The organism is Paraglaciecola sp. (genome assembly GCF_039942875.1).
Classification (GTDB): Bacteria; Pseudomonadota; Gammaproteobacteria; order Enterobacterales; family Alteromonadaceae; genus Paraglaciecola.
Window position 1 is genome coordinate 1 of record NZ_JBDVBQ010000044.1, and the last position, 57,671, is coordinate 57,671.

Consider the following 57,671-nt stretch of genomic DNA (forward strand, 5'->3'; position numbering starts at 1 on the left):
GATTGGTAGAGTAGAAGTCGAGCTAGATTGTCCTGAATGTACAGGCATGGATACTTTTACTCTTCTAGAATATCGCCATAAGTTAAGTAAGATCCAACAAATAAAGCTAGGTGTCGCAATGGAGTTATTAGCAACAGAAACTTAACAAGCTTATTAAATTTCGTTACGGCCAAAAAACGGCCTTCACTGGACGCGCAAAAAACGCGCGCCATTTATAAAAAGCGTTATTTCTCTTAAAGGATTTGTCAAAATTATGGATGTTGTTTCAACTCAAAACTTACATTTGATCCCTCCAATTTCTGAACTTAAGCAGTTACTCAAATCTCTAGCTGTTCTGGATTCTATATTGTGTCCTGAATGGGAATATCGCCTTTACAGTTACAATGCTCATTGGGCAGATGGCGAAGAAATGGCTTCTATGAGGAATGGTTGCGGGGACGAATACTATATTTTGTTTAATTCCAATGGTTGCTTCATAAAAGGCTTTGCTCATGAAACAGCGATGTCGTCCTGGGGGACAACAAATCAACAACCATGGCAAGGAATCATAGATACCGTGCCAATTGAATTTGAAAGCGCAGTAAATGAACCAGCTTTTTCTATGGATAACATTTCATTTTGCATTTGGCGAACATTGACTGATAAAGAGTGGAAAATTGGTTCTTTCGATTTTGCAGGCGACGATGATCCTGATGGTTCAGAGTACCTTTTAGAATTATTTGATGGAGACCCTGCATCGTATGTAAATTTTGCAACTGATTATTTTGAAGTTGAATTGGATTTGCCAACGGTTGCGAGTATTTATGAGCATAAACCATTAAATCTAAACATGATCTATAAGTTAAATCCAGACGCTGATTTGGAGCAAATTAAAGCTGATTTATTGGAGATTGGATATGCAAGTGAAATCGAGAAATGACAAAACGTTAAAGAAAAAAAGTCGCCATCCATGTTTATTCAGTTACTTTACTATTTGAGAATTTCTCTATAACCACCTGATTTAAATTAACAAATTTTATATTTTAATAACTTAAATTAACTGTTTTTTGAAAGCTTTAGTATGGCTGTCTCCTTTCGATATTTTTGCACGGCTGTAAAGCGGTCGTCGCTTTGGCCAATAAGCTAGCAAGGATAATTTGGGTAGTCATGGCTAAAGAAGTTGAATTCGACGTTAAAAAAGCCTGCGCATAAAACGCAATATACAGATTAAACACAGCACCACAATCGGTAACGAGCATTGATGATTTAAACGGTTATGTCTTATTTGGAACCTCAGCTGGACAGCTGCCTTCGAGGCAATATGGGTGCATAGGCTTATAAGACTTCAATTGAAACTCATGAGGGCACGGCGAGCAGAAAGTCGCCATAAAAGATGCCGGATATATGTCACAAGACCGTATTTTATCGTATGCCAACACTGTTTGTGTGAGGAAGAGACTTGATATGACAACGTAACCTTAGAACGTTTGAAAAGAAAAAATTAAAACCTGTTGATCAAACGGGAGTGACCATATATGTCCACGTAAATACGCCACGTAAGTAGGCTCCATAAACGTCTGGATTCACTTGAGAACCCTCAGGTCAAAAGGTTCGAATAACTTAGAGCAAACCGTGACGGCACCCTTCATGTCTGCCCCCTAACAATATACTAGCCAAACCCCACGTTTAAGCCGCTTCTAGAGTGAGAGGACTAATGATTCTGACAAATAATTTTTGTACCTTTTCATATGCTTTGTGCCATAACATTAGTCATTATATTTGGTAGTATTAGTTACGTTTTTTTTAACTTCATTTAAGCGTTATTAGAATATGTCTTTGTTATCAATAGAAAATTGCCACCTGATATTAGATGAGCATTATCATCTTAATATTGAATATTTAGCTATTAAATCTCACCAGCATACGGTTATTTTAGGGCCTAATGGCAGTGGTAAGTCTGCGTTAGCTGCGTGTATTGCTGGCGAAGGGCAATGGGTATCGGGAACGCGCAATTTTAATAGCAAGTTAGCATGGGTATCTGTAGAGCAACAACAAGCCTTAATTGAGGCAGAAAAACAAAAGGGTTGTGCTGATATTTTAGATATCCTTCCTGTTGCTACCACAGTACAAGAAGTGTTATTTGATGGTTTAGACAGTGAGTCGGTAAACCAAACCTTGCTAAGTCGAGTGACAGACATTTTTTCACTTGAGGCTATGTTAGCCAAACCATTTAGGGCGCTGTCTACAGGAGAAACCCGAAAGTTGTTATTGGCAAAAGCCTTAATGGTAGAGCCTGAATTACTGATTTTAGATGATCCTTGGGATGGTTTAGATGTTAAAACCAGTGAGCAACTCAATCAATTGCTTACAGAATTATCCAGCAGCGCAACTATCTTGATGGTATTAAATCGAGTCTCTGAAGTACCTGAGTTTTGTCAACAAGTCATACTTATGGATGCGGGGTCGATAGGTTGGCAGGCTGAGGTTAGCGATAATCTAGAAGAGCAATTACAGCACATCAAACAGTTACAACATATACAGCAATCCGCTTTGGCGTTACCTGGTAAAGATGATGATTGTTTTGCACCCCATCCATTAGATGAAAATGCGCCTTTAGTCAGATTAACCAATGCAAAGGTTAATTACGGTGACAATATTGTATTTAGTGGTCTTAATTGGACGGTTAAACCTCAACAACACTTTCAAGTGACTGGGCCAAACGGCTCAGGTAAAACGTGTTTATTAAATCTAATCACTGGTGATCACCCCCAGTGCTATGTAAATGACATTTTTGTGTTTGGATTTCAGCGGGGTAGTGGTGAAAGTATTTGGGAGATTAAACAATACATAGGTTATCTCTCTAATGCCTTTCATTTAGATTACAAAGTAAATTGTTCGTTGTTGCATGTGGTGTTATCTGGGTATTACAACAGTGTGGGCTTGTATCAAAAGCCTTCTACTAATCAACTTAAATTGGCTTATGAATGGTTGCAGGTAATTGGGTTAGAGGCAGATAAAGATAAGCCGTTTTTTGAGTTATCTTTTGGTGATCAAAGAATGGCATTAATAGCCAGAGCTATGGTTAAACATCCGAGTTTATTGATTTTAGATGAGCCTTGTAATGGCTTAGATGATATTAATCGTTTAAAAGTGCTGGCCCTAATAGAGCTGTTAGCCCGCGAAGGAAATACCACCTTGTTGTATGTAAATCATCATCAAGAAGATGTGATACCAAGCATTCAAAATCATCTGGATATGACTGACTTTAGCGATGTTGCATAGTTCAGGCTGTTCGTTAATTGCATTTTAATACCTTTAAAGCACTAAATAATAATACCAAAATAGGAAAATAAAAATGAAATTAAGGGTTTTAGCGATAGTGGGTTTGTTATTCAGCACAACCAGTGTTTATGCCGAAAACACTAGGCCACGAGCGAGAGATATGGGTATTGATGTTGGGACGATACCCACAGGAACATACAACGCAATAACCGATGTGGCGGGTGTAAAGGTTGGGCACTATACCGTTAATATTGGTGACGATATCAGAACAGGTATTACAGCGATTATTCCATCCGATCATAATATGTATCGTTTTCCTATTCCTGCTTGGATTTATTCTGGTAATGGCTATGGCAAGTTAGTGGGGGCAACTCAGGTACAAGAGCTTGGCGAAATAGAAACGCCAATTGCCTTGGGTTGTACTCAGTGTGTTTGGACCGCAGCTAATGCGATTAGTGATTGGTTTTTTGCCTCATCCGATACAGGGCAACACTCTTTAAACCCTATTGTGGGAGAAACCAATGATGGCCAAGTTAATAACATGTGGTCACCAGACAGTGCTAAAAAGGAATACACACTAGCAGCATTAAAAGCAGCAAAGGGTGGCCCAGTAGAAGAGGGCAGTGTAGGAGCTGGCCATGGAACTCGAGCATTCAATTGGAAAGGTGGTATTGGCACCAGTTCTCGCGTGTTACCCAAAAGCTTAGGAGGATATACAGTAGGCACTTTAGTACAAACCAATTTTGGTGGCGATTTAATCATGAATGGTGCGCCAGTGGGGAGAGAATTAGGTGAGTACTCTTATAAAACACAACTTGAAGAAGCGCGCCGGGGCGAAGTTACTATAGATGGGGGGTCAATAATGATGGTGATTGCTACTGATGCCCCTATTTTGTCTCGCAATTTAAGCCGCTTAGCTAAGCGCGCGATGATGGGCTTAGCCCGCACTGGCTCTGTAGCGCATAATGGTTCTGGTGATTATGTGATTGCGTTTTCAACTAACAAAGATGTGAGGCATGTTAGAGGTAGTACTGAGCCCGTGGAAACACAAACCTTAAGTAATTCTGCGATGTCTCCTTTATTTCAAGCTGTGGTGGAAGCTATACAAGAGTCAATTTACAACGCGTTATTAAAAGCAGAAACAGTGACGAGCACTAGAGGCGCGTTGAAGGCTATCGACATAGACAAAGTAAAACAGATTGTAGAAAAATATAAGGTGACTAATTTTGATGAGACCTTATCGCCGAATAAGATTAATTTGAACTAGCTAGCTTAGCTGCCTATACCCTTGGTTTTGGCAGCTAAAGTTTAAATTAACGATCATAAGCTCAAAATGTATAGGTATCGCTAGTCTTATGAAGGCAGTTCATTGTTCTTAAACTCAAAGGGTTTGCATAAATTCACTTATGCCTTGATTTACTACTTTGGGCTGTTCGGCAAAAACGTAATGGGTGCCTTTTGTAATGACGAGTTCTTGGCCATTTTTTACATTACTTATTAAGAAACGCGTATATTTTGGAGGCGTAAGTAGGTCTTTGTCACCTACAATTCCTAGGAGCGGTATGCTGATCTCACTTAGGTTATCCAATACATCAAAGCCATCACAGGCTTTAAAATCATTCAAAAGTACTGCTGGGGTGTTTTCTTTATCTCTGGCTTGTATTACATGGCGTAATTCTGGGGCGATAAAGGTATAGGCTGCATTAATATATTTACTTGCTAACGCCGGTTTTTGCAGTGCCTTTTCGAGTAATGTGAACGTTTCTGGTTGTACTCTTAATTTTGCGCCACTACCTATAGTGACTAGGCCCTTTACATGGTTGGGATAGTCCAAAGCATATTGCAGGGCAATGGCGCCCCCCATAGAGTGACCAACTAATACTCGATCTTTAACACCTTGCTCTTGAATAAACTCATGCAGCCAATCTGAGTATTCTTTGATGCTTGCGCGCACATTGCCATCTGGGTGGCCTGGTAAATTTAATGCAATAGCATTATCAAAAAACTCAGCTTGGTATTTCCATACTTCTTTACATCCACCTGAACCATGAATGAAAATTAGCTGCATAATAGTATTCCCAGTGTTTTGTTTAAGCCTATAGCCATGTTATTTTTTTAACGGTTAAGGCTCAAATCACTTCTATTAATACAACGAAATTAAGCTTTGCTATTTATCATCTAAATATAACTTGTCGTAAAATGTGTATACCCACTCTGGTTTATAAATAATCATCAAGGTAATGGTCATCCCATTGAACATGGCCTCTGGAAAGAGCATCAAGGTGGTAAGAATTAAGTAGTTGTCTTGTATTACGTGCCAAGGGTAGATACCGTCTAAAAAATAATAGCCGCTTAGACTGAACATTTTTAAGGTGATGGATAATGCCCCTGGTATAAAGGCACACAAAAATATGTACACAAAGGTATGCCTAGGTAATTTATGAAATGTAAGACTGTAAATGCCATAGGTCAGCGCTATGGGAGCCAATACACCTACTAAAAAGTTTACCCCTAACATATTAAAATGTTCTTGGCCTGCTATGGTTACGCCTATTAACGCTAGGGACGCGCTAAAAATAGCCCACCTAAAACCCAATACTAAGGGGAGGGCAGATAACCATAAAAAATGCACACTTAAGCCGTCATAAATACCTGCTCTGAACATCCATAAAACAAATAAACTGGCAGCACTGCCAAACACTAAATGTTGAATTTTTTTATCAGAGATTAAGCGTGAGAAGGTTAATCTCTTGGCAATCACGAAACAAACCACAATAGCAAGAACAGCTGCAATGGTTTGTATGTCTGTAAATTGAAAATGATTCATGGTTATTGGGTCTTTAAAATATTTATTTAAACACAGACCATATTGGTGCGTGATCCGAAGGCTTTTCTAGCCCTCTTAATTCGTAATCTACGTCTGCTTCACTAATTGTGCTATGCAATTTAGCGGTGGCTAGAATTAAGTCTATTCGTAGTCCACGATTGTCTGGGAAACCTTTAGAACGATAATCAAACCAGCTGTATTTTTCGGCCTCTTCTGGGTGTAAATCTCGAAACCCATCAGTAAAGCCCCAGTCAATTAACGTGTTTAACCATTCACGCTCTTCTGGCAAAAAGCTACATTTCTTAGTTTGTAACCAACGTTTACGGTTTGGCTCACCAATGCCAATATCTAAATCTGTGTGGGAAATATTCACATCACCCATCACAATCACATTATCGTCTGGGGTGTGATACTCGTTAAGGTAGCTCATCAAGTCTTGGTAATACTTACGTTTAGCTGGATATTTAGTCTCGTGATTTTGGTTTTCACCTTGGGGAAAATAACCGTTTAATACTCGCACGGTTTCGCCATTTTCCATGGGGTAATCAACCATAATCATACGTTTCTGGGCTTCTTCATCATCTGTAGGGAAGCCATATTGCACTGCAATTGCAGGCTTTTTGCATAACATAGCTACGCCGTAGTGTGCTTTTTGCCCATGAAAATATACGTGATAACCCATGGCTTCAACGTCAGCTACCGGGAATTGCTCGTTGTGCACTTTGATTTCTTGTAAGCCAATAATGTCTGGTTGGTGTTTGTTTATAAGTGCTTGTAATTGATGTAAACGTGCGCGAATGCCGTTGATATTAAAAGAAATAACTTTCATTGAATTGGAGTCCACAGATTAAAGAAAAAGGTTATAACAGAAAGCGAGTCGCAGTTGTTAGTTTGAAGTCCAATGGTAGCAAGAACAGGCGTTGTACTAAAATACATTCGTCTATCTAGTGCTAGTTTTATTGTATCTTTTAAAGATATGGTTTCAACATGGACTGTTTAGGAGTTAATATTCGATTATCTATGTGCCTTTTAAATTACGACTTTAATAAACTCTGGTTGGTTTTATTGTCGTTTATTTGTTTTACAAGTTTTGAAGGATTGAGTTGCATTTATGGAAGTAGTCACAATCGGCGATTGTCAATTAGACAATGAGCGCTCAACAATTGAACGATTTAACATTAGGGTTAGTTTAACAGAAAAAAGTGCATTGTTACTTAAGATATTAGCCGCCCACGATGGTCATGAAGTATCAAGGCAAACTTTAATTGATGAAATCTGGAAAGGCTCTGTTGTATCTGATGATTCTCTAACAAATTTAGTGAGTCTCACTCGACAAAAACTAAAGAAAATAGAAGCTGATAAGTTAATAAAAACTTTACCAAAACGGGGGTACAGGCTTAACTTTTCTGCAATCACTGGGAATAAGAAAACAAAAGGCCTCTTGCAACCTCAACCTGTACCTAAGTCTAAATTCAGCCACAATACTTTATTTATGTTAGTTATTGCCTTTGTTTGTGTCGTGATTTTGGGTCGATACGTAATACCAATTGATCAAGGAACTCCAGAGCAAACATCAATAGGAATATTACCTGGCGAACTAACTAATATTGGGCCAACAAGTGAGGGTACCCATTTTAATGGGGCCGGTTTAAGTAGTGCCCTGTTAGATAGCATGGCTACCCATACTCGTATAAATGTTGTATCAAATAGAAGTTTGCTTAGGGCATGGAGTAACAATCAGAGTTTTAAAATGCTATTTGATGACTTCGACTTAGAGTATGTAGTTGAATCTCACACTATCGAGCAAGATAGCCATTATATTATTCGTTTACAGCTAGTGAATACTGCGACCAGCCAACTGGTAAAAAATAGCACTTACAATGCATCAAAAACACTAATTAATGATAACGGTAGCCGTATCTGGGAGCGTATTAGTGACTTGTTTGTCTATTCGGCTATGTATGAATTAGGTTTATTTCGAGACTCAGCTAGCGAAGATGTTTTGTATTTATGTGATTTGTATGTTGACCAAATTCAATTATACAAAGGCGGTTTTCTGGATAATATAGATGCGCTTGCTGACGCTGGTTCTAACCTTTGTGCACTAAATATTACTCTAAACCCTGCTGATACTCATGCACTAAGAACAAGTGCGTTATTTTATATTAATCTTGCTATAAGCGAGAACAGAAGTATTTCACAAAAGAGGGCCCACATGGATGAGGTGATTAATATTGTCGAGCGAATGAGAGATATTGATGACACCACGCTCGCCTATGCAGAAACGCATATTCAGTTATTGTATTTGATCATTACTGACAGTACACGAGACAAAAATTTACTTGCTACATACTCAGCCGGTGAAGACACACTGTCCAAGCAATTATCGCTGGGCAATATGAGTATTGAGTTAGCAAAGAATGCAAGTTTACTCAAAATGTTTGAAGCCGTATATGTTCACCGTAAAGGAGAGGACGCAGAACCTTACATTTTAAGTGCACTTGATATCGCGGATAAAGGTTTGAAATTGGATGTGGAAAATAAGTTTTTACGTCATACAAAAGCTAGATTATACAAAACTTGGGCTAGTATAGCCGTTAGTAAAGGTAAAGACCCTACTATTATGTTAGAGCATGCCGCTAGTTTATATAAAGCCGTGCTTACTTTAGATGAAAATCAACCTCCGGCATTTGATAATTTAGGTAGTGCTTATTCGTCTTTGGCCCAGTGGAAAGCATCTCAAGGTAAGCCTTACATTAAAGAGGTTGAGTTGGCGATAGATGCATATAAACAAGCTACACTTCTAGCCCCATCGTTTCATTATACATACAATAATGTGGCGGATTTATATGCTAATTTACTGACATCTGCCAACTATAATGAACAGGAGTATAATGAGTTTTTACGGGATGGGTTAGAAGCCGCAAATACCGCCATTTCTTTAAAAAAGGAATATGTATGGGCAATATTTAACTCTGGGTTAATAAGTTTAATTCAGGCCCAAAATGATTACGCTTTAGGAAACAACACTTTTATACCGATAATTAATTGTGTTGAACATTACACCAATGGTTTGATTTTAAAGCCTTCTATAATGCAAGCAGTCGCAGAATTAAGTCAATGTGAGCTTTTATTTGCCAAGCAGTATTTAATGACTGGAAACTTTGAGCTAGCCTCAGAACATTTGTCAAACGCTAGGCTGCACTTAGATAAAGCTATGGTAAAAAACTCAAGTCATTATGCGTTAACCAGAGTGGCCAGTGAACAACGGTTACTCTCAGCTATATTGCTGTATGGAAGCGGTAAAACAGATGAAGGTAACTTGGCCATGACAGAGAGTTTAAGCTTTTCATCATTAGCCATGTCGCTCAAAAATGATGACCCCGGTGCTTACCTTCTCAATTTTCGAGCCCTCTGGTTGCAAAATCAGTTAACCCCCCAGACAGAATATGTCGACCAACTTGAGCAAGGCTATCAGCAATTTATTAGTCTATTTGAACATGATCCTAGGAGCGCTGTTTTAGAGCAATTTAAGCGAAATCAATTCGCTGTTGACGACATTGAGCATGATGAGAATTATAGGCATGTGTTGTTTGTAAAGAGATTTGAGAAAGATCTGTTGCTTGCAAAGTTCGCTACCTTCTCTAAATAGTCAAAACTGATTTTTTGTACCTGCAATATTATGGTTTGTTATTTTTATAAGTTCATAAGCTTATGAAATAAATATGTTTTTTGATGTTTTTGATTTTTATTTCAGTTTTGCTTTACAAGATATTACATAACTTTTCGTGAAATTTCTTTTGTGTTAATTCAATATTTTAGGTTTTTTTAGCTTTTTATCAGGTTTTCTTACTTTCCAAATATTAATGTTTTCCCGTTTAACCATGCCTTTAAGGCTAGGTCACTTACATACAAGTCACACACCATATAACTAATAGAATTAAGAAGGGAATACTTATGCCATATGTAACCGGGCGATTTTGGACGTGGATGTTTTTACTATGTTTAATGTTGCAAATGTCTAGCTGTTCAGACAACAGTAAAAACTCTGAAGAAGATGTCTCTCCATCAAAAGCAACGCTAAGCAGCTTGACTTTATCTACTGGAACTCTTTCTCCTTCATTCTCTGAGGATGTTTATGCGTACTCTGTTTATCTTGAGGAAGGTGTTGAGCAGATACAAATCAATCCAAGTACGTCGAATGAAAACTTAGTTGTGACAATAAATGGTAAAGAACTAAGTGCAACTGACTCAATTTTTAATGCGAGTGTAGGTTACGGGATCAATAAGGTTGAGTTAGTGGTTTCGGCCCAAAATGGTAGTACTAACACCTATAGTTTACTTATTTCAAGAGAAGAAGTCGTTCTCAACGATGATACGGAAATGGCTATTTTAGATATCTCGACGGGTATTTTAAGTCCGGTGTTTAGCTCATCTACAACCGATTACTCTGTCGATGTAGATTTTACGGTTACAGAGGTTAACTTTACGGCTATCACGTCAGACCCTTCGGCTAGTTCAATGTTAAATGGCTCAAGCTATGTTAATGACGATACACTGCCTTTAATAGAAGGCGTCAATACATTTGAGTTTGTCATCACAGCAGAAAACGCCACTGATACGGCAACTTATACGGTAGTGGTCACCCGTGCTAGCCAAGTTATTGCACCACCTGTTCTTAATGACGACGTACTACTCACTAGTTTAGATATATCAACAGGTATGTTAAATCCGTTATTTAACTCAGCGACAACCGATTACTCTGTCGATGTAGATTTTATGGTTACAGAGATTAACTTTACGGCTCTCACATCAGACCCTTCGGCTAGCTCAATGTTAAATGGCTCAAGCTATGTTAATGGCGATACACTACCTTTAGTTGAAGGTGCCAATCAATTTGAGTTTGTCATCACAGCAGAAAACGCCACTGATACGGCAACTTATACGATAGTGGTCACCCGTGCTACTCAAGTTATTGCGCCACCTGTTCTTAGTGATGATGCACAACTTGCGAGCTTAGATATGTCTTCGGGGGGGTTAAACCCTATGTTTAGCCCATCGATAATCGACTATACGATTGATGTTGATTTTACGGTCACAGAAATTAACTTTGCGGCCATTACGTCAGATCCATCGGCAAGTTTTGAGTTAAATGGGGCAAGCTATGTTAATGGCGATACAGTGCCTTTAGTTGAAGGTGACAATCAATTTGAGTTTATCATTACAGCAGAAAATTCCTCAGATACGGCTACTTATACGGTAATTGTAACCCGTGCTAGTGAAGTTATTGCACCACCTGTTCTTAGTGATGATACACAACTTGCGAGTTTAGATATGTCTACGGGCATCTTAACCCCTATGTTTGGTCCATCGATAACCGACTATACGGTTGATGTTGATTTTGCGGTTGCACAGATTAGCTTGACGACTATAACGTCAGACCCATCGGCTAGCATAATCTTAATGTTAAATGGCTCAAGCTATGTTGGCGATACAGTGCCTTTAGTAGAAGGCGTCAATACATTTGAGTTTATCATCACTGCAGAAAACACCACAGATACAGCTACTTATACGGTAATGGTCACCCGCGCTAGTGAGGTAATAATTCTTAATGATGATGCATCACTTGCAAGCCTTGCTATTTCGAGCGGGATATTAAGCCCTGAATTCAACTCTTTAACTACAGAATATTCGGCCAGTGTGGAGTCCTCGGTTCAGGATGTTGCTTTTCAATTAATCACATCAGACCCTGCCGCGACGATTGAATTAAATGGTGTGGCGTTTGTAAATGGCCAGAGCCAGTCTTTACTAGAAGGTGATAATCTATTTGAGTTTGTCGTTACTGCAGAAAACGGCTCAGACATGATCAGTTACAACCTATTGGTTACTCGCGCCAGTTTGGCAATTGAAGCGTCCTTACTAGAAGAAGCATTTTTACAGGCTTCAAATGCTGAAAGAAGTGATCTATTTCGTTCGGTTGCAGTCTATGGAGATATCTTGGTTGTCGGTGCATCTGGTGAAGACAGTGAAGCAACAGGAATTAATGGAGATCAAGATAGCAGTTTTCATTCAGGGTCAGGTGCTGCTTACGTATTTGAACGCAGTTTGGTTGGAAACCAAGCTATTTGGCAACAAACGGCCTATTTAAAGGCAAGTAATACGCAATCAAATGACGCTTTTGGTTTTAGTGTTGCAATTTGGGAAAACACTATAGTTGTAGGGGCTTATGGAGAGAAAAACATTAATGCTGGGGTTGAAGCAGAACAAGACAACTTTACAAACAGAAATATAGGTTCGGCATATGTGTTTATAAAAGAAAATGGTGAATGGATACAACAAGCCTACTTAAAACCTTCTCATGTTGAAATCAAAGATTACTTCTTTGGTTACTCCGTAGATATCTATAACGATACTATAGCTATTGGTGCACCGAGAGAAAGTAGCGATGCAACTGGTATTAATGGCGATCAAACCAACACGTTGTCAGAATCGTCTGGTGCTGTCTATGTTTTTAAACGTAGTAATCATGCTTGGTCTCAAGACGCCTATATCAAACCACTGGTTAATAATGCTCAAGACTTGTTTGGCTCTGACTTATCTTTGTTTGAGAGTACCTTAGCCGTGGGTAGTGATTTCGAAGATAGTGATGGACAAGGTATAAATAGTCTTGCAAATAATGATGATGCCCTAAACTCTGGCGCTGTTTGGGTGTTTATTGATGAAAATAGTACATGGTCGCAACAAGCATTTATTAAAAGTTCAAACTCTCATGCAGGGCAAAGATTTGGTGTGGCTGTTGATGTTTTTAACGATAATTTATTAGTAGGAGCATTCGCAGATAACAGTGACTCAACGGGAATTAATGGAGACTCTGCAAACTCTAATGCTTCGACATCGGGAGCTGCTTATATGTTTGAAAGAACCCAAAGGTCGTGGCAGCAAAGTCACTACATCAAAGCCAGTAATACCGATAGTAATGATCAATTTGGGACCTGTGTTGCAATGACAGAAAATCAATTTGTTATTGGAGCTTCTGGGGAATATAGCGCTGCAACTGTTATAGATGGAGACCAAAGTGATAATACTCAAAGTAGACGGGGAGCTGCGTACTATTTTCAAAATATAGAAGGTACTTGGTTACAATCGAATTATGTAAAATCCTCAACGGCCATTGGTCGGATGTTATTTGGAGGTATTAACAGCTGTGCAATTTCGGCCGACCATATCGCGATTGGTGCGTCCGGATATAATGACTCTGAAGGCGCAGTGTTTGTTTTCAGCCACGTTAATCAATAAAACTAATTAGGTCTGTTTACTCATTAACTTCCTCGCTTTAAAGCACTCAGTTAACCAAAATATGCCTTGGGTTAACTGAGTGCTTTGAACTTAATAACAATATTTTGTCATTTTGTACCCCATATTTTAGCAACAGCACGATTTGTCCCTAATGAACCAATGACTAGCGCGATTAAGCCAACCAAGAAAAACACAATTATGGGTATCACTGCGCCTATGGTGACTTCAGAATAAAAGGCAGAAACCGCTGACACGCCAGATAAAAATATAAAAAGTGCCCCAAGTACATTTAAAGCTAATCGATAGGATGATTTGTAATTAGGTGGCTCTTGTCCGACTTCGAAAAATTTCAAAATTGGCCAAAACAATGTTGTGAGCATTTTTTTCATAAATGTTTATTGTTCTTATTTTATTAGTAAAGGTGGTGGGTTATCTAATGATAACAAATTTGCTTGGCTGATATTAGCTCGTCAACTCAGTAATATGCCAGAGCTCTTTGGATGGTCCCCATAAGTAAAAGACTTTGCCCCACGCTTGTTGGGTAATAGGGGCAAATTTAATATCAAAATCTTGAAGATTAGAAACAAGATCAAAGGCTACATTTATGTCTAACACTATGAGTTGAAACATCAGGTTTGTTGCTAACTCTTCATTGTAAAAGTTTTGCAAGAAAAAGCTACATTCGCCATTACTGAAAAGAGATAGGTCGTCAGAGACATAATCCATTTTAAACCCCATTGCTTGGTAAAATTTCTTAGAATTTTCATAATCTTTGCTAGGTAAAAATGCTCTAATATCATCGACTTTCATTATGGTTTTCTCTTTTGGTCTGTTGACTTAAACTAGCGGCTTAGCGCTATACAATAGCGGGTTACTCTAGGGAATATATTCAGTAGAAAGGGCAAAGCGCCAGTATTTTTACGCTAAGTGTATGGCATAAAAAAAGCCAAGTAAAAGATTACATTGGCCTTAGTTGGGGATAAGGTTTTGAGTGGTGTAGTTAGTACATCTCGGTGCCGATACCACTTAATACTTGTACTTGGGTGATGTCGGTATCTCCTTTAAGTACTTTTTGCAGAGCGTCTTGCACTAAGGTACGCATACCGTCTTTCATGGCTTGGTCTTTCAAATCTGCAACAGAAGAGCCTTTATACACTAAGCTACGAAGTTCATTACTCATAGACAACAACTCATGAACACCAGTACGGCCTTTATAACCCGTATTATCACACTCTGGACAGCCTTTCGCATGATAAATATGAGTGTCGGAGTTAAGCCCTAATTCTTCAATATACTGTTTACCATAGTGACGTTTAATGAAGGCTAGCTCAGTGTCGTTTGGTTTGTGTTTTTCTTTACAGTGGGGGCAAAGTACTCGTACTAAGCGTTGTGCTAAAATACCTAGACAAGCATCTGAAAAGTTAACTGGGTCCATGCCTAAATCTAATAAACGGGTGATGGTTTCTGGAGCAGAGTTAGTATGTAAAGTAGATAACACTAAGTGACCAGTTAACGAGGCCTCGATACCTGCACTAGCCGTTTCTTTATCGCGCATCTCACCAATTAGAATGACATCTGGATCGGCACGTAAAAATGAGCGTAAGGCATTAGCAAAGGTAAAGCCTATTTTTGGATTTACTTGCACTTGCTGTAAACGGTACTGTTTAATTTCTACAGGATCTTCAGCTGTCCATATTTTTCTATCTGGGGTATTTAAATGGTTTAGTATGGCATGCAAAGTGGTGGTTTTACCTGACCCAGTAGGACCGACAACTAGTAAAATTCCATGGGGAATAGATACTAAGCTTTTTAATTTTTGGACATTACGTCCAGCCAAATTTATTTGATCTAAAGGCAGTACCTCACCACTGGGTAACAAACGCATCACCACGCCTTCACCCACTACTGTGGGGATTGTGGCTACACGCACATCGACTTTTTTCCCAGATACATTGAAGGTTAGTTTGCCATCTTGTGGAATACGTTTTTCAGCGATATTTAAGCCAGACATAATCTTAATTCTAGATACCAAGGCGTTATGGTGTGACTCGGGTACTTGGTTTAAGTCTCTAACAATACCGTCTACTCGCATTCTCACTAGGGTAGGGCTACCATCTTCTGGATCTATATGTATATCTGAGGCATTCAAACGTTTTGCTTCGTATAGTACGCTTGAAACTAACCTGACTATGGCTGGTTCGTCGTCATCAACAAATTCTTCGCTTTTTTCAACACTACCTTCTGAAGTATGTATTTCACCTAAAATATCATCGAATTCGCTGCGGGTTTCGGTCTCACTGCTTTCCCCTAAGTATTGAAAAATTTTAGAGGGCAAGCTAAATGCTAATTGATAGTTGTCTGTACCCAAGGCATTTTCGATTTCCATCAGTAAAGCTGTGTTATTTGGTTCAAACATTAAGATGATGATTTGCCCTCTATCATCTTTCACTATGGCTACCATATTGTGTTTTAGGTATTCATTGTTAAGTTTTATATCAGTGTGAGATGCGTGATATTGAGTGGGTAAATAGTCAATATATTGTGCCTGATAATATATAGAAAGGGCTTCGCATATTTGTTCTTCGTTAATGTCATGCTCGGTGTTTAAAAGATACGTGGCATATTTAATATTTGAGCTGTTTGATAAGTTGTTAAGTATTTTTGGATCTAGTAAGCCCTTATGGCCCAAATATTCAAATGGCTGCGATGTGCCACCTAGCTCATATTGGTAGGCTTCTCCAATAATTTTGCTGACTTCTATTGCTAGGTCTAAATCTTCATTATCAAAGTCGCCAGTTTCTTTATTTAGTACTTCCATCACGCCCAATAAGATCCCATTGTGCTTAACGGGAACACATAGAATATTGGTTGTTTTAAAGCGATTTAGTCGATCATATTTTTTATCAAATTTTAATTTTGAATGAACACTTTGTATGGCTTCTTGGTCATAGGGATCGTTTACGACTATGGATTGCTGGGCCATTGCCACATACCCTGCAATAGATTGGGTATTTAGCGTTACTTTTATTTCGCGAGGTTGTGAACCGGTTTTATGTCTGGCAACTAGATCCCTATTGCGCGTCCGTCTTTGAAAAAGTGATAAACGCTGTGCATTGAATGCCGCTAAAATTAAAGGTTCAATATCAGCGAAGGCCGTCTCTAAACTTGGATGTTGGTGCACAGTTGCACTGATACTTTCAATTAAGTTAGACCGCAATGACTCGTTTAACATAGGAACTTCGCTTTCTTTTATTTATAGTTAATTTCATTAATGGCACTCACATTAAGCACCATGTACGTATGATTTTTTTAAGTATAAGGCCTACTTTAATCCTTTGTATACGGACAGTGTCAGGCAGGCCTGTGTGGTTAGGCAGAGCGTGGTCGTTCTGATACTAAATAAGGCTTAGTAGAGCTGTTAAATGCAGTAGTTTTAGCACTCGAAGTTTTGATATTTTTGTAGTCGTATACTTGAATATTGTTGTGGCCCACAGTGTGCGCAGTTTCCACCGCAAATAATGCTTGTAAAATGATTTCGTCAACATCAATGATGTTACCTGGTTGAAACTCAGAAATACCGACACTAACGGTAATTTTTTCAACATTATCTACCCCAGATGTACGGTGTTCAATGTCTGCTTCATCAATAAGTTGTCTCATTTTTCCTGTGAAAGCAACGGCCTCTTTAGTGGGGACGTTAGACGCAATGAGAGCAAACTTATTATCGTCAAAACACGTCATATATTCTCCGCCTCTGTGAGTAGCATTACTTAAAATATTGGCGATGCGTTGCATGCATTTAGACGCTTTTTCTTGACCATAATGAGATCTATACTCATCAAAGAAATCAAGCTCGATGATAGCTAAACTCAGGTTATTACCTACACGTTTTGCCCGTCTAATTTTCTCATCTATCATTAAATCAAAGAAGCGACGATTATAAATGTTTGTTGCAAGGTCAATAAATGAATTGCTTTCTAATTTTATCCTTAGCTGTTCGTTTTGCTTAACTTCTTTAGTCAGTTTTTGATTAGATTCAACTGCAATGTTGAAGACCCGATTAATGTTGAACGTTAGCGCTAAAAATATCAAAGTGAATAGGCCTAAACTCACTGCCAATTCATTTCCAAAGGAAGGCGTAAAGTAAACAAGTGCCCCACAAAATGGCAATACTGTGGGTAAACTTATACCAAGAATTGTTTTTCTAGAATTAAGGCTTAGTACAATTAAACAAGATACTTGCATCACTAAGATGACAGTCACTGTTATCAATAGTGTAGTGCTTTGGATATATGCCACATAAGAGTATGCGACGGTAAATACTAAACAAAATAATATATTGACTATAGCGTATATATTTTCCCATTTAGAGAAGTTACGTTTAGTGTCTGAAACTTTACTATTAAACATAGACTTTAAGATAAGACTGAGCACTAATACTGCAGTAAATGCTGCCCCCCAATTATAAATTAGGTTGGCTGTAACAATTGGACGTATTGTAAAAATGAGAGCTGCCGCTACCAAAAAATGCACTGCCATTGCACTTGCATAAGTTCCAAATAGTGCCACCACCCTTGATTGGGTTGTTTCTTCGTTTGCAAGTTTAGTCATAATTTTATTCTTATCCGTATTATACAATGTAAGGCGTTGGCTTTTCCTTAAATAAGGAACTTCAAAGTTAACGTCAAAATAATGTGTTGCTTAAATATAAAACAAATTTTGTGTTGTTACGGTGTGCCGTTTCATACCCTTTTATTGCTTTCGATAAGCTAGCTACTTTTAATTTAGATGCTGGTTTTAAAAGCGTTTTTATATACTTTCGTCTATGTTTTTCGGCTTGGTAGCCCTATTTTTATTGGGTTTTAGCCCTTATTCGCGCTGAATCCTCAATGTCACTTAATCATACTGATTTAGATATTTAGTTAAGTCTGAATAAAACAGCTTGGGTATAGTTTTTATTACGCAGAAAATTTTGAGTATGAAGAGTCAGCTATCTTGAAATTTTAAGGGGAGGTTATTAATAGCGCCCGAACTAGATTCAGTATTCAGGGAATAACGATTTTCTAATAGGAACATTCATAGCATTTATAGTAAACATATTGCTATTTACCTGACTCGGATCATTTTTTTGTGTATAAAAACTGTACATGTTAAGCGTTGCTGCGTTTAATTGCCCTGAGGAGAGCATTTTAAATTTATCTCAGTGGTGAAGAAATATACAAGTTAATTATTGGAATAAGGATAAAGATATGACGGTTTCAGAACTACAACCCACGATGATAAATAGCGACAGAAACGAAAAAGTACGTTCTCACCTTGAATCAGTCGGACTTACAGGCATAACTAATATTCTTTATAACCCAAGCTTTGATGAGTTATTTATAGCCGAAACTGACGAGGCGCTTACGGGATATGAAAAAGGAACATTAACTCAGTCAGGGGCAGTAAATGTTGATACCGGCATGTATACCGGTCGCTCTCCAAAAGATAAGTTTATTGTTAAAGATGACACCACTAAAGATACGGTTTGGTGGACGACCAAAGAAAATGGAAATGACAATAAGCCCATCAATATGGAAACTTGGGAACACTTAAAAGGCATTAGCCAAAAACAGCTATCTAATAGTGATTTGTATGTAGTTGATGCAATTTGCGGAGCCAACGAAAACACTGCTTTAAACGTTAGGTTTGTAATGCAGGTAGCTTGGCAAGCTCATTTTGTGAAAAATATGTTCATTCGCCCAACAGAACAGCAGTTAGATGACTTTGAACCTGATTTTGTGGTGATGAACGCGTCTAAAACCTCTGACCCAGATTTCAAAAAATTCGGCACTAACTCTGAGACTTTTGTTGCTTTCAATATGACAGAAAAAATGCAGCTCATAGGTGGTACTTGGTACGGCGGTGAAATGAAAAAAGGTATGTTCTCTATGATGAACTACTTTTTACCGCTACAAGGTATTGCGTCTATGCATTGTTCTGCAAACGTATCTAAAGATGATGATACTGCGATTTTCTTTGGCTTGTCTGGTACGGGTAAAACTACCTTGTCAGCAGATCCTCATCGTGCATTGATTGGTGATGATGAACATGGCTGGGATGATGATGGCGTGTTTAACTTTGAAGGAGGCTGTTACGCTAAAACCATAGATTTGGACCCAAACAAAGAGCCAGAGATTTATAATGCTATACGTCGTAATGCTTTGCTTGAAAACGTTGTTGTAAATAATGGAGTACCAGATTACTTTGATAATTCAAGAACCGAAAATACCCGTGTTTCGTACCCCATAGAGCATATTGAAAACCGTGTTAAAGGTGTGAGTAAGGCAGGTCATGCGAAAAAAGTTATCTTTTTAACCGCAGACGCTTTTGGCGTGTTTCCCCCTGTATCACGATTAACCAGTCAGCAGGCTAAATACCATTATCTATCTGGCTTTACTGCAAAATTAGCGGGTACCGAACTTGGTATTAACCATCCTACGCCAACGTTTTCATCATGCTTTGGGCAGGCTTTTTTAAGTGTACACCCTACACAATATGCCGAAGTGTTAGAGCAAAGAATGAATAATTCTGGGGCGACAGCTTACCTAGTAAATACAGGTTGGAATGGCACAGGTAAACGCATTAGTTTGGCAGATACACGGGCCATTATAGATGCTATTTTAAATGGAGAAGTTGAAGGAGCTGAGTGTGAGTCTATGCCATATTTTGATATTGCATTCCCAACATCGCTAACTGGGGTAGACAGTAATATTCTTGACCCTAGGAGCACTTACGAAGATGTTGCTCAGTGGGATGCTAAGGCCCAAGATCTTGCAACGTTATTTATCGATAACTTTGCTAAATTTACCGATAATGACGAAGGTAAAGCCTTAACATTAGCTGGGCCTCATTTATAATTATGAATATTTGATCTAAACTATGGTTAATCTAGTTTCTTGAGTTGATGCCCAACCATCAACTATTAAGTCCAGTAGATTTTTTAATCCACTGGGCTTTTTTTTATTCAAATGTCTTTGGTATATGATTGTATAGATTATTAGGCGGTCGCTTGTACGATTCTTTATGAACTTCTGGCAATTCTACTTTGGGATACTCCACAGTTTGATAGTCAATTTTAGACAACATGTGTTGAATGCAATTTAGCCTGGCTGCTTTTTTATCATCAGCATCTACCACATACCAAGGGCTTTGTTTCGTATCTGTATACTCAAACATTACATCTTTTGCTTGAGAATATTCAACCCATTTACTTCTTGAAACCAAGTCCATATCTGAAAACTTCCAACGTTTTAAGGGGTTAGAAAGCCTTTCTTTAAAGCGTTTTTCTTGTTCTTCATCAGATACCGAAAACCAATATTTGATTAGGGTGATACCTGATTTTATTAGCATACTTTCAAAGGTAGGGCAGGTATCCAAAAAGTTTTGATATTGCTCTTTGGTACAAAAGCCCATGACCTTCTCTACGCCAGCCCGGTTATACCAACTGCGGTCAAATAAAACTATTTCACCTGCTGCTGGTAAGTGTTCTACATAACGTTGAAAATACCATTGGGTGGTTTCTCTTTCGGTTGGTTTACTCAGTGCTGCAATGCGGACTACTCTGGGGTTGAGCTTTGCTGTGATGGCTTTTATTGCGCCACCTTTACCTGCTGCATCTCTGCCTTCAAAGATAACAACCACTTTCTGACCACTTTGTTGTACCCACTCTTGCAGGTGTGCCAATTCAATTTGTAGATTATCCAAATGTTTTAGGTAATTAGATTTTTTCATAGGGTTCTTTTTATCCTAAAAATAGATTTAAAAATCATAGACTTTGATAGACTAAAGTTCTTAACCGATAGCTTCAAGAAAAGTTACTTTATTTATGTTGTATTTGATTCAATCAAACAAAATGGAATGCCTAGCTGAAAGATTAATCAGCTGTTTGCAACAAAGCTCTGAGCAAGGGCTGTCGGTTTTTGAAGCTGATCAAATTTTGGTTCAAAGCCCGGGTATGTCCCAGTGGTTAAAAATTCAAATTTCTGAAAAGTTAGGGATAGCCGCAAATATAGACTTCCCGTTACCATCTAGCTTTATTTGGCAGTTGTATCAACAAACTATCCAAGACCTACCAGAACAATCGTCTTTTACTAAAGTGAATATGACATGGAAACTTATGTCTGTATTGCCAACCTTACTGGACGCTCCGGAGTTTGTCGCTATCGAGCAATACCTGACAGACGCGCCACCATTAAAGTTATATCAGTTGGCCAGTAAAATTGCAGATGTTTACGATCAATACTTAGTTTACCGACCAGATTGGATCAATCATTGGGAGGCAGGGCATGACAATCTTCCTGATAGCGACGATCTAAGTATATGTGAGTCGCACCCTTGGCAGCCCGTGTTGTGGCGAGCTTTGGTTCATAATAGTGAAACATTGGGGGAGTCGCCGTTTCACCGTGCTAACCTGCACCATACCTTATTAGAAAAATTACAGTCTGCCACCCCAGCATCAGCTAAGCCGTTAATGGTGTTTGGTATTTCTGCGATGCCCTTACAACAATTAGAAGTACTTCATGCATTATCTGCCACTAGAGAGGTATTGATTTTTTGGTTTAACCCCAGCCAACATTACTGGGGGGATATTGTTGATAACAAAACCCAGGCAAAAGCCCAATTAAAAGAATTAAGTGACTCCCAAAGTACAGAGTCACAACTCACTGGGTCTGAATTTTTAGATGTGGGGAATCCTTTGTTAGCGTCTTGGGGGAAGTTAGGCCGTGATTATCAAGATATGCTATTGAGCTTTGATTTACAGCAGCAAGATTACTTTATTGAGTCTGAACCAAAGACCTTACTTGAGCATATTCAAACCGATGTGAGCCAGCTACAATTTAGAGCCACTTCCCACAAACTTGATGCAAGCGAGTTATTATCTAATGGGGTGGAGTTTCCTAAGATTGAGATATCGGAAGATGATAATTCGTTGCAAATTCATGGGTGTCATTCCAAAGTCAGAGAGTTAGAAATTCTGCACGACCAACTATTACAACGTTTCAGTGACAACCCAAGTTGGCACCCCGGTGATGTAATAGTCATGATGCCAGATGTGGCCACCTATGCACCTTTTATAGAGGGGGTATTTGGTGCGGTTGATAGTGAATTATCAATTCCTTATGCTATTTCTGACAGAAATGCAGGGGAAGTATCCCCCTTACTTGCTAGTTTTTTACAATTAATGAAGCTACATCAAAGTCGTATCACCTTGTCTGAAGTACTGTCTTTATTAGAAGTGCCCGCTATTCAGCGTAAATTTGCAATCGACCACCAAGAGTTTGAATTATTAACACACTGGCTGACAGATGCTGGAGTGCGTTGGGGGTGGGATGAAGAAGATAAACTGCGCTGGGATTTACCTGCAGAAAAGCAAAATACTTGGGTGTTTGGGTTGCAACGATTACTGACCGGTTATGCAATGTCTAGTAATGTATTATATCAAGGCAGACAAGGTATGGTGGCGGCCTACAGTGATATTGAAGGCCAACAAGCCGTAGCATTAGGTAAGTGTTATCAGTTTACTGGTGTGTTATTAAAAGTATTGGCGTTTTGCCAACAACAGCAATGCCTAGAAGCTAAAATCACTGAAGCCTTAGCTATGATAGAGCTACTTTATGATGCTGATGAAAGCGAACAGCTAGACATGCAAATTCTTAGAGAAACCTTAGAGAAAATGTCTGTTCATATTAATCAATATACCCAGGATATTGATCAAGATGTATTTGTAAGTGAGTTGCAACAAAATATTCAAGAAAAAGGTGTAGGACAAAGATTTTTAGCCGGGTACGTTAACTTTTGTACGCTTATGCCCATGCGAAGTATTCCTTTCAAAATGGTATGTTTGTTAGGCATAAACGATACTGATTACCCAAGACAAAGTGTACCTATGGGCTTTGATTTAATGCGCCTTGCACCAGTAAAACGGGGTGATAGATCTCGTAGGTTGGACGACAGGTACTTATTTTTAGAAGCGTTATTGTCACCAAGAGAGCAATTGTATTTTAGTTATCTAGGCTTCAGCCAAAAAGATAATAGCCCTTTGGCGCCATCTATTTTACTGAGTGAATTATTAGAATATTGCCAACAAGGCTTTTGTTTAACGGGTCAGTTATCACTAGATACCAAGCAAACTGAACAGAACTTGCTTACTCATCTAACTTGGCAGCATAAATTGCAACCCTTTAATGATAGCTATTTTTCTGCCAATTCAAATGATAGTCAGCCAAAAGGGTATTTTAGCTTTAATCAAAAGCAACAGCTTATTGCTGAACAATTGCAGCAACCTGCTGATAAGTTCAGCTTCAACGCAAACGCGTTAACGAATGCTACTGAGCAACAGCAGGCAGAAAACCCAGCCCTATCGAACCAAGTTGCTTTAGATGATTTAATACAGTTTTTTCATAATCCAGCTAAAGCATTTATTATGCACCGCTGGCAATCGCGTTTTTATCCATTGGGAGATGTAAATAGTGACGAAGAGCCATTTGCATTCGATGGTTTAGACAAATATTTACTTACCGATAGGTTGGTTCAGCATACACTCCACGAGCTCACTCTCGGGCGAGATGATAAGCAAAATATTATTGCGCATAATACCCACACAAAAGTATTGCAACAAATTAGAGCCGAAGGCAAGCTGCCCGCTGCGTTAACAGGTGATTTAGCTATTAGGCCATTAAGTAGAAAAAGCACAGACTTAGCTAAGCAAATAATTGAAGTGAGCCAGTCAAAAGATTTATTTGATACAGAGTCGATAATCCATTCGAAAAGTTTAGACATTAACTTACAGTTAAACCAAACATCACTCACGGGGCGTATTGGCAGTATATATGGGCAAAACCTAATACTATGGCGTAGTGGTAAACTTAGAGCAAAAGATAGGATCTCCTTATACTTACAGTGGCTTTCTGTATGTGCTCAAAGCCCTAAAACAGGACTAATTAATGGTTATTTTGTTAGTACTGAAAAGCCATTTTCTATTCCTGTAATTGAGAAACAACAGGCCCATGACACATTGAATTTATGGCTAGAATATTGGCAACAAGGGCTCTTACAGGCACTTCATTTTTACCCAGAAGCAGCTTGGCAATGGGTGACAACCCAAGATATAGATAAAAGCCTAAATACATTTATGGGTAATGATTTTGCAAAGGGTGAGGGCACAGAGGCTCACATTCAGAGAGTTTGCCCAGATTTAAGTGAAAATATTGAAGTGTTTACACAAGTATCTGATAGATTACTCATGCCTTTAGTTGAGCTAGGGGAGAGCAAATGAGCGATGGCGTAAACCACAAAGAGCCTCTACAAATGTTGCCCTTAGATCCTTTAACCTTTCCTTTGTACGGGCCGTCGTTAATTGAAGCGAGTGCTGGAACGGGTAAAACCTACACAATAGTGAATCTGTATCTTAGGTTGTTACTGGGTCGTGGTTGCGCACCGTTAGGTGTTGAAAAAATACTAGTGGTAACCTTTACGAATGCCGCCACAGGGGAATTAAAAGAGCGAATTCGCCAACGACTGCGTGAGGCTTACTTGGCATTTTTTGCCGAGTTTAGTGACGATCCATTTATTCAAAGACTAATAGAGCAAAGCGACAGTATTGAGCTAGATTGCCAGCGGTTAGCCCTGGCCAGTAAACAAATGGATGAGGCTGCCGTTTACACCATTCATGGGTTTTGTCATAAGGCCCTAACCGAGCACGCTTTTGAAAGCGGCGCTATGTACGAACAAAGCTTTATTTTAGATGAATCCCAATGGCTACAAATGGCCGCCGAAGATTACTGGCGTAAACATATTATTACCTTAGAGCCGGCACCTTTAGAGCTTTTGCTTAAGCATTGGGCCACGCCACAAAGTTTGCTAAGTGATATTGCTCGATTATTAAGTCAGCATGCTACGGCTTATCAAACCCAGAGTATCGAAAGTGCCATTAACAGTGCCAATGAATATGCACACGCTGTGGCAAAGGTTAAATCTTGGTGGCTCAGTAATGAAGTAAGTGAGCAGTTAAGCAAAGCAAAGCTCAATGGCCGAGCAAAAATATCCAAGTTACCTTTACTTCAAAATATGCAGGCTTTTTGTAAGGCTAATGCCTTAGAAATTGATTTTGATAAATCAGGTTGGGAAATGTTTTCGCCCGAACAAATAGAAAAAGCGGCTAAAAAAGGGAGTGCAGATTTATCTCATCTAGATTTTAGTCAATTTGAACTATTACAAAGCATGTTAAAAAACGCCCAGGAAAGCCTAGTTCTAGCCTTTAGCCAAGATGCTTTGGATGTGGTGTCTGCTAATTTAGCATCTCATAAAGCAAGGCTGCATTTATTGTCACCAGATGATTTGTTAGCCGGGTTACAGCAGGCACTTAATCAACAGGCAACGGAAGCCAAACGAAATGCTCAAGAAAATAATGACCAACTCCATCATAGTAAAGCCAGCATAACCGCAAATAGTTTAGCTAGCACAATTAGGGAGAATTTCCCTGCTGCTTTGATTGATGAATTTCAAGACACAGATCCAGTGCAGTTTGAGGTGTTTCAAGGAATTTACGGAGCGGAGCCTAAAAATAGTCTGGAAAATAAACAAAAAGCCCCATGTTGGATCATGATTGGCGACCCCAAACAAGCTATTTACGGATTTCGAGGGGCTGATATTTTTACCTATATCAGGGCAAAGGAATGGGTGGTTAAAGAAAGGCACTTTACCTTAGCGACTAATTGGCGCTCTGCTCCCAAACTGGTAGACGCCATTAATCTGTTATTTGAATCTAGCCGTAAAGGCTTTTTATTTGAACACAGTATTCCATTTAATCCCGTTGCTGCAGGTCGAGAGTTTGCGGGCCTAACCGTGCAAGGTGAAACCTTAGCCTGCTTAGAGTTTTTACATTTATGCAGTAACAATGGCCTACCTATCTCTGCTAACGACGCTGCTGAGAAACTAGCCATTGCAACGGCAAATCAAATTGCTAATTGGTTACATTTAGCAGAAGCCGGTGAGGCATACCTAAAGGGTAAAGCGATTACCGCAGCCGATTGCTGTGTGTTGGTGCGTAATCGCCGAGAAGCACTGGTAATGAAACAAGCGTTATCAGCAGTGAATGTAGCCAGTGTGTTTTTGTCTCGTACTAGTGTGTTTTCTACTCAGGTTGCCATAGATTTATTGAGATTATTAAAAGCATTAAGCCAACCAACCGACGAACGCCTCTTAAAAACTGCGTTATTAAGTGAACTCTTTACTTTAAATGCTCAACAATTAGATGAGCTTTTTAATGATGAGTCCCGTTGGCAAGATGTTTTAGAGCAACGTTTTTACTGGCATCAAATCTGGCAAAAACAGGGGGTTATTAAAGCTGTCAATCAAGTATTGCATTACTTTGATGTTGAGCAAGGCTTGATTAAACACTTTAACGATGGCCTAAGACGTATCACAGACTTACGTCATTTAACTGAATTATTACAGCAACAAAGTATGCAACTAGTGGGTGAGGCACAGCTTATTCATTGGTTTGAAACCTGTTTGTTAGAGCCTGACCATAATGTTGAAACTCAACAAATGCGTTTAGAAAGTGACGCTAATCTAGTGCAAATAATTACTCTGCATTCGTCTAAAGGGTTAGAGTTTCCCTTGGTGTTTATCCCTTTTGCTAGCAGTTATAAAAATGCACAAGAAGCGCTATACCATAATGATGCACAAAGTCTTGAAGTTGACTTTTTGACTAAAGAACAGAATTTACAAAAAGCCGACTTTGAACGTTTAGCCGAAGATATTCGTTTGTTTTATGTAGCGATAACCCGAGCCATCTATTATTGCTCTGTTGGGGTGTGGAATATTACCTTAGGCAGAAGCAAAAAAGATTCAGGCTTTATTCAATCAGCCTTAGGTTGTTTGTTAATGTCATCTAACGATGACCTTGATGACGGGCAGCCACAAAATAAAGTCACAGACCAAGATATAGCAACGCGTGTTGAAGTGTTAACTCAAAGGGCTGATATATCTTATAAAGCAGTAACTGAAGTCACGTCAGTGGTACCTCAACGTAGGAGTGCTGAAGGGCGTGCATTGCAAAGCCCAATGCTTAAAGCTTTAACTTTAAATAAACCCATTAATAGAGCATGGCGTTTAACCAGTTATTCTGCGATCAGTAGTCAGCAAGTACATTTAGATATGCCGGCACCGGGTCAAGATGAAGGTCAAGACAAAGGTCAGGATTATGACTCCTTTGTGGAAGATGAAATGCTCAACACAGCAGATAATCTAAGTGAGCAAAGTTCAGAGCCAGAGCAAAGTCCATTTAGTTTTGAAAGAGGTGCCAATGCGGGCTCGTTTTTACATGGTGTACTAGAGAATATAGACCTACAGCAGCCAGCACAATTGCCAGAAGCCATCAGCAAACAATCGATAAAGTTTGGCATCAAAGAAGAGTGGCAAGCGTGTTTAGAAACATGGTTATCCGATGTTTTGTTGACTTCTTTTAGTTCAGAAAATCCTAATGCAACAGGCAGTGATGCAAAGGCTATTAATTTGTCGCAACTTGCACCTAAGCAAGTAAAAGTCGAAATGGAATTTCACATGCCTTTACATCAGGTAAAGGTAAAAGACTTTAACCACATCATTAATCACTATTCACAACACCATACTCGTGATTACCAGTTTGAAGAACTTAACGGCATGATTAAAGGTTTTATAGACTTAATGTTTGAATTTGATGGCAAGTTTTATGTGGCGGATTATAAGTCCAATCATTTAGGTGACCACTTTGATGATTATCATCAAGGAGCAATGGAGCACGCCATGACAGATCACGATTATCACTTACAAGCCATTCTATATACCTTGGCGTTACATCGTTGGTTAAGTTACAAGTTACCAAATTATGAGTATTCAACCCATATTGGCGGTGCTTACTACTTGTTTTTAAGGGGCATGAGCCAAACCGTCCCAGGTAATGGTGTGTATTTCGTATTACCTGAACAATCTATGATTGAACAATTAGATACTTTGTTTGCGGGGGGAACAGATTCTAGCGAATCCATTGCAAATAGTTCAGCTAATTCGTCATCAAAAAACACCACAGAATTCGCTGATAACTCACTAGAAAATCCTCAACAACAAGGGCAGTTGGACTTATGGTGATTTATTCATGTTAATGCAAACTCAAACCAATCCAGCGCTACAACAAGCTTTAGATAAATTGCTAGTAAAAGGAAAAATTAGGGCGATTGATATGGCCTTTGCTGATTTTATTTATGGTGAAGAAGTGGAGTTGCAAGCATCTGCAAGGGATTGCATTTGTTTATTTGCAGCCTACGTAAGTGCTCAGTCAGGCGCTCAACATACCTGTGTTGACATTAACACGCTAGGGCAACCATTTGCAGGTGTTTATTTATTTCCAGACTTACCCACATTACAAAATATCATAGAGCAAAGTCATACTATAGCGAGTGTAAAAGCCCAACAAAAAAGCCAGGCTGATAGCGTAAACAAGCCCATAGTGATTGAAGGTAACTTGTTATATTTGCAAAGATACTGGCTTTACGAATCACAACTTGCAGATATTATTCGTGACAAAGCTGCTAAAAATAATGAACTAGACATGCCTAGGGCTAGAGAGTTGTTAAGTCGTTTGTTCAGTGACTCAGTAGATAAATCCTCAGCTCACGAAGGACTAGCACTCGATTGGCAAAAAGTAGCGGTATGCGTAGCCGCCCGTCAAAGCTTAAGTTTTATAACCGGAGGGCCAGGCACAGGCAAAACCACTACTGTCACTAGGCTATTAGCTTTATTGCAAGGTTTAGCAGTGGTCAATCCTTTGTACAAAAGTAAGCCTTTAAATATTCAATTAGTCGCGCCTACAGGTAAAGCTGCGGCTAGACTTACAGAGTCAATCAGTGCAGCAAAATTAAAACTGCCTACAGATTTACAAGCTAATCTACCAGAGCAATGTCAAACCATTCACAGGTTACTAGGGGCGCGGCCCCAAAGCCCCTATTTTAAAGCAAACGCCAACAACCCATTGCACCTAGATGTGTTAGTGTTAGACGAAGCCTCTATGGTCGATTTACCCCTAATGGCCAAGTTATTTGCAGCATTACCAGCGCATGCTCAAGTTATTTTGTTGGGCGATCAAGACCAACTTGCCTCTGTAGAAACAGGTAGTGTTTTGTCAGACATTTGTGCCGCCTGTGTATCGAATATAAACAACCAAGCCCCTTTAGCAGCCTATAGCGAATCTATGCAGTACACATTGGCAGCGTTAATGGACTTGCCTGCACCAAATATAAGCCATCAACAAGACCAAGATGTTGTCCTTACTAAAAAGACTGCAATCCAAAATAATCTGGTTAAGTTATTAAAAAGTCATCGATTTAAAGACGATAGCGGCGTAGGGCAGTTAGCTAAACATATTAATTTAGGGCAGGTGACAAAATGTATTTCATTATTAAAAGGTAGCGAATTTACTGATATTGATTGGTACCAACCAAGTCAAACTACACCGCAAAACGTAGCGAATGAAGTACTCAAAACGCTAATTGTTAAATTGCTACCGATTTATCAAGAGTACATAAAAGCCATACACCAAGGCGATATTCGTAAAGCCTTTGATACCTTACAAAAACAACAGGTGTTATGTGCCCAAAAAGGTGGTTTTTGGGGAGTAAACCAGTTAAATACTTTAATTGAGAGTGAACTACATAAACAAGGGTTAATTGATAACAGTAAAGGTTTTTACATTGGCCGACCTGTGATGCTCTCGAAAAATGATCACCAACTTAAATTATTTAACGGTGACATTGGCATTATCATGCCTGACCCAAGCAAACCAAGTTTAACCAAGGTCTGGTTTATTACCCCTGAAGGTAATGTGCGGGGTTTACTACCAAGTCGTTTACCTAGTGTAGATACCCTATACGCTATGACTATACATAAAAGCCAGGGCTCAGAATTTGAATCTGTTTATCTATGCCTACCACCTATCACAGCGAATAATCAAGGCCGGGGTTTAAACCGAGAATTGATATACACAGGTCTTACCCGAGCCAAAAAGCAATTTATGTTGTTTGGTGAGAGCAGGGCGCTTAGTTTAAGTTTGCAGCAACAATGTATACGGGGGAGTGGTTTGGCGGATAGGTTGGGTCAGCCTTAGGATATTAAATTTGCAGGGCTAGTTTGGACCCGTTCGGCGATTATCTACTAGATGGGTGTCAATCTCTGTTGATCGTAAATCAGCAAGGCTTAGTCACTCTTGTAAAGTACCGATGTCGCTTCCAAAACTAAACAAGGACGAACGGTTAGTGCAGTTGTAGGTTGGTTTATTAAGCCCATCAGCTTGTTTGCCAGAACCAATGCCTGCTAAATCAATGGCACCCTTTTATTCTATACCCTCAGCCCAAAGATTAAACATGGCTGTCTGGTTAGTGGTTAACTCGTTGGCACTTCGTGCCAAACCCCTCATAATTTACCCAAATTGGGGGGCTATATTTCATCTATTAGGTCTTATTGAATATGGTCTTTTTACAAAATTTAAAAGTAACTGTTTTTTGGTTGATCCCTTTAGTCGTTATAGGCAAGTCGAATAAAGTTGGAAAAAAAGAAAAGCTAATCTGGTTATTTGCTACTTTTTGTATAAGTTGGGCGAGCTTTATGCTCTATTTGTTAATTGCGCCTATCATGACTGATGATAACTAAATTGTCTCTTAACTAATGACTATGGTGACAATCACTACATTTTCTCCATAGTTGTCTCCACACTACTTCATATCCAAGAGTTGAATTAAGATAACAATCGCCTTCTTAAGACAATCAATAATTGCCACTTTAAGGTTTCACTCTGTCAACTAAACGATGACTGGTCGATTTACAACCAGGATTACATTGTAACGCTGACATCATAACCATGTATGAAACGGTTCCCACTTGATGCCGGCTTCCTTGAGTTTTTGCGAGCTCTGTATGTCGTTACTTTCTCGTTGTAAAAGGCTTTACCCCAACCATGGGGGCTGCTTGTGGTTGGTTTATACTAAATATTGTATTTTCGATGTCGAATTAGAGAGAGAAACTAAGTCGTTTGTACATTCAATTTAAGTCTTTCGGTTAATTAGTTCATATAACCAAAAAATTAAATATTGGTAAGTTCATAATTGCATTTCAAAAATTGAAATGTTTTCTAAGAAAAACAATTGGTAATACCATGTAACATTTCACTTAGCCTTGAAAAACACTTATTCCTTTAGTTTGTATAATTCGTAGATTTATTTTCATAAATAATTGATATTAAACAATAATAATCATACTGATCAAGTTTAAATAATTCGTATTATCAATTTCAATATTACATTTAGGTTAAATTATTTATCACAATGTTAAATATTTGTATTGATCTTGTTTGTTTTATGGATGATTATATATTTAATGTCTTAATAATTGGTCTTACCAATTTTTTGGCAAAAATGGCGATAAACAGGATGCCAATTTGTCGAGAAGACAGAAGAAGCCTTTTAAATTGGTGAACCAAAATAATAAACGGATAACCCTACATATGAAATTTATTACACAAAAGAAATATCTTTATTTAAGCCTAACTACTGCATTGAGTATTGCGAGTACAGCTAACGTAAATGCAGCTACAGTAACCATAGCGAACCCTGGTTTTGAAAGCAGTTTTGATGGATGGACTGATGATGATCCTTCAGCCATATCTAGTGATTCTCACAGTGGTTCTAAGTCAGCAAAAATTACAGGTTCAGGCGGCCGAGTTGACCAAACGGTTACGTTAACACCCAATACAAATTACGTCTTGACTGCTTACGTTGAAGGCAGTGGTGAAGTCGGCATAAACCTTGGCTCGTCAACAGAGTCAACTAAATCAACATCAGATGATTGGAGTGAAGTAACAGTGAGCTTTAATTCAGGCTCAGCCACTTCCGGTGAAATATTTGGAAAGTATTATAACGATGAAGGACGTTTTGATGACTTTACGTTAGAAAGTACCTCCACCTCGCCAGGATCAGATACCGGGACTGATGGTGAGTTATCAATCAGCACGGCTTTTGATGATGGTACAAGCCATAGTAATTATCCTCCTAGTAATGCTATAGACGGAAGCAGTGCATGGGCTTCCCGTTGGGCTGCCAGTTTAGGTAGCAATGCCACTAACCTTACACTCGAATTAGAAGAAACACAAAACGTCAAACAAGTAGGGATCTCTTGGGGCCGAGGCGATTCTCGTAGCTATACCTTTGAAATTTATGCCCGTTCAGGCACCAGTGGTGATTGGACCAAAATTGCAGACACCGTCAGCAGTGGTGATACAGCAGACATCGAACTATATGATGTAACTGATTTTGATGCACAACAAGTTAGAGTAAAAGCTCAATCTAACAGTGCTGGGACCAACTGGATGGACATTACTGAAGTTAAACTTTATGGTGAAAATGGCAGCGCTAATAACGATGACGACGATGACGACGATGACAACAACAACGACAACGGCGGCGGGGATAACAGCGATGGCAATGAGTGTCAGGCTAGCGGCAAAATGCTATACAACGGTTCGTGTGTCGAATACTATGAAGTATATGAAGCTGAGCATGGCGAAATAGGTGAAGATGATCACATTATTTCATTATCACCCATTGAGATGAAGTTTGATGCACTTGCGGCGCAGCATGTTACCGAAAATGGTAATGGTTGGAGACACGAGCTTAAAATAAAATCTAGTGGCGATTACCGTGTGGGAATGACAGAGCTTTACGAAGAGTTTAAAGCCACCATTACTGCTAATTTAGATGATGGTGCAAAAACGATTGTTGCACAGCACCATGCCGCAGATACTGCCACCATTACTAAATTATACATAGCAGATTTAGACGAGGGCGGTTTTGAGAATGCTCCCGATGGAACAGAGTCTGACAGTGTTGCAATGAACGGTATATTTGATGTGTATATTCGCTTAGCTAAAGAAGACGGCTCAGGTGAAACCAAACATCTGTTAACCACCATTCGCTCTGGTGATAGCTTTGATTTTGAAGAAATTAATGATCATGGCACAGTCACAGTAAAGATTAATGGCCAATCACTTAGCCCGATTAGTGTGAGTGATTCTTCAGCTTCTTACTTTAAATTTGGTAACTATCAACAAGCTCAAAACCCCGAAACTAATGAAAAATTAGAAAGTGGTGACGCTGATGGTGATTTTGCTGATTTTTATGAGGAGTTTTTTGATACCAGTGAAATAATCTTTACGGATATGAGTTATACCCGTACCTTAGATTAATCTAAGAATTGATAGCTAACTGGGCCCAAAATTATGTGTTTATCATCGTTTTGGGCCTTTTTTATGGGCTCACTTTCAATGCAGTATTGACTTATACCAAATCCAAAGCATACCTAGTGGAACCATCAAAAATGGCAGATACTGATATTTTAAATACACAGCGTATTAGGGCCAATATAAAGCGATTATTCACGGCTTTGTAAATAATGAAAATTAGTTTATTTAGAATGATTCATAATAGATTTGTCATCTAAACCAACCCTAGTAAGCAGGGCTAAGTAACGAGGATCATTTCTTATCTTGGTTAATCTCAGGTCATTGCGAGTAAAGACCAAACAATTTGAGCGATACTCTACGGCTTTATTAAATTGTACGAATGCCTTATCTACTTCATCAATCAATAAATAGGTAACGGCTGTTTCGTAAGGGCATAAATAGCCGTCATATTGCTGGGCTTTTTCTATTAAGCTAGGGATTTTATCAGCTTGATTGGCATGTCCGTATGTTTGCGCCAAAGCAAGGATAGGGTAGGCGGCACCAGAGTCTAATTGCACACCCTGTTGAGCTAGCCTAATGGCTCTCTGATGTTGGTTGGCTAAGGACGCTGATACGCTCGCTCCACTAAACAACATCCCTACATTTGGGTGCAGTTGTAATTGTTTATCTGCCCATTGCATTGCTGCTTCAAGTTCACCCATCATTGCTAGCGCCCAATGTCCCCAATCTGCTAATTCTATATTTAGTGGATCGATTTGATTTGCCTGTTCAAGGGATGTAAATAAACCTTGTACATTGCCCATGGCAGAGTAATAAAGCGCAAACCCTATTTCAGTTAGTACTAAGTTTGAGTCTAAGTTTTGGGCCTGCATTAACATACTCCAAGCATCTTCCCAGCGCCATGCTAGAACATAAGCTAACCCTAACGACGCCCTAGCTTGTGCTGAATTAGGGTTTAACTTTAAGACCTCAGCCACAGACTCAATAACAAAAGGGAGCACGTCTGCGGGTTTATCAAAATACGCCATTATAAGTCTGTAAGCATCTGCTTTTGCTAAGTATGCTGCTTCAAATTCGGGGTCTAATTTAATAGCTTCTGAAAATAAGTCTATGGCTGTTAGTAAGTCGGTATGGGTTAATAAGTCACGCTTATGTTGCCCCTCAATATAATATTCATAGGCCCTAAGGTTGGCTGTTGGAAATTTAGCTAAACTGACTTTTTCATTTTCAAGAATGGCTATTTTAAGTGCCTTTGATACTGATTCGGCAACCTTTGCTTGGGTAATGAAAAACGTGGTGTCGTCTAGTCGGCTTTGATAGTGTTTTGACCAAACTAGTGAGCCGGTATTCAAATCGTCCAATTCGGGGGAAATCTGTAATCTAGCACCTGTCGACATATTGATATTGGCTGAAAGTATATATCGAATCGAAGGCAGTTTATTTTTAATGTAAGCATGGCTTTTGTTTTCTTTAAACATAAAGGAGGATGCGGCTGGGACCACATTTAAGCCTGATATTTTTCTTAGTTTTTGAATAACTTCCCTGGTACTTTGATCGGCAAAGGTTTGGTATTTTTCTGCATCGATCCCTGATACCTCAAATGGTAATACAAGCACATAAGGGCGTTCTGGTGCTAGGTTATAACTAGGGTGTTTGAGCCACCAAAGTACTCCTATGCATAGCAACAAAAAAGGAAGAATTAGGTGTCTAGATGTTAACCCACTCAAGAGGCGAGTGGGGTAGTGCTGTCTATTTTGTAACTTAGGCGTGGCTTTATGGCTACTTACTGGTTCATCTGTTGATTCTGTTACTTCGCCAATAAATTGATAGCCACGGCCACGGATTGTTTTGATTATAAGTTGTTGCTCGCCATTATCTCCCAATGCCTTTCGAGCACTTTTTATATGATTACTTAGTGTGGTATCTGATACATCTCGACCCGCCCAAACCTTATTAAATAGAGTTTCTCTCGATACTAATATGTGTCGATTCTCAATTAAATAAATAATTAAATCGAAAACCTTAGGTTCAACGGGTACAGGCTGAGCGCCACATTTTATAGAAAACATGGTGGTATCAATTTCAAATAAATTGACTTTGTATTTCATTAAGAACTCCCTGTTCTAGATGAGCCCTGGCTAGAATATTATTACCTTACCCTAAGTATTAGCTAAATATTAGCCATTTGTTATCCAAAATTCAGGTGAAACCTTCATTTAAGTTAAACAATGATTAGGAATTTAATTAACGAAAAGGAAAGCATTATGCCCACACCATTGGAAATTTTAATTGATCCAGTCTCACTGATTATTTTAGGGATGCTAAATGTGCTATTACTAGCTGAAATTTTGATGCCCGGACGGCAACAAATGAAAGCAAAGGGATGGTATATACGCGCCCCCATTTCGTTTGTGGTGTATTTCTACTTATCTGCCTATCTGCCTTTATTATGGGACCAGTATTTAATGGAATATCAGGTGTTTAATTTAGAGCATTTAAATCCATATGTAGCAGCTGTTATTGCTTTGTTCATTTTTGAATTTTTGGTTTATGTTTGGCATCGAAGTATGCATAAAAGCAAAGTGTTGTGGAGGATATTTCACCAAATGCACCACAGTGTTGAGCGAGTGGATGCATTAGGAGCATTCTATTTTAGTCCGCTTGATATGGCGGGCTTTACCTTATTAGGGAGCCTAAGTTTAGTGGTAATAATCGGCGTGACTCCTGAGGCTGCAAGTTACTTTTTATATGGTTCGATTTTCTTAGTGGTGTTTCAGCATACTAATATCAAAACACCCCAATGGTTAGGTTATATTATTCAGCGCCCAGAAAGCCATAGTGTCCATCATGGGGCTGGAATACATGGTTACAACTACTCTGACTTACCAGTATTTGATATTTTATTTGGCACCTTTAAAAACCCTAAAACGTTTGTAGAAAAAACAGGGTTTTACAATGGTGCTTCGGCTAGAGTTCCTGAAATGCTTATATTTAAGGACGTTTATAAACCTAAGTAACAATTGAGGGACTTCTTTAACGATAGTTTGGATATCCAGACTTATGACATTGATTGATAAATATTTGAGCAATACATAATGCCGAAAATAGGGGCCGTTAGACGTAATGCTAACGACCCCTATCAATTCGATTAAAACCTTCATCAATCCAATATCATAAATGCACGAAATGCGAACAATTCAATGCATTTATGATTAGATCGTGTCTAAGTTTTTAACTGATTGCCAATCGGTAACTGCCTAATACGCTTGCCACATGCTGCAAAAATAGCATTACATAGTGCCGGAGCATAAACAGGAGTCGCTGGCTCGCCAACACCTGCCGGTGGTGCATCACTTGGTATAATTTCTACTTCTACTTCTAATGGCGCATCGCTCATACGTGGCACTCGGTAATCATGAAAATTACTCTGCTGTACACGGCCTTTATCAAAAGTAATACCTTCACTGATCGCAGCGGTAATACCGTATATTGACCCACCTTGGACTTGGTTTTTTACAGTATCGGTATTCACAACCGTACCGGCATCAATGCTTGCCCATGATTTTATAATCTTCAGATCACCACTATCTGATACTTCAACTTCTACCACTGTGGCAACATAGGTTAAAAAGCTTCTGTGGGCGGCGATGCCTAGGCCTCGACCTTTGGGAAGGTTTCTACCCCAACCACTCATATCTGCGACCTTTTCTATCGCATGGCGCAGCCTGCTGATATCTAAAGGATAGGTTGCTTTGTCGGCACCATAGTTGTCGTAATCAGCATTCTGCTCGGTCACATCCAAAATACGATCCGGGCCGATAGTTTCTAGTAAGTAATCTTTTTGATCTCGTCCCGCTTTATGTGCAGCTTCTGCAATAAATGATTGCACTGCAAATGCATGGAAAATATTGGATACTGAACGCATCCAACCAATTCGTGCTTTTGCGGGGGCTTCGCCACTTTCCAATTTCATGTTAGGTGTGTTTATGGGATTGTCGGTAAAGCCTAAACGTAACTCAAAGCCAAGAGGCGCGGAGGCATCTTCAATAAAAGTTGATGCAATAGGTGAAAATGCGGTGCGATGTAAATAGGCTTCTATGGCGCCATTTTTATCGAGAGACGCTTCGATATGTTGCGCCGATACGGCATGGTAAAAACTATGCTGAATGTCATCTTCACGGGTCCATTGAACTCGGATGGGCTTACCTGTTTTCATTGATAAGTAAGCGGCTTCTGCTGAAAAGTCTGGCTTAGACTTTCGACCAAAACCGCCACCTAACATAGTCACATGAACATTAATTTTTTCTTTATCCATGCCGACCATAGCCCCTACTGTAGCCATATCGGCTTGGGGATTTTGGGTAGCGGCCCATACGTCAACTCTGTCTTTATAATACATAGCAGTAGCGCAAGGGGGCTCCATCGGAGCTTGAGCTAAATGAGGTGCATAGTAATCCGCCACCAGCTTATTGCTGGCATTGGCGAGTATTTTTTCGGCTTCGCCTATCTCTCGCACCGAAGACTGCGGCGACGCAACTGTGGCGAGTAAACTAGCTTTGAAGGTTTCAGAATTATAATCAGCATGTTTGCCATCATCCCAAATGACGGATAATGCTCTACGACCTTTTATAGCAGCCCACGTGTTGTTGGCAATAATAGCAATGCCACCTTTGGGCTGAAATTGCGGCGCTCCTTGCGGGGCTGGAATTTCTACTACATCCATCACGCCATCAACTGCTTTGGCAGCGGATGCATCAAAACTTTTCGCTTTGCCACCTACAACAGGAGGCCTTACAACAACAGCAATTAAAGCTTTAGGCTCTAATACATCAGCGGCAAACGTGGCTTTCCCCATCACAATATCTTTTAAATCGATATGCTCCATGGCGGTATTGATATATCGCCAATCACTACGTTTTTTAAGGGGAATATTAGCGACTTCTGGTGGCGTGAGATCTAAAGCATCGCTTACCAATTCTGCATAACTTAGGGTCTTACCTGAGCTATGGGTAACTAAGTGCTGCTCGGCAGTACAAGAGTCTACAGATACTCCCCAACGCTTTGCTGCAGCTTGACACATTAAGTGACGAACACTGGCTCCCATCTCACGTAATCGCTGCATGTTATAGCGAATACTTCGTGAACCATCGGTATTTTGGTCTCCGTATTTGGGATCCCCTTTCCCCTGAATCACCACCACTTTATCCCAAGCGGCTTCCATCTCATCAGCCACAATTTGTGCAATAGCAGTACGAATTTGTTGACCCATTTCAGAGCGGTGACAGGTAATTTCTACAATGCCATCAGGACGCAGTGCAACAAATAAATTAGCATTTTTGGCAGACTCAGAAGGCTTGGCAAGCACCCCAGCTAATACTCTTGGGGCACCACCGGCTAAAAAGGTACCAAATACCAAAGCACCCGCTGCTGCACTGGACTTTAAAAAACCACGACGGGTTAAATCAAAATATTGGCTCATGCTTGTTCCCCTTCAGATTTAGGGTCAAAGAACTGTACTGCGGCCATAGTTTTTGAGGCTGATTTGATCGCTTTGTGGATGCGAGGATACGTACCGCAACGACAAATATTCCCCGACATGCCTTGCACGATTTCTTCATCACTTGGGGTAGGGTTACTTGCTAGCAAGCTCGCAGCTTGCATCATTTGACCACATTGACAATAACCGCACTGTGGTACCTTGTGCTCTATCCATGCTTGCTGCACAGGATGTTCACCATCTTCACTTAAACCCTCAATAGTGGTTATTTTGCTGCCTGACACCGCAGATACAGGCAATACACAAGAGCGCTGGGCTACGCCATCTATATGAACGGTGCATGCGCCGCACTGTGCCATACCGCACCCAAATTTAGGTCCAGTTAATTGCAGTTCGTCGCGCAAATACCACAGAACGGGAGTCGATGGATCACCCGAAAACTCTCGTGTTTTACCGTTGATGGTAAATTTAATCATGGTCTTGTCCTCGTTGACGTACGTAAACGATAGTCACTCGTTTTGGATACGTTTGCTGCTAAAGTAATGAAAAATGATAAAGAATAGGCTGAATTACTGCATACTACCTAAAGCGTATAAGTAGCATAGTCTGTGCAGTTAAAATAAAGGATACAATTACTTAATTCAACTGTGAAATCAGTAAATACTCATGTTGCCCCGCTGTGCTGTTCAAAACGACGTAAATGTTGAATTAAATTAGCAGTCAGAACAAACAATCCTATTATTGAGTATTTAAATGGTCATATACTTAAAGCACATAATGTTAAGTATTCCTTATGTGATGGAAACTAATATCGTTGATAGTATTTGGAGAGTAAAATGGATTTAACCATAGTCAGTGTCATATTTGGTGGTGTACTTTTATCTGCAGTGGTATTTAAGTATATCCAACGAGAAAGTCGAGCCAATTTAACATTAACTTGTTTCTTAACCTTATTTGGTTTCGCTCTAGTGGCATCACCAGCCTGGACAAATATAAGTTGGAAGTCGAGTGATATTGAATTTCAACTGGTCAGAGAGACAACTCAGCAAATGGATGATTACGTGAGGATCCTCAGTAGTTATGATTCAGTGACTCGTGATCCGCGTAACTCCGAATATGTCAGTTTAATTAGCCTAGCAACGGAACTACGTAATCAAAAGAAGAAGATAGAGGTCGCTTTATCTGAGGGTAACTTAGAGCAAGCAATTACTGAGACTAAATTAGGTACCCAACTTATTGACCGTATTGCAAATACAATGGATGCCTCTCAATCCTAAATATTTCTAGCTTTTTAAAAAGGATTGAAAATGCTCAGAGGATTAGTCATTTTAAAGAATTATAACATTGCCTTCTCCGTAAAAGTTAACACTATGCTTGGCTAAGTCATATTGTTGCAGGTAGTTGTTGATTGCACCAAAGGTAGCGGTAGCGATATCACCTGAGTGATCTTTAGTGGTTACGTCTTCCATTAACATAGAGCCGAACATGAGTTTAAAACGACTTGTTTTGATTCTTTGCGGCGTGAAGTGTGCCTGAGTGTTAGCCTTAAGTTGTGGGATATTTGTTGTTTCATAAATGGCTGCGTTTATTAGGTCCAGTGTATATTCAGTACAATTCTGCTTTTGACTATTCATAGGGTTAGCAATAACTGAATATTTGGGGTTATGTAATTGGGTGTTTTTACCTGTGGCAATTAGGTTTATAAGCCTTGTTTGAATTTCATCACTGGGAATAATTATTCCTGCTTTCAACTGTTGAGCCCCCCAGAAAAAATCGACTGGATAATCTTGTATAAGCTGACTTTTATTTGGGTGCCCCTCTACCTGATATAAATTATGAATGGCATAGCCTTTTGCTATTTCACCATTATCTAATTGAATCGTTGAATACACAGCAATGGCGGTATGGGTATAGTGAATACCTTTAGGCAAGTCTTTTTCAGCTCTTCCTACGCGGGCAATGATAAAGGCTCTTGCGCCTTGCTGTGCGGCATACTTTTCAACATCTTTTGCAAATTTAACAATCTTCTCTGGGGCAATTGTTGCTGACTGGTTTGCTTGACTGCCAGCGTTGACAGTGACGCTAAATATGCTGATAAGCGCGATTAATATATATTTTTTCATCGTGACCTCATTTATTCATGCCTGCTAGGTATTACCCCAGCAAGCCTAAGATTAACTACTGAGTATGTGTAATAGTGTGTTTTTGTTGGATCTTTATAGTTTGATTAGGTGCAGGATCAGCGGTAATTGTGGTTTCTGTGATGACTAATGGGCCGCTATTTTTATTTGATGATTCAACACTGTGGTTTGCAGAGTCTGCCAGTGCCGAACCAGCCGCCATACTGGCGGTACCTGAGACTACAGCCGCACTTCCTACCACAATCACAGGTGTGGCAATAACAGCGCTTGCAACGGTTGCGGTAGAGGCCACACCATGTGTAACTGCTAGCACTGAATGTTTACTGGCCTTTGAAGTGTGATGTGCAGAGTCTGTCGCCAAAGCCGGCAACGTACTTAATGAGAGTGAAAAAATTAACGCCTTGATAGTCAGTTTCATTGTTATTCCTTAATTATTTATTGCTTATGAAATGCTCAATAACTTTATGCTGTAGTATTTAAAACGTAAACAGTTCTGAATTATGTATACTTGCAAAACACTTTTGGTATAGTTTATTGATACTTTTATAGGCTAATAGGGTTAACGTGAGTCAGATAAGTCAAATTAATCAAACATTAAAGTCGTTACTTAGACAGCAGCATATTACTTACAAAGATATCGCAGCTAGGTTAGATATGAGTGAAGCGAATATTAAGCGCATTTTTTCTACTCAGAGTTTTACACTGCAGCGTTTAGAACAAATATGTGATGTGCTTAATATGACTATGGCTGATTTATTTGCGTTAACTCAAAAGCAGGTGCAGCAAATTAGTCAGTTGACGGTTGAACAAGAAAGCGAGTTATTGGCAGATCCTAAATTGCTTTTGATTGCTGTATGTGTCCGTGATGCGTGGAAATTTGATGAAATTGTAAACTACTATGATATTGATAAACTTGAGTGTATTAGGTTATTGGCAAGATTAGATAAATTGAAAATAATTGATTTATTACCTAATAATCATTTTAAGTCTCTGATTGCTCAAGATTTTAGATGGATACCTGGTGGGCCGCTGGAGCGGTTTATGGAACAAGAGGTGTTAGTTAAATTTATGGCACCCAAACAAAATGAACAATGGTTATTTAGGTTTTACCTGCGGGGGCGCTACTCTCAGTCTTCTATCGATATAATCCAGCGTAAGCTTAATCAACTAACTAAAGAAGCGGCTGCTCTTAATCTTGAAGATTCAGATTTACCGTTAAACAAAAGACAGCATATTGGATTATTAATGGCAATGCGTCCTTGGGAGCCTTCTTTATTTGAAAATATGCGCAGAGCCTAAGCGCTACGCATATATGTTTTAAACTGTTCTGGTCGCCAGGGCAGGGGGGATATTCGCTGCTTTTTTAGCAGGCCCAAATACCGCGGCTTGCCCAACAAGCCAAAGTACTAGCATACCAATAGGGATGTAGAACCAATCTAGTCTGTCTAACCCAAATGCGTTAACGAGTATTACATTCAAGATAACGGTTAATATGGCACCTAAGAGCACACCGATACTACTGATTAAAAAGTTTTCAAACATGAAGTAACGGATTATGGTCCCTTGAGTGGCACCTAGGGCGCGTCTAGTACCAATTTGCTTTTTGCGCTGATTCACACTAAAGCTGGCTAAGCCGACAATTCCTAGGGCAGTGACGATTGTGAGTATGACCATTACGGTTGTCAAAATTTTAATCATGGCTGTATGGCCACGGTAGCTGCGTTCTCGGGTTTCTTCAATGCTGCGCATACCTTTGATTAATCTTTGATTGTTACTGTTAGCCAATAATTCTTCAACTTGATTCATTAAGGTGTCTCGCATACCTGGCTCTGAGCGAATAAAGTAACGGCTACCTTTAAATGATTGTCTTTCAGGAGACAGCATAACATTCTCAACGTTACTCCAGTTTACCCATGGCGCTTGTAACTTATCGATTATCCCAACGACTACCATAGGGTCGATGTCGTTTATATAAACTGTTTTACCCACAACCTCGGCATAATGGATATCTGGAAATAAGTTTTCTGCCATGGCCTTGGTGATAATGGTTTTGTTTGGCCAGTCTACTTGCCCTACGGTTCGTAAACTTATATCACTAGGAGCAAAGTTCTCTCCGGCAATTATTTCTACATCTAATGCATTAACACCATGGTCATCTACCATGTAAACGGCGGTACCTACCGCATCGTGCTCCACACCTGATTGAGTTTTTAATCCCATAGACCAACCACTGTTACTATTGGGTACGGCATTAGTTTGAATCGCATCGACTACACCGGGTAACGCCCGTAACATAGTGAGGTCTTCTTCAACAGTATTAGGGACATTGAAGTTTTCACCAAACCCTACGCTTGTAAGGTAAAAGCTATTTTCGTTGTCTATGCCGCTATCCCGTTGCATGTCTTTGTTTCGCTCAACAATGATATAAACTGAGTTAACTATGATTGTCATGGTTATCGCAATTTGTAATGCGATAAGTATTGCACCTACCTTGTTTCGTAGCATGGCTCTTAAAATAGGACCCAGTTCCCAATTTGTTGACGTCTGAGGTTGTGACTGTTTCATCTTCACTTTCCTTATTGGCTTTTTAATTGGCTGGCGGGGGAGATATTACAAGCACGCCAAGTGGGATATAAACCGGCTGCGATACTTGATACCAAAGCGATGACTAATGCAACGACGATCATAGATGCGTCTAGGGAGGCCAAGTCATCAACGAAATCACCGTATAATGATTTGATACCTTGTAACCCCACTAACGTTAGCCCTAAACCGGCAACACCACCAACTAAGCCAATACAGGCGGTTTCGACAATGTGCTGTTTAAATACATCAGCTTTAGACGCGCCAACTGCTAATCGCAAACCAATTTCTGAAGACTTTCCTGTGAATTTAGCAAGCAGTAATCCAATGGTGTTTAATAAGCACACAAGTAAAAACATAAAAGATAACCACATCATCATTTTGGCATCTTCCTCAACCACTTCTCGTCGCTCCATCCATTCCATCACATCGTTTAAACGGTTGTGTAAAGGGCGTGGGAAGCGACCTAATTCTTTTTGAGAACGTACATAATTATTTAAAAAGTCTAAGTAATCTGCTTCTGCCTGGGCATTGGGGAGTTCGACCCACATTTGGGTGTTAATACATTCTGAACGTAAGAATGCGGCATAACCTTCACCATCAGGGCTTTTCCAACAGTTGTTGTTGCCCCAGTTAGGCAGCTCTAGGTCTTCTTTTAGTGAAAACGGCATAAATAGCTCTTCGGTTTCGTTAAAAGGGCCGTTATTCACATCATAAAATTTAGGCATGACTTCCCATGTGTCAATCACACCCACAACTTGAAAATGCCTACCCGCTATCACAATATTTTTACCTATGGAGTTTTCGCCTCCAAAAACACTCTCATTTGTACGTTTACTGAGGACCACGACTTGCTCGCGATTACTATCTGAGTTGTTATCCCATGGGCCACCATATAAAAAGGGAACCTCAAACATAGCAAAAAAGTCTGTATAGGCTAAACGGATTGATGCTTCAAAGGGCTTAGATTCGCTGTCTTGAGGCTCAATTATTGCGCCTGACATACTCATAGCTGATTGTCTTAGCGCTTTTTTTGCATGGGTTAAATTAGTCGCATCTGTCCAGGTTAATTGGTTGGGTAGGGCATCTTCGTCATCATTAAATGGATTATTAGGATCCCAGTTGTCGACTTGAATGTGAAATAATTGCTCACTCTTGTGAGGAATTGGGTTGGCTGACATCAAGTAGTTAACGGTAATAGTGGTCATACTCGCGCCAATGCCAAGGGCTATGGCTGTTACCATTAACAAGCTAAGAATAGGATTTCTTTTAAAGCTCTTAAAGGCTAATTTAATATAGTAATTAAACATGGGAATATTCCTGGTTGATACATGTTGCTGAGGTTTAAAGGACTTGTTACTCAGCGGCTTAAAGCTCACTCACTTGGCCATCTCTAACATAAATATTACGTCTAGCCTGTTTAGCGAGGTCTGCATCATGTGTCACCATAATGATGGTTGTCCCGGCATCGTTAATGGTTTTGAGTAATTCCATTACGCTATTTGCCATTTTGGTATCTAGGTTACCTGTAGGTTCATCTGCCAGTAAAAAACGGGGCTCACCTGCTAATGCCCTTGCGATAGCAACACGCTGTTGTTGACCACCAGAAAGTTGTGAAGGAAGGTGTTTCATACGTTGCGCTAGGCCAACCATTTCTAGGCTGTTTTCAATTCTTTTTTTACGCTCAGCGCTGTTAAAACCGCGATAGCGCAAAGGTACGTCCACGTTATCAAACAGGTTTAAGTCGGGTATCAAGTTAAAGCCTTGAAATATAAACCCGATTTTTTCATTTCTTAGTTGACTTCGGTGCTTATCATTTAGGTTACTGACATCTTGCCCATCTAATTCATAGGTACCGCCATCGAAGGTTTCTAGTAGCCCAGCGATATTCAAAAACGTTGTTTTACCTGAGCCTGATGGGCCGGTTACCGCTACAAAATCTCCTTCACCAACTTGGAGATTGAAGTCTTTTAGTGCATGGGTCTCTACTAAGTCTGTACGAAATACCTTTTTAACATCGGTCATTTTTAACATCATTGATTCCTAGTTATTGTTCTTTTTTTAATTGGTAATAAGGACACTCTGCGCGCCATTAAATTGATCTGTACCGGACACAATTATAGTGTCGCCTACCGCTAAACCTTCTAATATTTGAACGCTAGATAAGCTCCGAGCACCTGTAAGTATGCTGATACGCTGTGCCATATCATTTTGAATTTTGTATGCAACTCTGCCGTTACCTGTCTCTAAAAACTGACCTCGTTGAACCATGAGCACATCTTGTTTATTTTCCATGAGTACTCGGGTGGTTAACCTTTGATTTTGGCGTAACCCTTTGGGCTGGCTAATTGAGTCATCGGTAGAGGCCATAAAACGTACACGGCCGCTTACTTGGTTGTTTTCTATTTCAGGAGAAATGGTGACTAGCTTTGCTAAGTGGGTCTCACCATTTAGGGTGACTTCAGCTGTCATACCTATGGCCAAATCATCTGCGTAACTTTCTGGAATATCGACTTCAAGCTCAAACTCTGATAAATCTACCACGCTTAATATGGCCTGATTTTTGGCAACTTGGTTTTTTTGTTCTACCGATAAATTACCCACCAATCCATCTACTGGTGAGCGCAGGGTAAGCTCCGCAACTTTACGGCTTAAGTCTTCAACTAGTAGGGTTTGACGCTCTACGAATAACTTCTTGGCTTTTACTTCAAATGCTAGGCTTTCTAAATTTAGTTCGGCATCTTTTACTGAATGTTTATAAACCAACTTGGCATTTTCTAATTCGTCTTGGGCTTTTTCGTAATCTATTTGGCTTATAGACTGACTTTTAAACGCTTTATCAGCTCGGCGTTTTTCTCTATCTGCTGCAGTTAAGGCTACTTTAGCAAGATCTACTGCTTTTTGATTAACTAGAGCTTGTTTATTTGATTGAATTTTTTGCCTATCAAGCTCTAACTGTAAACGCTGCAGGGCAGACTCTTCTTGTTTTAATTGGTTGGTTAACTCTGGGCTTTCGATTACCGCTAGAGTTTGTCCTTTTACTACGCTATCTCCAGCGTCCACTTCAAATGATATCGTGCCTTGTGCTGGGCTATACAATTTAGGACTTACTGCTGCAACTACTCTACCTTGTACTGATAAGTCTCGTATTAAGTCTCCTCTGGTAACCGTAGCAGTTCTAATTCTTTGAGCTGAAATACTGGTATCAGAATTGGACCAATTGCTTAATGAGGGCGCTAATGTGAAATAGAGAACAATAGCGACGACGGCTAAGATTAAAATTATCCAAATGGCTTTTTTGTTTTTCTTTTTTTGAACAAGTGTGTCTTGGCCGCTAGTGTCTGCGATTCTCATTTTTATTCCTGAATATTGCACAATCAAGGGGTAAGTCGATTGCTTTAGTTAAAAAGTTTAAATGTATCTTAAATTTATTTTTGAGGCTTAGCTTAAGTATCCGTTAATTACCTTGAGTTGCGGTAATAGGGGAAACTCTTACTGCTTTTAGAATAGGCTTAATAGTGGCGATAATATTCAATAAATACATAACTAGAGCTGCAATTATTAAATAGCTAATAGGTAATTTTTGAAAAGCATGTTGCTCCACCAAAAATACATTAAGGGCGATAGCAAATACAGTGCCTATAACGATCCCAATTGAGGTAATAATTAAATTTTCTAAAAGAAAATACCTGAAAATATCATACTTATTTGCCCCTAGTGCGCGGCGTATTCCTATCTGTTTTGTTTGTTTTAATATCATTAAAGAGGTAGCACCAGTAATCCCTAACCCCACAATAAAAGACAGAGAAACTATCACCACCAACAAAATGGTCAGTGCTGCTAAATCAGCACCATAAACCTCTTTTTTAGCGTCTGATATACTTTTCATTTTTCGTATTAAGCGCTGTTTGTTACCTAAAGCTAGGGTGCTTTCGATTTCACTCATCATATCTTCAAGTGTGCCTGGTTTTACTCTTATTAGGTATCGTGAAGAGTTATGCGTAACCACTGAAGGTGTGATAAAACTATGTTCTAAATGCTTCCAACCCGGCCAAGGTGCATGCAAGGTTTTGATAACTCCTTTAACAATAACTAATTGATTATTATTAATATAAATTGGCTTTCCTAAGGTGGATAGCCAGTCATCTGTATCAAATAAAGCCTTGGCTGTACGAGTCGTTAGTAATACATGGGACGCAAACTTAGAGGTATGCGGAGATGTCCAAATTACTTCATTTACAGAGAAGTTTTCTCCTGCAATTAACTCTAAACCGAATGCTTCGATACCATGCTCATCTAGTTTATAACTGGCAGCTGGTATTGGAGATTGGCTATCTTGGTTAGTACTTAAAGCAAACTCATCACCACTATTACTGTAAGGAAAAGAGTTAGTTTTTACGGCATTTACAACATCTGGTAGGGTTCTGATTTTTGCAAGATCTGACTGAATAGTATTTTGAATATTAAAGTTATCTGTAAAGCCTGAGCTTGTTAAGAAGAAGCTGTTAGACTCATCGATTCCACTGAGAGTATTGATAGTTTGAAATCTATCCACGGCTATAAATAGTCCATTTGCTATTACTGCTAAAGCGATGGATATTTGGGAAATTAATATGAGGGTTGGGTATTTTTGACGGGCCAAAGTCCGAAAAATTGGTGGAATTGATAGGCGCGTGATAAATACTTTTACATTCATTTTAAGGCACCTCTACGTTAAGTGTTTGGCTATTGGAGTACGGTTTAAAAACCAAATTGGGCCAAGTGCACTCATCAGGCTAGATAGTATGCTTAAACCAAAAGCAAAACTAATTAAGGTTAGGTCTAAGGTTAAGAAAGTACTGAAATTCGGATATAAATAGCTGATACCTTGTAAGCCAAACAAGCTAAATATTAATCCAAATATCCCTCCTAAAAATCCCAAAATCATGGCTTCAATCATAGATTGTAAAAAGATGTTTTGCTGATTGGCACCTAAGGCTCGCCTAAGCGCTACTTCATGGGTGCTGGCAGTAAATTTTGTGCTAATTAAACTTGCAGCATTAAATAAACATACAAATAAAAAAAGTAGGGCTAGGCTAAAAAACACATAGATATCTTTACTCACCACTCTTTTATAACTAAGCCATTGGTTGATATCTAATAATATGTTGTTAATAGGGCGTGCAAAACGCCCCAATTGTTTTTGTTGTTGAACGTAGGAGGTTAAGTAAAACTTGTAGTCAGAGATATGTGTTAGGTCGTCGACCTCAACCCATAACTCAAAGTTAGTACACTCTGAATTTAGGAAGCCTTGATAGCTATCTCCTAGATTGGTTTCCCAGCAATTGGTGATACCACCATGTGGTAGCTCTAAATCAGCTTTAATTTGAAAAGGTATATACAAGTCTTCTGGTTTACTAAAAGCGCCATATACCATGTCATAAAATTTAGGGGAGGGGTGCCAATCGTCTAAAACGCCTACAACTGTAAATATCTTGCCTAGCATAGGTAAAATTTTACCTACTGAATTTTCCCCTGCAAATACTCTTTCGTTAACTTCTTTAGTTAAAACTGTGACGTACTTTGCCTCATTAGGCTCAGCATTTTGCCAGCCTTGACCATACAGAAATGGCACGTTAAACATAGGGAAAAATTCGCCATGGGTGGCACGCATTACCCCTAAAAAGGGAGCAGCGTTTTTGCCTGTTGGCGTTACCATTCCCCAAGTGATGGCACTGGCTGCTTGGTATTTGGCTTGTTTAGCGGCAACAATATTGGTAGCGTCTTGCCAAGTCACTTGCTCTGGCGGTAAGTTCGGTTCAATAGCGGCCTTATTGGGGTCCCAGTTATCTAGTTGAACATGTAACACCCTTGCACTTTTAGTAGGTAAGGGATCCGCAGACATTAAATAAATTAATGCATAGGTAATCACACAGGCAGCTATGCCTAAACTGATAGTCAATACAATTAAGGCCGTTAAATTAGCGTGTTTGAATGTATTTTTATAGGCTAATTCAAACGTGTAATTCATAGTATTAACACTTTTGTTAGAACTTGATGTCTAATTTGTTTATTATTATTTTTCAACGACATACCTTCTTTTTACAGCAAGTTCACGACAGTTGTTATTATTTGTAAGGGTAAGATAGTTTCACTACTGTGTCTACTAATGTTATTTAAGCGTGTTCATAGACCAGCCATTTTTCTAATGCTTGTGTATGAGGCTTTAAATAGTGACCGTTTAACTTACATTAACATTTAGGTTGCACTTAATGATTGCGCAGTAACAAAAAAGGAAGTAATCAGAAATGAGCAGAAGCGCATAGTGGCAGTAGTGTAAAGGATTTAACTGATGATATGTTTGTAGATGAGTTGCTCAGTAGTGTAGGTTTTAATGGCGTACCAGTAATCCTAAGCTGTGTTTGTCCCTTAGGCTAACAGGGTTTACTTATTAACCTTAGTTCGATTATTTGTGTCTCTACTTGTTTCAATCACAGAATTATCTTTCGGCATCGCAGCCGTTTTAGCAAGTCTGTCATACAACAACACATTTACCGTTGCCGCTAGGTTCATACAACCGATAGTGGGGATGTAAACCACTTGGTCACATTGGTCTATAACGTCTTGTTCAATTGAGCCGTCTTCGGGTCCAAAAATATACAAGGCGTTTTCTGGATGTACAAATAGTGGTAATGGCGTAGCGCCCTCAACGAGTTCAATGGCCACTTTTGTTAAATGCTTGTCTGATTCAAGATCAATAATTTTGTCCACCTGCGTAACAGGGATATCTTGATGTACGTTTTTAGTATCGGTACTAAAGGCCCGAGCACGGGCGTAGCGTTCGCCGGTATAACGGATACTATGGGCTTGGTAATTTCCTGCTGCTCTTAAGATGCTACCCATATTTTGTGGGCTTTTAGGGTTAGTAATGGCTAGGTGAGTTTGCACATTTATGACTCTAGTATTTGGTTGATGTTTGTTAACTCTGATTCACTAAACGTTAGATTATCTAGTGCTGCGACACAGTCTTCTATCTGGCTCACTTTACTCGCGCCTATTATGGCACTGGTTACCGCTTGGTTGCTTAAAACCCACGCTACGGCCATTTGTGCAAGTGATTGATCTCTTTGCTGTGCTAGAGAATTTAATTGTGAAATTTTATCTAGCTTGTCTTTTCCAATATTATCTTCACTTAAGTAAATTTGTTCTAAACGTGCTGCCCTAGAGTTTTCGGGGATCCCCTTTAAATATTTGTTTGTCAATAAGCCTTGCGCTAGTGGCGAAAACACTATTGAGCCGACATTTTCATCGAGTAACACATCGGTTAACCCATCTTCAATCCAGCGGTCAAACATGTTGTAGCTAGGTTGATGTATAAGTAGCGGTGTACCTAAATCTTCTAATATGCGGATAGCTTGTTTGGTATGGACTGGCGAATAGCTAGAAATACCAACATACAAGGCTCTACCTGATCGCACTATGTAATCGAGCGCTTGCATGGTTTCTTCGAGGGGAGTGTCTGGATCATAACAATGGGAATAAAATACGTCGAAATAGTCAAGCCCGGTTCGTTTTAAGCTTTGGTCACAACTAGAAATTAGGTATTTTCTTGAGCCGCCAATTCCATAGGGGCCAGGCCACATGTCGTACCCTGCTTTACTTGAAACCAATATTTCATCTCTGTATGGCTTCAAACTATTAGTCATGACCTTTCCAAAGGTGCTTTCTGCTGAGCCAAAGGGAGGACCATAATTATTAGCTAAGTCAAAATGATTGATACCAAGATCAAAAGCACGATGCAACATAGTTTGAGCGTTACTGAAGGAGTCAACTTCACCAAAGTTTTGCCAAAGCCCAAGAGATAAGGCAGGTAGCCGTAAACCACTCTTACCACAACGGCGGTAAGGCATGTTTTCGTAACGATTTGCTGCTGCAGAATACTGGGGGGTTGGGTCTTTGGTTATCATTTTTTAATCAGCCTAAAATAAACAGCGGCTAGCCTAAACCAAAGTGATGAATTTCTCAATTTCAAAGGGGCACTTGTTAAAGGATTGCTTAGTACCGGGCTTGAGTTCTTTATTTGCGTGCGTTTTTTAATATTCGGCTTTTAAGTGGTTTTCCTTTGGGTTTTTCGGATTTTATCTTTTTGGCTAAGGGATAAGAGGCGCTGAAATTTGGGGCATTCTAAATGTGTAGGGGCACTGCAGTTTGCGGCATGAATAAGGCCGTCTCGTAATTTAGTAAGTTGCTTAATTTTATTATCCACTTGTTCTGATTTTTCTAATAGTTTTTGTCTATCAATTTCTGGGCCGTTTTTTAACGCCATATCTGATATTTCATCTAGGGAGAAGTCAGCAGCTTGGCCTAGTAAGATTAATGATAACTGTTGTAACACATTGCTTTTAAAAACCCGCATAATTCCATGGCGACCAGAAGACTGTATTAAGCCAATTTCTTCGTAGTACCTAAGAGTTGAAGCAGGTATGCCGGTTTGTTTTACTACTTCAGTAATAGTTATAAATTTTTGTGGCATTAAATCTTGACCTCAAGTCGACTTTAAGTTGTATGCTACTGCTATAAATTTATCAATCAAGTGTAAAGTAGTAATGAGAGGTTCCTATGGAAAAAGAATATTGGATCAATAAGTGGCAAAATAAAGAACTGGGGTTTCACCAGCCATCGGTTAATCCTTTGTTAGGAAGTCACTTCTCGACATTAGCACTAGAAGAGGGAGCCAGAATTTTTATTCCTTTATGTGGTAAAACCCTAGATATCGGATGGTTGCTGTCACTAGGATACCAAGTAGTGGGTATTGAAATGGTTGAATCAGCTGTCATTCAATTATTTGAAGAGTTACAGGTAACACCTGATATTAAAGCGATAGGCAAGCTGAAGTGTTATAGAGCCGGTGAGTTAGAAATTTATGTTGGGGATATTTTCGATTTAACTTTAGATATATTAGGTGATGTAGATGCTGTTTATGATCGCGCTGCATTAGTGGCACTGCCTGATCCAATCCGTCAGAGATATGCAAGCCATTTACCGGTATTAACGCAACATGCAAAGCAGCTATTAATTAGCTTTGTCTATGACCAAAGCAAGATGGCTGGGCCACCGTTCTCTGTGGATGATGCTGAAATAAAGGGCCATTATGGTGTGGCCTATACATTAACTTTATTGGCAGACGATAAGGTAAAAGAACCTGTTAAAGGGAATAAGGATATTTTAGAGAAGGTTTGGTTATTAACCTCTAACAACTAGGCTGTTTTTGTAGAGTTACTTAAGTTAATGATTTGTGTTGTTAAGAGAGGTTTTTAAGCCTCTCTTAAATTGATAACACCTATTTGTCATGACTCTGCAATGAGTTTACTTACTAAGTTTTTACTGTTATTTATCATATTAGCTGTTTTCGCCCGCAATTTAAGTAACAACAAATAGGCTAGGGGAACTAACACTAAACTAGTTAAGGTCGAGAAAACCAAACCACCAATAATCGCTATAGCCATGGGGGAGTATGCTGGTCCATCTCCTCCTAGCCTAGTGCTTCCAAATGCTAAGGGTACCAAGCCTAAAACGGTAGTGGCTACCGTCATTAATATAGGTCTGACACGGTTTAAACACGCCTCTATTATTGCCTGCTGAACGTGAAACCCTTCATTTATTAATTGATTTATTCGATCCACTAATACAATGCCATTGTTCACTACAATTCCCATCAATATTAACATACCAATCATACTCATTATCGACATGGGAATACCCGCTATAAACAGTGCCCAAAACACCCCAGTAAGTGAAAATAACAAAGAAGTGATAACGGCTGTTGGTAGTAATATTGACTCAAATAGAGCTGCCATCACTATATAAATCATGCAAAGAGCCAAGAGCATATTAGTTTGCATGGCATCTTCATTTTGATTTTGGCGCTTAATACTGCCATCAAAAGTCCAGCCATAACCGCTAGGTAATTGTATGTGCTCCATTACTCCTTTAATGCTTTTTTGAACATCTTCTAATGTTACACCGTCTTGTAAATTACCTCCTATCGTGACCGATGTTTGCCTATAACTGCGGTTTATTTCTGAAGCGCGAGGAGCTACCGATAGGCTGGCAATCATATCTAAGGTGACATTTTGTTGACCTTGGCGGGTAATCGTAAGGTTTTTAAGGGCTTCCACTGAGTTTTGTAGATTTTGGTCGTACATGAGTTTTATGCCAACTTCGCCGTTTTCACCATGTCTAAATGTTCTTAGGTTTGTTCCCCTTAACGCTGTTGCTATAACTTGGGATATATCTTGAGTATTGAGGCCAAATCTAAAGGCTTTTTGTCTATCAATCACCACTCTTAGCTCTTGTTTCTGTTGACTCGTGTCCGTTTTAACTTCTGTCAGCCCTTTAATATTTGAAAATACAGGAATTATTTGTGCTGCTATTTGGTCTAGCCTTTCAGAAGAGTCCCCAATTAACGTCATTTGTATACCGCCACCGTTGCCTTGATCCCATTGAAAACTCGGCTTTGCCCTTACGAACTTGGGCATATTTTCAGTAATGAGTTTTTTAACGGATTTTTGTGATACGGGTAAGTTATCTATTAATGTAATGCCAGAGACAGCATGCCCTGCAGTAAAATAGGTATAGACTTGCTTTATATAAAACTTTTCCTGGTTGCTATACAGGTAGTTCTCCATTTTATTAACGGTTTTTTCTACTTCTTCCATGTTGTAACTGCCTTGCACATCATAGTTCAACCACACCCTGTTTTGGTCGCCATCATTGTCATCGTCGCTGGTAACGTGTTGCATAGGTAGCGCAGTACTCATTAAAATTAACACTGCAATTAAAGCGGTTTTACCTTGATTGTTAAGCGACCATGTAAGCAAGTTTTTGTAAGCCAAGGCCATTTTGGTAGGACGCTTTATATTAGTGTGTTTGCCTTTGTTATTCTTAGGCTTGATTTTGGTTGCAAGTAACGGGATGAGGGTTTGTGATATCAGGAGCGAGGCAAATAACGAGATGCAAATGGCAATGGCAACGTGTTCTAAAAATATTGTGACATTAACTTTAGCACCAACGATATTAGGTAAAAATACTATAGCCGTTGTGATTGTTCCTGCGATAACGGCAAGACTGACTTTAGCCACCCCCGCTTTGGTAGCATCGACAGTGTTTGCTATGCTTTCTTTCTCTTGTTCGATGCTTTCGGTAACGACTACTGCATTATCAACTAGCATACCAACAGCTAACATCAAGCCCATCATAGATAAAATATTGATGGTGTATCCCATAATGTACATGCACCCTAATGTAATACAAATACTAAAGGGGACTGATAAAACTACCAACAGGGTACTAGTAATATTTCGTAGAAAAGCATACAGCACTATTAGTGATAATAAGGCTCCAAGTAGGCCTGCATCAAGTAAGTCCGAAAGAGATTTAGTGACACTCTGTGCTTCGTTATCCATTATAAAAAGGTGTATGCCGTTAAAAGCAGGGTTATGATTTGCTTCATCAATAACTTTCATTACATCGTCTGAAACAGCTACCATATTACTGTTAGATTCACGGTAAATATTAAAGCCTACAGCATAAGTTTGGTCTAGATGACGACCTTCGATTCGTTTGGGTTTTTCGTATTGAACTAAAGCAATGTCACTTAATCGCACCCCTTTCTTAATCATTAAGTCTTGAATTTCTTGGAGGCTATTGAACTCACCTTGTGGGTTAACATTTATCTTTTGTTTAAGGTTGTTGTCATGATAGCTTCCTGCAGAAAGCGAAAAATTTGCATTTTTTAAGGTGCTAGCTAATTCATCCGGTTTTACTTGTAGTGCCGTCATTAACTGTTGATCTAAGCGAATAGAAATCTGCTTTTGGGTTACACCATACAGCTCTACTTTTGACACGCCTGCCACTCTTTCAATGGGGCGTTTAAGATTACGGTCTAACAAATCATAAGCACTGGATAAATCTCTATCGCTAGATACTCGAAGCGTGAATATGGGCATATCGTTAGTATTAAATTGATAAACTAATATTCTTTCAACATCTGATGGCAATTCATTACGAATAGCATCTATTTTTTCTCTTGCTTCAATACCTTTGGTTTTGAGGTTTTCGTCCCAAGCAAATTGTAATCTAATCACAGCGGCGTCTTCTGTTGAGCTTGACCTTAGCCGTTCAATCCCAGACATAGTCGCGAGTGCTTCTTCTATTGGCCGAGTAATCATTTTCTCTACTTCTACCGGGGTGGCGTCTTTGTAGGGAATACGTATGGTTATTTCTGGTATGTCTATACTTGGAAATTTTTCTAAAGGTAATAATTGGCTTGAGATTAACCCAAACACCAGCATTGAAAAGAACAGCATGCCTATAGTGACGGGGCGACGTATGGCAAAGCCAGCTAATGCCGCTCCCGTTGATTCAAACTTATCCATGAGCCGCCCCTCCATTTTGTGTGTCTGATAGGGTGTTTTGTTGCTGTGAGATAAATACTTTGCGGTCAAATAAACTGTAAAGGACTGGGATAAAAAACAGAGTTAATATGGTCGCGAACATCAGCCCATATATAACAGTTATTGCCATAGGTGTGCGGATTTCAGCGCCTTCACCTAGGCCGATGGCCATGGGTAAAAGGCCTAACGTTGTGGTTAAAGTGGTCATCAATATAGGCCGTAATCGACTTTGTGCTGACTCTATAATGGCATGTGCTTTTTCGATACCAGAGGCTCTAACTTGGTTAATCCTATCTATGAGAACAATGGCATTGTTAACTACAATTCCCGCTAACATGATTAAACCAATAAATACTACAACACTTAGGTTTGTACCTGATAAATATAAGCCATAAATAGAGCCTGCACATGCTAAAGGTACGGTAAATAATATCAATAGTGGATGTAACAGGGATTCAAATTGAGATGCCATCACCAAGTAAACTAGAAATATTGCCAAAGCTAATGCAAATTGTAATGACTGGAAGCTAGTTTCCATCTCTTCACTTTGCCCTGCCACCTTAGTTTGAATAGTAAGGGGCAAGTTTAGTGAATTGATGTGTTCATTAACCACATTTACAGCTTGGTTAAGATCACCAAAGTTTAAGTTTGCAGAAACCACCGCTACACGCTCTTGGCCAATACGAGTTATTTCGCTAGGGCCAATAGACATGGTAATTTCAGCAATCGCATTTAACGGAATAGCGGGAGTTGCCCCAGGATTTACAATGATTTGCCCTATGTCTTCTATAGAGTCACGTTGCTTTTCAATGGTTCTAACTAAAATATCCACTTTTCGATCTTGAATACTATATTTTGTGGCGACTTCACCTCCCACTTTAGTGGCAATTAGTTTAGATACATCTGGGGCATTTATACCCAATTGGGACATTCTACTATGGTCAAATTTGATTTTTAATTCAGGGTTTCCAGATTGTAACGTCGATTTTATATCTGCGAATCTCTGATCATTCTGTAAACTTTCCACTAGTAATTGGCTGTAGTGACTTAAAGATGTCAGGTCATAACCAATTATTTGTACTGCTAACGGAGTGGCAAAAGTAAATAAAGCTGGTTTGCCAAATTTACTTTGCACGCCTGCTTGTTTAGATAAATATGCTCGCATATCTTCTATCACCCTTGCGGTAGATTCTTTAGTACTATCAGGTGTCATAACTACATTCAACTTACCCCAATAATCGCCACCTTGACTTGCTGAGGCATTCATTAAGCTACCTGTACCTGCAAGTGCATATGTTCTTTCAACACTCGGTAATGTTGCAGT

At 39.4% G+C, this 57,671-nt stretch carries 37 protein-coding genes and 1 pseudogene (1 of these 38 running past the window's edge); 14 read left to right on the forward strand and 24 right to left on the reverse strand.

Annotated features, from left to right (window positions below):
• The first annotated feature begins 253 nt into the window (after window positions 1-253).
• From ABJE44_RS14415 to ABJE44_RS14425, 3 genes are all read left to right on the forward strand, one after another.
• On the forward strand, window positions 254-919 hold the full coding sequence (locus tag ABJE44_RS14415) for a hypothetical protein (RefSeq protein ID WP_348109612.1): 666 nt from the start codon (window positions 254-256) through the stop codon (window positions 917-919).
• 890 nt (window positions 920-1,809) lie between these two features.
• Complete coding sequence (modF, locus tag ABJE44_RS14420) at window positions 1,810-3,261, forward strand: molybdate ABC transporter ATP-binding protein ModF (protein WP_348109609.1); 1,452 nt, start codon at window positions 1,810-1,812, stop codon at window positions 3,259-3,261.
• 73 nt (window positions 3,262-3,334) lie between these two features.
• Window positions 3,335-4,528: a P1 family peptidase gene (locus ABJE44_RS14425; RefSeq protein WP_348109607.1), complete on the forward strand. Its 1,194-nt coding sequence runs from the start codon at window positions 3,335-3,337 to the stop codon at window positions 4,526-4,528.
• A gap of 114 nt (window positions 4,529-4,642) precedes the next feature.
• Here the strand turns inward: ABJE44_RS14425 and ABJE44_RS14430 are convergent.
• From ABJE44_RS14430 to xthA, 3 genes and pseudogenes are all read right to left on the reverse strand, one after another.
• Window positions 4,643-5,338 (reverse strand): annotated as a pseudogene (locus ABJE44_RS14430) (alpha/beta hydrolase); the annotation flags it as partial.
• A 90-nt stretch (window positions 5,339-5,428) separates the two neighbouring features.
• On the reverse strand, window positions 5,429-6,088 hold the full coding sequence (locus ABJE44_RS14435) for an energy-coupling factor ABC transporter permease (protein ID WP_348109605.1): 660 nt from the start codon (window positions 6,086-6,088) through the stop codon (window positions 5,429-5,431).
• 22 nt (window positions 6,089-6,110) lie between these two features.
• The gene (gene xthA, locus ABJE44_RS14440) at window positions 6,111-6,917 is read right to left on the reverse strand and encodes an exodeoxyribonuclease III (protein WP_348109602.1); all 807 of its coding nucleotides are present in this window, start codon (window positions 6,915-6,917) and stop codon (window positions 6,111-6,113) included.
• Window positions 6,918-7,199: 282 nt separating this feature from the next.
• On the opposite strand from xthA, the gene ABJE44_RS14445 reads away from it, so the two are divergent.
• Window positions 7,200-9,740 (forward strand): winged helix-turn-helix domain-containing protein, encoded by a 2,541-nt coding sequence (locus ABJE44_RS14445; protein ID WP_348109600.1) that lies wholly within the window; start codon window positions 7,200-7,202, stop codon window positions 9,738-9,740.
• A 305-nt stretch (window positions 9,741-10,045) separates the two neighbouring features.
• Complete coding sequence (locus ABJE44_RS14450) at window positions 10,046-13,384, forward strand: cadherin-like beta sandwich domain-containing protein (protein ID WP_348109597.1); 3,339 nt, start codon at window positions 10,046-10,048, stop codon at window positions 13,382-13,384.
• 107 nt (window positions 13,385-13,491) lie between these two features.
• Here the strand turns inward: ABJE44_RS14450 and ABJE44_RS14455 are convergent, their stop codons facing one another.
• The 4 genes from ABJE44_RS14455 to ABJE44_RS14470 all read right to left on the reverse strand — a co-directional run bounded on the left by ABJE44_RS14455 (window position 13,492) and on the right by ABJE44_RS14470 (window position 17,995).
• Window positions 13,492-13,773: a hypothetical protein gene (locus ABJE44_RS14455; RefSeq protein WP_348109595.1), complete on the reverse strand. Its 282-nt coding sequence runs from the start codon at window positions 13,771-13,773 to the stop codon at window positions 13,492-13,494.
• Window positions 13,774-13,846: 73 nt separating this feature from the next.
• A complete protein-coding gene (locus ABJE44_RS14460; RefSeq protein WP_348109593.1) occupies window positions 13,847-14,194 on the reverse strand; it encodes a lactoylglutathione lyase in 348 nt (115 codons plus the stop codon).
• Between the two features lie 190 nt (window positions 14,195-14,384).
• Entirely contained in the window at window positions 14,385-16,616 is a 2,232-nt protein-coding gene (locus ABJE44_RS14465) for an ATPase, T2SS/T4P/T4SS family (protein ID WP_348109591.1), read from the reverse strand.
• Between the two features lie 137 nt (window positions 16,617-16,753).
• The gene (locus ABJE44_RS14470; protein ID WP_348109588.1) at window positions 16,754-17,995 is read right to left on the reverse strand and encodes a GGDEF domain-containing protein; all 1,242 of its coding nucleotides are present in this window, start codon (window positions 17,993-17,995) and stop codon (window positions 16,754-16,756) included.
• A gap of 665 nt (window positions 17,996-18,660) precedes the next feature.
• Between ABJE44_RS14470 and pckA the strand changes: the two genes are divergently transcribed.
• Window positions 18,661-20,283, forward strand: a complete 1,623-nt coding sequence (gene pckA, locus ABJE44_RS14475) for a phosphoenolpyruvate carboxykinase (ATP) (protein ID WP_348109625.1) — start codon at window positions 18,661-18,663, stop codon at window positions 20,281-20,283.
• A 103-nt stretch (window positions 20,284-20,386) separates the two neighbouring features.
• Here pckA and ppk2 read toward each other — a convergent pair whose 3' ends face one another.
• Entirely contained in the window at window positions 20,387-21,157 is a 771-nt protein-coding gene (gene ppk2, locus ABJE44_RS14480; protein WP_348109586.1) for a polyphosphate kinase 2, read from the reverse strand.
• Between the two features lie 94 nt (window positions 21,158-21,251).
• Here ppk2 and recC point away from each other — a divergent pair, with 94 nt between their 5' ends.
• From recC to ABJE44_RS14500, 4 genes are all read left to right on the forward strand, one after another.
• Window positions 21,252-24,701: an exodeoxyribonuclease V subunit gamma gene (gene recC / locus ABJE44_RS14485; protein ID WP_348109584.1), complete on the forward strand. Its 3,450-nt coding sequence runs from the start codon at window positions 21,252-21,254 to the stop codon at window positions 24,699-24,701.
• Window positions 24,698-28,555 carry a UvrD-helicase domain-containing protein gene (locus ABJE44_RS14490; protein WP_348109581.1) on the forward strand — a complete coding sequence of 1,286 codons (3,858 nt, stop codon included), beginning with the start codon at window positions 24,698-24,700 and terminating at the stop codon, window positions 28,553-28,555. Before recC ends, ABJE44_RS14490 begins: the two co-directional genes overlap by 4 nt.
• A 7-nt stretch (window positions 28,556-28,562) precedes the next feature.
• Window positions 28,563-30,566 (forward strand): exodeoxyribonuclease V subunit alpha, encoded by a 2,004-nt coding sequence (gene recD, locus ABJE44_RS14495; protein WP_348109579.1) that lies wholly within the window; start codon window positions 28,563-28,565, stop codon window positions 30,564-30,566.
• A 1,392-nt stretch (window positions 30,567-31,958) separates the two neighbouring features.
• The gene (locus tag ABJE44_RS14500; RefSeq protein ID WP_348109577.1) at window positions 31,959-33,695 is read left to right on the forward strand and encodes a polysaccharide lyase family 7 protein; all 1,737 of its coding nucleotides are present in this window, start codon (window positions 31,959-31,961) and stop codon (window positions 33,693-33,695) included.
• Window positions 33,696-33,913: 218 nt separating this feature from the next.
• Here the strand turns inward: ABJE44_RS14500 and ABJE44_RS14505 are convergent, their stop codons facing one another.
• The gene (locus ABJE44_RS14505) at window positions 33,914-35,800 is read right to left on the reverse strand and encodes a winged helix-turn-helix domain-containing protein (RefSeq protein ID WP_348109576.1); all 1,887 of its coding nucleotides are present in this window, start codon (window positions 35,798-35,800) and stop codon (window positions 33,914-33,916) included.
• A 156-nt stretch (window positions 35,801-35,956) separates the two neighbouring features.
• On the opposite strand from ABJE44_RS14505, the gene ABJE44_RS14510 reads away from it, so the two are divergent.
• The gene (locus ABJE44_RS14510) at window positions 35,957-36,709 is read left to right on the forward strand and encodes a sterol desaturase family protein (RefSeq protein ID WP_348109574.1); all 753 of its coding nucleotides are present in this window, start codon (window positions 35,957-35,959) and stop codon (window positions 36,707-36,709) included.
• A gap of 206 nt (window positions 36,710-36,915) precedes the next feature.
• On the opposite strand, the gene ABJE44_RS14515 is transcribed toward ABJE44_RS14510, so the two are convergent.
• Together ABJE44_RS14515 and ABJE44_RS14520 are read right to left on the reverse strand one after the other, a co-directional pair.
• Window positions 36,916-39,171, reverse strand: a complete 2,256-nt coding sequence (locus ABJE44_RS14515) for a molybdopterin cofactor-binding domain-containing protein (protein ID WP_348109572.1) — start codon at window positions 39,169-39,171, stop codon at window positions 36,916-36,918.
• The gene (locus tag ABJE44_RS14520; RefSeq protein ID WP_348109570.1) at window positions 39,168-39,665 is read right to left on the reverse strand and encodes a (2Fe-2S)-binding protein; all 498 of its coding nucleotides are present in this window, start codon (window positions 39,663-39,665) and stop codon (window positions 39,168-39,170) included. Before ABJE44_RS14520 ends, ABJE44_RS14515 begins: the two co-directional genes overlap by 4 nt.
• A gap of 360 nt (window positions 39,666-40,025) precedes the next feature.
• Here ABJE44_RS14520 and ABJE44_RS14525 point away from each other — a divergent pair, with 360 nt between their 5' ends.
• Window positions 40,026-40,466 carry a hypothetical protein gene (locus ABJE44_RS14525; RefSeq protein ID WP_133471632.1) on the forward strand — a complete coding sequence of 147 codons (441 nt, stop codon included), beginning with the start codon at window positions 40,026-40,028 and terminating at the stop codon, window positions 40,464-40,466.
• A gap of 51 nt (window positions 40,467-40,517) precedes the next feature.
• Here ABJE44_RS14525 and ABJE44_RS14530 read toward each other — a convergent pair whose 3' ends face one another.
• Window positions 40,518-41,312 carry a DUF2145 domain-containing protein gene (locus tag ABJE44_RS14530; RefSeq protein ID WP_348109568.1) on the reverse strand — a complete coding sequence of 265 codons (795 nt, stop codon included), beginning with the start codon at window positions 41,310-41,312 and terminating at the stop codon, window positions 40,518-40,520.
• A gap of 55 nt (window positions 41,313-41,367) precedes the next feature.
• A complete protein-coding gene (locus ABJE44_RS14535) occupies window positions 41,368-41,748 on the reverse strand; it encodes a hypothetical protein (RefSeq protein ID WP_348109566.1) in 381 nt (126 codons plus the stop codon).
• A 146-nt stretch (window positions 41,749-41,894) separates the two neighbouring features.
• Between ABJE44_RS14535 and ABJE44_RS14540 the strand changes: the two genes are divergently transcribed.
• A complete protein-coding gene (locus tag ABJE44_RS14540; RefSeq protein WP_348109564.1) occupies window positions 41,895-42,629 on the forward strand; it encodes a helix-turn-helix transcriptional regulator in 735 nt (244 codons plus the stop codon).
• Window positions 42,630-42,647: 18 nt separating this feature from the next.
• Here the strand turns inward: ABJE44_RS14540 and ABJE44_RS14545 are convergent, their stop codons facing one another.
• From ABJE44_RS14545 to ABJE44_RS14585, 9 genes are all read right to left on the reverse strand, one after another.
• Entirely contained in the window at window positions 42,648-43,895 is a 1,248-nt protein-coding gene (locus ABJE44_RS14545) for an FtsX-like permease family protein (RefSeq protein ID WP_348109562.1), read from the reverse strand.
• 11 nt (window positions 43,896-43,906) lie between these two features.
• A complete protein-coding gene (locus ABJE44_RS14550; RefSeq protein WP_348109560.1) occupies window positions 43,907-45,223 on the reverse strand; it encodes an ABC transporter permease in 1,317 nt (438 codons plus the stop codon).
• Window positions 45,224-45,281: 58 nt separating this feature from the next.
• Window positions 45,282-45,947 (reverse strand): ABC transporter ATP-binding protein, encoded by a 666-nt coding sequence (locus ABJE44_RS14555; RefSeq protein WP_133471626.1) that lies wholly within the window; start codon window positions 45,945-45,947, stop codon window positions 45,282-45,284.
• Between the two features lie 27 nt (window positions 45,948-45,974).
• Window positions 45,975-47,267, reverse strand: a complete 1,293-nt coding sequence (locus ABJE44_RS14560; protein ID WP_348109558.1) for an HlyD family efflux transporter periplasmic adaptor subunit — start codon at window positions 47,265-47,267, stop codon at window positions 45,975-45,977.
• A gap of 103 nt (window positions 47,268-47,370) precedes the next feature.
• Window positions 47,371-48,609, reverse strand: coding sequence for an FtsX-like permease family protein (locus ABJE44_RS14565; RefSeq protein ID WP_348109556.1), 1,239 nt, complete (start codon window positions 48,607-48,609; stop codon window positions 47,371-47,373).
• 12 nt (window positions 48,610-48,621) lie between these two features.
• Window positions 48,622-49,923: an ABC transporter permease gene (locus ABJE44_RS14570; RefSeq protein ID WP_348109554.1), complete on the reverse strand. Its 1,302-nt coding sequence runs from the start codon at window positions 49,921-49,923 to the stop codon at window positions 48,622-48,624.
• Between the two features lie 413 nt (window positions 49,924-50,336).
• The gene (locus ABJE44_RS14575) at window positions 50,337-50,840 is read right to left on the reverse strand and encodes an RNA methyltransferase (protein WP_348109552.1); all 504 of its coding nucleotides are present in this window, start codon (window positions 50,838-50,840) and stop codon (window positions 50,337-50,339) included.
• Between the two features lie 2 nt (window positions 50,841-50,842).
• Window positions 50,843-51,859, reverse strand: a complete 1,017-nt coding sequence (locus ABJE44_RS14580; RefSeq protein ID WP_348109550.1) for an aldo/keto reductase — start codon at window positions 51,857-51,859, stop codon at window positions 50,843-50,845.
• Between the two features lie 140 nt (window positions 51,860-51,999).
• The gene (locus ABJE44_RS14585; RefSeq protein WP_348109622.1) at window positions 52,000-52,410 is read right to left on the reverse strand and encodes a helix-turn-helix domain-containing protein; all 411 of its coding nucleotides are present in this window, start codon (window positions 52,408-52,410) and stop codon (window positions 52,000-52,002) included.
• 101 nt (window positions 52,411-52,511) lie between these two features.
• Here ABJE44_RS14585 and tmpT point away from each other — a divergent pair, with 101 nt between their 5' ends.
• Window positions 52,512-53,153: a thiopurine S-methyltransferase gene (tmpT, locus tag ABJE44_RS14590; RefSeq protein ID WP_348109548.1), complete on the forward strand. Its 642-nt coding sequence runs from the start codon at window positions 52,512-52,514 to the stop codon at window positions 53,151-53,153.
• Between the two features lie 86 nt (window positions 53,154-53,239).
• Here the strand turns inward: tmpT and ABJE44_RS14595 are convergent, their stop codons facing one another.
• On the reverse strand, window positions 53,240-56,329 hold the full coding sequence (locus ABJE44_RS14595; RefSeq protein WP_348109546.1) for an efflux RND transporter permease subunit: 3,090 nt from the start codon (window positions 56,327-56,329) through the stop codon (window positions 53,240-53,242).
• On the reverse strand, window positions 56,322-57,671 hold the final stretch of the coding sequence (locus ABJE44_RS14600) for an efflux RND transporter permease subunit (RefSeq protein WP_348109544.1). Its footprint extends 1,989 nt past the window's final position; only the last 1,350 of its 3,339 coding nucleotides appear in the window; its start codon lies beyond the right edge, outside the window; its stop codon occupies window positions 56,322-56,324. The genes ABJE44_RS14595 and ABJE44_RS14600 overlap by 8 nt, the downstream gene beginning before the upstream one ends.

Excerpts from the sequence above, each read along its gene's own strand:
- ABJE44_RS14450 (WP_348109597.1), top strand. The coding sequence starts at position 10,046 with ATGCCATATGTAACCGGGCGATTTTGGACGTGGATGTTTTTACTATGT.
- ABJE44_RS14520 (WP_348109570.1), bottom strand. The coding sequence starts at position 39,665 with ATGATTAAATTTACCATCAACGGTAAAACACGAGAGTTTTCGGGTGAT.
- ABJE44_RS14555 (WP_133471626.1), bottom strand. The coding sequence starts at position 45,947 with ATGTTAAAAATGACCGATGTTAAAAAGGTATTTCGTACAGACTTAGTA.
- ABJE44_RS14565 (WP_348109556.1), bottom strand. The coding sequence starts at position 48,609 with ATGAATGTAAAAGTATTTATCACGCGCCTATCAATTCCACCAATTTTT.
- recC (WP_348109584.1), top strand. The coding sequence starts at position 21,252 with ATGTTGTATTTGATTCAATCAAACAAAATGGAATGCCTAGCTGAAAGA.
- ABJE44_RS14550 (WP_348109560.1), bottom strand. The coding sequence starts at position 45,223 with ATGTTTAATTACTATATTAAATTAGCCTTTAAGAGCTTTAAAAGAAAT.
- ABJE44_RS14560 (WP_348109558.1), bottom strand. The coding sequence starts at position 47,267 with ATGAGAATCGCAGACACTAGCGGCCAAGACACACTTGTTCAAAAAAAG.
- ABJE44_RS14470 (WP_348109588.1), bottom strand. The coding sequence starts at position 17,995 with ATGACTAAACTTGCAAACGAAGAAACAACCCAATCAAGGGTGGTGGCA.
- ppk2 (WP_348109586.1), bottom strand. The coding sequence starts at position 21,157 with ATGAAAAAATCTAATTACCTAAAACATTTGGATAATCTACAAATTGAA.
- tmpT (WP_348109548.1), top strand. The coding sequence starts at position 52,512 with ATGGAAAAAGAATATTGGATCAATAAGTGGCAAAATAAAGAACTGGGG.
- ABJE44_RS14490 (WP_348109581.1), top strand. The coding sequence starts at position 24,698 with ATGAGCGATGGCGTAAACCACAAAGAGCCTCTACAAATGTTGCCCTTA.
- ABJE44_RS14525 (WP_133471632.1), top strand. The coding sequence starts at position 40,026 with ATGGATTTAACCATAGTCAGTGTCATATTTGGTGGTGTACTTTTATCT.
- ABJE44_RS14460 (WP_348109593.1), bottom strand. The coding sequence starts at position 14,194 with ATGAAAGTCGATGATATTAGAGCATTTTTACCTAGCAAAGATTATGAA.
- ABJE44_RS14425 (WP_348109607.1), top strand. The coding sequence starts at position 3,335 with ATGAAATTAAGGGTTTTAGCGATAGTGGGTTTGTTATTCAGCACAACC.
- ABJE44_RS14570 (WP_348109554.1), bottom strand. The coding sequence starts at position 49,923 with ATGAATTACACGTTTGAATTAGCCTATAAAAATACATTCAAACACGCT.
- ABJE44_RS14500 (WP_348109577.1), top strand. The coding sequence starts at position 31,959 with ATGAAATTTATTACACAAAAGAAATATCTTTATTTAAGCCTAACTACT.
- ABJE44_RS14505 (WP_348109576.1), bottom strand. The coding sequence starts at position 35,800 with ATGAAATACAAAGTCAATTTATTTGAAATTGATACCACCATGTTTTCT.
- recD (WP_348109579.1), top strand. The coding sequence starts at position 28,563 with ATGTTAATGCAAACTCAAACCAATCCAGCGCTACAACAAGCTTTAGAT.
- ABJE44_RS14455 (WP_348109595.1), bottom strand. The coding sequence starts at position 13,773 with ATGAAAAAAATGCTCACAACATTGTTTTGGCCAATTTTGAAATTTTTC.
- ABJE44_RS14445 (WP_348109600.1), top strand. The coding sequence starts at position 7,200 with ATGGAAGTAGTCACAATCGGCGATTGTCAATTAGACAATGAGCGCTCA.
- pckA (WP_348109625.1), top strand. The coding sequence starts at position 18,661 with ATGATAAATAGCGACAGAAACGAAAAAGTACGTTCTCACCTTGAATCA.
- ABJE44_RS14415 (WP_348109612.1), top strand. The coding sequence starts at position 254 with ATGGATGTTGTTTCAACTCAAAACTTACATTTGATCCCTCCAATTTCT.
- ABJE44_RS14580 (WP_348109550.1), bottom strand. The coding sequence starts at position 51,859 with ATGATAACCAAAGACCCAACCCCCCAGTATTCTGCAGCAGCAAATCGT.
- ABJE44_RS14595 (WP_348109546.1), bottom strand. The coding sequence starts at position 56,329 with ATGGATAAGTTTGAATCAACGGGAGCGGCATTAGCTGGCTTTGCCATA.
- ABJE44_RS14545 (WP_348109562.1), bottom strand. The coding sequence starts at position 43,895 with ATGAAACAGTCACAACCTCAGACGTCAACAAATTGGGAACTGGGTCCT.
- xthA (WP_348109602.1), bottom strand. The coding sequence starts at position 6,917 with ATGAAAGTTATTTCTTTTAATATCAACGGCATTCGCGCACGTTTACAT.
- modF (WP_348109609.1), top strand. The coding sequence starts at position 1,810 with ATGTCTTTGTTATCAATAGAAAATTGCCACCTGATATTAGATGAGCAT.
- ABJE44_RS14510 (WP_348109574.1), top strand. The coding sequence starts at position 35,957 with ATGCCCACACCATTGGAAATTTTAATTGATCCAGTCTCACTGATTATT.
- ABJE44_RS14530 (WP_348109568.1), bottom strand. The coding sequence starts at position 41,312 with ATGAAAAAATATATATTAATCGCGCTTATCAGCATATTTAGCGTCACT.
- ABJE44_RS14535 (WP_348109566.1), bottom strand. The coding sequence starts at position 41,748 with ATGAAACTGACTATCAAGGCGTTAATTTTTTCACTCTCATTAAGTACG.
- ABJE44_RS14515 (WP_348109572.1), bottom strand. The coding sequence starts at position 39,171 with ATGAGCCAATATTTTGATTTAACCCGTCGTGGTTTTTTAAAGTCCAGT.
- ABJE44_RS14465 (WP_348109591.1), bottom strand. The coding sequence starts at position 16,616 with ATGTTAAACGAGTCATTGCGGTCTAACTTAATTGAAAGTATCAGTGCA.
- ABJE44_RS14435 (WP_348109605.1), bottom strand. The coding sequence starts at position 6,088 with ATGAATCATTTTCAATTTACAGACATACAAACCATTGCAGCTGTTCTT.